Source organism: Micromonospora sp. CPCC 205554 (assembly GCF_036902745.1).
Taxonomy (GTDB): Bacteria; Actinomycetota; Actinomycetes; order Mycobacteriales; family Micromonosporaceae; genus Micromonospora; species Micromonospora tulbaghiae.
The window spans coordinates 1-57,671 of record NZ_JBAKHP010000023.1; the positions used below are offsets into that span (position 1 = coordinate 1).

Genomic DNA, 57,671 nt, shown 5'->3' on the forward strand with positions numbered 1-57,671 from the left:
CAAGGTCATCAAGACCATGCGGGAGACCGGCGCGGACATGAAGGTCAAGTACAAGGAGACCGCACGGGGCGGGCTCGCCGTCAACGTCATCGAATGCTGAGGGCACCTCCGCGCCGGCCGTGATTCGTCGTGCGCGAGATCAGTCGTCGCCGGCGAGGTCGGCAAGCATGATCGGCTGCATCAGCGTACGAGACGCATGTCCCTGAAGATCCACCGAACTCACCGGCCGGGCCGATTCTCGGGCGGTGAGGCATGCTGTGGCGTAACCACATGTTCGCCCCTGGCACCAGCCCATGCCGGCGCGGGTCAACAGCTTCGTGCCCCGGGCATCGCCCGCGGACAGTTCACGCACCGCCTGCCGAACAGCGCCTGCCGACACCTCCTCGCACCGGCAGACGAGTGTCTGGTCGTCACACAGGTCGGGCCAGAACGCCGGCACGGGATGAACCGCATGCAGAGCGGCCGCGAAACGACGCAGCCGACGCCGGATCCGCAGCAGCCTACTGCGCTCACCCGCACGCAGTGACCTCGCGCGACCGAGAGACCGGGCGACCGCGTCCCCGGCGAGGTGCCCCTCCACGAGCGCCAGCTTCGCCCCGCCGACGCCGGTCACCTCGCCCGCTGCATACACGCCCGGTACCGAGGTCGCTTGATCAGGCCCGATCCTCACCACGAGACTGCCGTCGCGGTCCATGAATGTCTCGCATCCCAGGGCGACAGCCACCTCCACCTGCGGGGTGAAACCGAAGCCGACGGCGAGACCGTCGCAGCCGACGTGTCTCTCGCTGCCGGGCACCACCGAGCCCAGCGGGCTGATCGCCGCCACCGTCACCCCGGCGAGCTGATCGTCGCCGTGCGCGGCCACCACAGCCGTACGCCGCCGATACGGCACCCGGCGACGCAGCATCCGCCACCCGTACCGGCCTGCCTCGGTCAACTTGCTCGCTGCGCCGAGAACCGCACCGACGTGCCGTGCATACCGGACAGGGTCGTTCGCCTCGTACACGCCGACCACCGTGGCGCCGGCGTCGGCCAAGCCGGTCGCGACCGGCAACAGAAACGGTCCGGTACCCCCGACGACGACGCGGCGCGCGAACACCACCCCTTGACCCTTCAGCAGGGCCTGAGCTCCACCGGCGGTGACCACCCCCGGCAGATCCCAACCTGGGAAAGGGACAACCCGGTCATGCGCTCCGGTGGCGATGACGAGTCGCCGGCCGTACACGACCGTGGAGTGCGTGTGGACGGCGAACTGCGGACCGACGTCGTCGGGGCGAGACTCGACGAACCACACTGCCGCGTCCGGATGGTGATCGAGCTGGTCGAACCGTGCGCGCAGACCGGCGAACACCGCCCAGTCCGTGTGGCCGTGGGCGTCCGCACCGGGTCGGTGCCGCCAGTACTGTCCGCCGGGACGCGGCCCGGCATCCAGGACGGCCACCCGGCAGCCGGCATCGGCCGCCGTGACCGCCGCGCCCAGACCGGCCGGTCCTGCACCGATCACCACCAGGTCGTACGTGCTCATGTTCCCTCCCGCCGCTCGTCCTGAGGTTCGATCACGTCACCGCTGCGGGCGACCACCAGACAGGCCCGCTGCGACGGCACACCGTTGACCGTGACGAGACAGTCGAAGCACACGCCGATGCCGCAGAAGACCCCCCGGGGGCGCCCTTCGACGCGTGTGCTCCGCCAGGATCGGATCCCGGCGGCCAGAAGGGCCGCGGCTACGCTCTGCCGCCCGTCGTGAGGGATCCGGCGGCCGTCAAAGGTGAACATGGTGACGCTCCGGTGCGAACGGTCGTAGATCCACGTGCGGCCGGCGGTCGGTCAGCAGTGCGGCGATGGCGTGCCCGGTCGCCGGGGCGAGGCCGATACCGGCGCCCTCGTGGCCGGTGGCATGGTAGAGCCCTGGCACGTTCTTGTCCGCGCCGATGATCGGCAGGTGGTCCGGACTGTACGGCCGGAAACCCCGGTAGGCGCGGATCGCGGAGACGCCGGCCAGGATCGGGAACAGACGTATCGCAGCCGCTGCGAGCCCTCGCAGTGCCGGCAGAGACATCGCCGGGTCGAAGCCGACATGCTCCCGGCTGGACCCGATCAGGATCGTGCCGACGCGAGTCCCCTCCACCACCGGGGAGATCTCCAGCCCAGCGGTGCTGCGCTCGACGTTCGCAACGTAACCGGCGGCGTAGACCTTGTGCCGCACGAGCTCTGGCAGCGGCTGGGTGACCAGGACGAAGCCACGTCGAGGCAGGATCGGCAGCTCGACGCCCGCCAACGCGGCGACTCTGCCAGCCCATACGCCGGCGGCGTTCACCACCCTGGTCGTTGACAGCAGGCCATGATCAGTCCGCACAGCTCGGATCCCCCCGGTGCCGTCCCGGAGCAGGCCGACGACGCAGGTGCCGGTCAGTACCGTTGCCCGGGCCGCACGGAGCAGGTGCGCGGCGGCGAGCATGGGCTGGACCTGCATGTCCTGGGGATAGTGCACCGCACCGACGAGATGGGGGGACAGGTGCGGCTCGTAGCCGGGCAACTCGTGCGAGGCGACGGCGTGCGCCTCGACGCCCGCAGCACGCTGACGGTCCGCGAACGCCGACAGTGTGTCGTGCTCTGACGCCGAGGCCGCCACCACCAGTCCGCCCTTACGTTCCAGTTCGATCTGCGCATCGCCCATGGTCTCGCCCAGTTCGCGCCACAGGGCGACGGAATGAAGCGCCAGGCTGAGTTCCGGGCCGGGTGATTTGTCGGACAGGAGGATGTTGCCTTCGCCGGCCCCGGTTGTGCCGGACGCGACGCCGGCCCGGTCCACCACTGTCACCGTCAGGCCGGCCCGTGCGGCGTAGTAGGCGCAGGCGGCACCGGTCATCCCGGCGCCTATCACCACCACGTCCGCGCCGGCGTCGATCACGACGCCACCCGGTGCATCCACGCCTCGATCTCGTCGGGGCGTCGAGGTAGCCCGGAGGAGAGGACTCGACAGCCGTTGTCGGTGACGAGGACGTCCTCCTCGATCCGAATCCCGATTCCGCGCAGCTCAGCCGGAACCAACTCGTCGTCAGGCTGGAAGTAGAGGCCGGGCTCGACAGTGAGCACCTGGCCGGCGGCCAGCCGTCCGTGCAGGTAGCTGTCAGCGCGGGCAGCCGCGCAGTCGTGGACGTCCAGACCGAGCATGTGGCCTGACCCGCACAGCGTCCACCGCCGGTAGAGCCCGGACTTCTCGGTCAAGGCGCGTTCCGGCGGCACGGGCAGCACGCCCAGGTCGGCGAGGCCGTACGCCAGCACGGTCATCGCCGCCCGATGGAACGCACGCCAGTCGGCGCCCGGCTTGAGGCAGTCCAGAGCTGCGTCGTTCGCCTTCAGGCACAACTCGTAGAGATCGCGTTGCAGCGGACTGAACCGGCCGGACACCGGTAGAACACGAGTGATGTCTGCCGTGTAGAGCGACCTCGTCTCGGCGCCGGCGTCGAGCAGCAGCAGGTCCCCGTCGCGGACCGCGCCGTCGTTGTCGATCCAGTGCAAGGTGGCGGCGTGCGCACCGGCGGCCACGATCGAGTGGTATCCGACGTCGTTGCCCTCCAGGCGGGCCCGCTGCCAGAACACCCCCTCCAGGTAACGCTCGGACGTACGCTTCGCCATCGGCAAGGCACGCACCATGTCCTCGAAACCGCGGGTGGTGATGGCTACCGCCTCTTCCAGCTGGCCGATCTCCCAGTCGTCCTTGACCAGCCGCATCTCATCCAGTACCGCGGCGAATTCCAGGTCGCCCGGTCCCGCGGCGTCGGCCGTCAGGCCATCCACGTGCACGTCGACTCCACGCAGCACGCGGGTCGGAACGCCCCGTCCGGACAGGACCGACTCCAGCTCGGCCAGATGACGGGTCGTCACGGCCAGCCGCCGACGGCTCTCTCCCAAGGTGGGCCGGCGTCCGGCCCACAGTTCCCCATACATCCGGTCACGGAAGAACTCGGGCGTGCTCCGGTCGGATCGAGGGCGAAGAAAGAGCACCTCCTCACCGTCCGGCTCGATGACCAGGACTCCGTCTGAGGACTGGTCGCCGGTCAGCCAGACATAGGCAGAATGCGGGCGGAACCGATAGTGCTGGTCGTTCGAACGCCTCTTGAAGCTTCCGGCCGGGACGACGAGCCGTTCCCCGGAGAAACGGCCGTGCAGCTGTCTCCGGCGTGCCGCCGCCCAGCCGGCGACCTCGTCGACCTGTGTGACGTGCCGCTCGCTGTCCGCCCACCCGGAGAGCATGAACTCCTCCAGCGCGGGGCTGACCGGCAGATCGTGACTACCGGTGTGCAGGTCGACCCGTTTCATGCGGCCTCCTCGGCGGGGCTGGGTGGGGGAGTGCAGAGGGTGATGGTGCGTAACGAGGTGTAGAAGTCCAGTGCGGCTGTGCCCTGTTCTCGAGGGCCCTGGCTGGACGCCTTCTCACCGCCGAACGGCGCGTGGAAATCGACTCCGGTAGTGGGCGTGTTGACCCGGATGAGGCCGGTGTCGATGGCCCGGACCACCTCGAACAACCGGCCGATGTCGCGGCCGTGGACGGACGTCACCAGCCCGTACCGAACGTGGTTGACCAGTGCGGCCGCGGCGGCCAGGTCCGGCACGGTGAAGATGCTGGCCAGCGGGCCGAACGTCTCCTCGCACGCGACCGGATGGCCGGGGTCGACCGAATCGAGCAGCACCGGCGCCACATAGAGGCCGTCAGCCGGGGACGCGAGACGAGTGAGAACCCGGCCTCCTGCCGCGCGGGCTGCCGCGACGCCGTCGAGAACCCGGCGGCGCGCGGCGTCGGTGATGACGGGACCGACTGCGACGCCGGCATCGGCCGGGTCGCCGACGCGTAGCCCCGCCACCGCGGCCACCAGGGCTTCGGTGAGCGCGGTGGCATCGCCCACCACGATGATTCGCCGGGTCGCGGTGCACTTCTGGCCCGCATATCCCATGGCGGCACCTGCCAGCATCGTGGCAGTGGTGGCAGGGTCGGCGTCCGGCAGCACGACCGCGGCGTTCTGTCCGCCCATCTCCGCCTGAACCGGCAGCCCGGCGCGAACGGCGGCGGCGGCGACACCCCTGCCGACCGTCGCGGAGCCGGTGAAGGACACGACGTCAGCCGCTTCGACGACGGCCTGTCCGGTGTCCGCACCTCCCGGCACCACATGGAGCAGATCGTCGGGCAGCAGCCCGTCGAACAGGCCCGCCAGCAACTCGCCGCAAGCCAGCGCCTCGGGTGACGGCTTGAGCAGCACTCCGTTACCAGTGGCGAGGGCCGGTGCAGCCTTCCACAGGGGGATGGCCAGTGGAAAGTTCCACGGCGTGATCAGACCAGCCACGCCCCGCGGCCGGCGTTCGGTGAACAGCAGTCCCGGCTGATTCGCCGGCAGCGTCGGCGCCAGCAGGTCGCCGATCGCCGCGAAGCAGGACTGGGCGTAGTAGTCGAGGATCGCAGCGGCCCGGCTGACCTCGGCGTTCGCCTCCACGACCGGCTTGCCCACTTCACGGACGATCAGGGCAGCCGCTTCGCCGGCCCGAGCCCGCAGCCGGTCCGCCGCCCCGCTCAGGGCCGCGGCGCGGCCGGACGGCTCCCGACGACGCCAGGCGTCCTGCGCGACACGGACCGAATCGGCGAGCTTTCGCACACCATCAGGAGTGACCGGGGTACGCTCCGCGACGACATCGTCCGGCTTCTGAGGAGAACGGCTCTGAATGGGGCTCACAACATGAATCCCGCCGGGAAAGGGTCCTCGGGGTCGAGGAAGAACTGGGCGGTACCGGTAAGCCACGCCCGCCCGGTGACTGTCGGCACCACCGCGGGCCGACCGGCGACGGTGGTCGTATTGACCAGCCGACCGGAAAACCGGCTGCCGATTATGGATTCGTTGACGAATTCCTGTCCGAGGGGGAGCAACCCGCGGGCGTGCAGCTGTGCCATCCTCGCCGACGTGCCGGTTCCACAAGGGGATCGGTCGAACCAGCCGGGATGGATGGCCATGGCGTGGCGTGACAACCGGGCGGTCGCCCCTTCCGCAGCCAGGTAGACGTGGTGGCATCCGGAGATGTGCGGCTGCTCGGGGTGCACGGGCCGAGCGGTGTCGTTCACGCCTCTCATGACACTGAGACCCACCTCCAGCAGCCGTTGTTTGTCCGTGCGATCCAGTCGCAGGCCCAGCTCCGGCAGGTCGACGATCGCATAGAAGTTGCCGCCGAACGCGAGGTCGTAACGGACGTGGCCGTAGCCGGGAATCTCGACCAGGGCGTCCTGTTCCACCAGGAAGGAAGGAACGTTCTGGATGGTGACAGCGGTGGCGCGGCCCTGCTCGATCTTGGCAGACGCCACCACCAGTCCGGCCGGCGTATCGAGGCGGATCGTGGTCACCGGCTCGGTGACCGGCACCATCCCGGTCTCCGCCAGTACGGTGGCCACACCGATCGCACCGTGTCCGCACATCGGCAGGCACCCCGACACCTCGATGAAGACCACACCGACATCGGCGTCCGGGCGGGTGGGCGGCTGGAGGATCGCACCTGACATGGCGGAGTGCCCGCGCGGCTCGTACATCAGAAACGTGCGCAGGTCATCGCGGTGGTTCGTCAGGTACTCCCGACGTTGCGCCATGGTGTCGCCCGGCAGGAGCGGCGCGCCTCCGGTCACCACCCGGGTGGGCATTCCCTCCGTGTGGGAGTCGACGACGTGAATGACGCGGCTGCTGCGCATCAGCGGTGCCCTGCCGCGAGCAGCCGTTCGGTCGTGGCACGGATGACCTCGGCGTCGGCGGGGGCCAGTGGCTGGCGCGGCTGGCGCGTGAAGCCACCGGGACGACCGGCGACATCCATGGAAAGCTTGATCGCCTGAACGAACTCAGTGCGCGAATCCCAGCGGAGCAGCGGATGCAGTGCCCGGTAGAGGAGGACGGCCGTCCTGAGATCACCCGCCGTCGCGGCCTCGTAAAGACGAACGCAGCTCGCCGGAATGGCGTTCTGGTAACCGCCAATCCACCCCACCGCGCCCGCGATCAGGAATTCGAGCGCGACGTCGTCCGCGCCGGCGAGGATGTCGAGACCAGGCGCCGTCTCGGCGATCTGGTACGCCCGGCGGGCGTCGCCGCTGAACTCCTTGACCGCGACGATCAAACCTTCGTCGTGTAGACGCCGCAGCAGGTCGGGTGTCAGGTCCACCCTCGTGTCCATCGGATTGTTGTAGGCGACAATCGGTAGACCTGCCTTCGCCACCTCGCGGTAGTGGGCCAGCACTGCTGCCTCGTCAGCGCGGTACGTCGTCGGTGGCAGCAACATGACGGCCGGGCAGCCTTCCTCCGCAGCCTGCTCGGTCCAGCGCCGTGCCTCGTCGGCACCGTAGGCCGAGACGCCTGGTACGACGGCGAACCCATCAGGGGCGGCTTGCACCGCCGTTCGCACCACCGAAGCCCGTTCCTCGCTGCTGAGCGCCTGGTATTCACCGAGGGAACCGTTGGGGACAACGCCATGGCAGCCGTTGTCAGCGAGCCACCCGACATGTGCAGCGTAAGCATCGAAATCGATGCCCTGGTCGGCGTGGAACGGTAGAGCGGTCGCTACGAGAACCCCACGCCACGGCGCCATTTCCATGCGGCCTCCATCAGTAATATGTTACACAGCACCATAGTGGCTGCGCCCGCCCCGTCAAGAGGTGCAATCGGCCCGCCCCTGGCACGTTCGAGGTCAGTCGATGACGTGCGGAGGGCGTGACCGCATGGGATGGCGGGCCGGCTGCTGCCGGCGAGCACAGTAGGTGTGGCCCGAGGTGCCATGCTGGCGGTCGGGGGCGGCAGCACGGCATGGCGGACGTGCTAACAGAGCACGTTGGTCCTAGTCTTCACGACGGGCCGCCCAGATGCCTCGGACGTGCCGCAAGTGGTGCCGCATCAGGCCGACCACGGCCTCACGGTCACCCCCGGCGATGAGCTCGATCAACTCGAGATGCTCGTTCGCGGAATCGACCAGCCCTCCACTCTCCACCAGCGCGTCGAGGCCGTACAAACGGGTGTGATTGCGCAGGTCGGCAACCGTCTCGACCAGCCGTTGATTCCCGGCGGCACGCAACAGTGTCAGGTGGAAGGCGTTGTCCGATTCGATGTACGCCACCAGGTCCCCACGTCCGGCAGCAGAAACGATGTTGTCCGCCAACCTCCGCAGTTCCCGCACCTGCGGTTCCGACAGTCTGCCTGTCTGGTCGGCCACCACCGGAATCTCGAGAAGCTCCCGAATCTGAGTGATTTCGTCCAGATCCCGCTCACTGAGGGCCTTGACGCGGAACCCCTTGTTCTTGACGATCGAGACCAAGCCCTCCTTGGCCAGGTCGAGGATCGCTTCGCGAACCGGCGTGGGCGAGACGCCGAAGCGTCCGGCAAGCATCGGGACGGAGTAGGTCGAATCCGGCCTCAAGCTGCCAGCCACGATAGCCGCGCGCAGGGCGTGCGCTACGTCCTCGCGTAGGCTCTGCCGACTCTGAAGCGGGTTCAGGTCCAGCGTGGATGCGGCAGCGCTCGCATCGCCAGTCCGCTGGTTGCCTTTCACAGTTGCATCCGCTCCGGTCCCGTCGAGCCAACCCTGAGAACAAGGCCGCCCCCCGGGGGCCCGCCCTTCATCCCTGCTGACGGCGGCCCTGTCCCTCAGTGCCACTGTCAACCACCGCGCCGATCTCGGAGCCTACCCAGTGGGTATCGTCTCGACATCTACCGGGCGGCGGCCGGTGGGTCGCAGCCTGCTGGCGTCCCCCTCGGGCTTGCCGTGCCCGCGGGGCCGGGAGTGGGAACGGCTCAGTTTCGCTTCTGGCTGTGGCGGCCTGAACCGAGGCGGGCCGGCTCTGGTCGTACCCCGCGCCCGGCCCAGCAGACATGACCAGGAGGCCGTCGCAGGCGGGACCTGCTGGCCGACCTCGCCCTCGGGCTCGTCCGCGCAGACCGGCCAGTTCCCGGACGAAATGGCCGGGAACTCGCCCTGCTTCGGAGGCCGCCACGCCGTCTCCGTCCGGCTGACGGCGCGGGCCGCGGCGGAGCCGATGCCCGCGACCGCACGCTCCAGTGCATCGACCGACAGCGTCGGCGTGGTGAGGGCGATCGGGATCAGCTGGTCAGGTCGGCCCATTGGAAGCCGTTACGCAAGGGTTGTCCGCCGATGTGGTTGCGGGGATGGGGGATCTGGTTGGCGAGGGCGTACTCCTGCGGGAGGCGGCAGCGGTAGTAGGCGTCGCCGTGGTTGTACTGGCCCTGCAGGCGACGGTCGCAGGCGGCGCAGTAGATGAGGCCGCGGAAGACGTACGGGTTGCGGGTTCCAGCCATGATGCCGGTGTGGGCCATGGCCACGTCGTCGACGACCCGGGTCACACCGTTCATTCGACGGACCCGGCCCTGACGAAGCGGTCAGTGGCCAGACCCGGCACCGGTCAGCCCGCACCGAGACCGTCAACCGGCGCGGCGGGCCAGGCCTCCCATCTTTACCGCGGTGAACACCGCGGCGGCCAGCGCCACGTCGGAGAGCAGCATCAGCCCGATGGCGTAGGAGCCCTGCGACCCGTACACCCAGCCCATGACCAGAGGTGGCACGAACCCGCCGAGCCCGCCGGCGGCCCCGACCAGCCCGGTGACCGCGCCCACCTGGTCGGCGGGGGCGACCTTGCCGACCAAGGCGAACACCGCGCCGCTGGCTGCGCCGAGCAGCACCGCCATGCCGAGCAGCGCGACCGTGGCGACCGGCATCAGGGCCGGCTGGAAGGCCTGCACGACGGCGAACCCGGCCACCCCGGCGAAGCACCACACCAGCACCGGCACGGGGTGCAGCCGGTCGGAGAGCCAGCCGCCCGCCGGGCGGGCCAGCACGGCGAGCACGACGAACCCGGCGGTCCGCAGCGCACCGTCCGCGGCATCGAGCCCGTAGGCGGTGCGCAGGTACGCCGGCAGGTACACGCTGAAGGCCACGAACCCGCCGAACCCGACCGCGTACAGGAAGCACAGCTGCCAGGTGACGGTCAGCCGGGCGACGCCGGCGAGCCGCTGCCAGGCCGACCCGGTGGGCCGGGCCGGGGCCGGCGCGTCGCGCAGCAGCAAGAACGACAGCACCGCGTACGCCGCCAGGATCGCCGCGACCAGCAGAAACGGGGCCCGCTCCCCGTAGGTGTCGGCCAGCCGGACGGTGGTGAAGTTGGCGATCGCCGTGCCACCCATGCCGACACCGAACACGCCGATGGCGAAGCCGCGCCGGGCCGGCGGATACCAGCCGGACACCAGCGGGACGCCGACGGCGAAGGCGGTGCCGCCGATGCCGAGGAAGAAGCCGGTCACGATCAGCGCCGGGTAGGAGGAGACCGTGGTGAGGGTCAGCACCGGCACGATGGTGACGACGGTGACCAGCGGGAAGACTACCCGGGCCCCGTACCGGTCGGTGAGCGCGCCGACCGGGATGCGGCCCAGCGAGCCCACGATCACCGGCACCGCGACGAGCAGGGACTGCGCGGCGAAGCCGAGCCCCAGCCGTTCCTTGATGCCGGGGCCCAGCGGACCGAGCAGGGCCCATGCCCAGAAGTTCACCAGGAAACCGAGGGTGGCCACGGCTAGCTGGAGGGCGGCGCCGGAGGTGGCCTCGGGACGCCCGACCGGGGCGGTGGACCCGGCTTGGTCACGGATGCTGGTCATCGTTCAACTCCGTCAGGATTGTCGTGCTGCTGTCGCGGCGTCAAAGGGGAATGCGGCGGTCCGCTTCACCGGTACGAGCCTCGCTCGAGCCAACCCACCCCGGCAGGGCCGGAAGACCCGGCCAGGAGGACGTCCCCACCTGTCACGGCAGGGTGAGCAGACCGACCGGGGTGCCGGGACGCCAACCGGGCGGCACCACGGCCAGCGCGTCGGCGTCCGCCGCCGCGCCCAGGTATCCCGGGTGCGCCCCGTCGACCAGCCGCACGCCCCGCGCGCCGCGCCGGACCGGCACGATCCGGGTGTTCCGCTCGTCGAGGCGCAACGGATCGGTGAGGACGGCGGTGTCCAGATCGGCCGGCGGCCGTCCGGCCAGCCCGGTGAGCAGCGGGTCGATCAGGGTGAGCGCGGCGACCAGCGCCGCGTACGGGTTGCCCGGCAGGCCGACGATCCACTGGGCCCCGGCCTGGGCCAGGACCTGTGGGTGCCCGGGCCGGCACCGCACCCCGTCCACGTGCGCCACGGCCCCGAGGTGCCGCAGCGACGCGTGCAGCCCGTCCGCCGGGCCGACGGAGGACGCCCCGCAGACGACCGTCACGTCTGCTTCTCGCGTGCTGTCCGCGATCGCCTCGGCGAACCAGTCGGGCTGGTCGCCGACCATCCGAGGACCCAGGAGGTCCGCTCCCCAGGCGGACAGCAGCGGGGTCAGCATCGGGCCGATCGCGTCCCGGACCCTGCCCCACGGGGGGCGGCCGGCGTGGATCACCTCGTCGCCGCTGATCACCAGGCGGGCCCGGGGTCGGGCCCGGACGGTGAGGTGGTCGAGGCCGACGCTCGCGGCCAGCCCCAGCACCGCCGGCGTGACCGGCGAACCCGTCGGCACCAGTTCCTGACCGCGGGCGGCGTACTCGCCCGCGCTCCGGATGTGCCGACGGTCGCCCGGCACCGCCCGCAGGACGTCACCGATCCGGTCGGCGATCTCGTAGGGCACGACCCGGTCCGCCCGGGCCGGGACGGGAGCGCCGGTGGCCACCTCTACGGCGGTCCCCTCGACCAGGGGCGCGACGGCGTGGGTGCGACCGGCCAGGATCCGGCCGACCACCCGCCACGGGCCCGGACCGCGCACCGCGTATCCGTCCATCGCGGAGTTGTCGAACCCGGGCAGCGGGACCGCCGCGACCAGTGGCGCCGCGAGGGTCCGGCCGGCGGCGGAGGCCAGCGGTACCGACTCCGCGGGCAGGGGAGCGGGGAGCCGGTGGGCCAGCGCCCGCGCCGCGGCCCACTCCGTCGCGGGTCGGGACGAATGGTGACTGTCGGTGTGGTGCGGTGCGATGGTCACCGGTGGTTCCTCCCTGCCGGAACGTCGGGCTGCCCGTTCGCCGGAGGCAGCCGGTGGCGGTCTCCGGGCGGTCGAGGCGGCGGTGGTCACCGGCGCGAGCGGGTCCGACCGCCGCGCGGGGTGGGCAGCCGGGGCGGCCCCTCCCATCCGGGGCGGGTCGGCCGCAGTCCGGGCCGGTCGTCCCGGCTGCGGTAGACGACGTAGGGTCGGGTGGCGTAGCCGACCGGGGCGCTGAACGCATGGACGAGGCGGGTGAACGGCCAGAACGCGAAGAGCGCGAAGGCGGCCAGGATGTGGATCTGGAAGCCCACCGGGACGTCGGCCATGATCCCCGGATCCGGGCGGAGGTAGAACAGCGACCGGAACCACGGGGAGATGGTCTCCCGGTAGTCGTAGCCGGGGCCGGCGACGTTGGCCCGCACCGTGGCCCAGAGGCCCAGCACGATCACCCCCGCCAGCACCACGTACATCGCCTTGTCGTTGCGGGTGGTGGCGGCGAAGACCGGCCCGGTCAACCGGCGGCGGGCGATCAGGATGCCCAGCCCGATCAGGGTGCAGAAGCCGGCTACCGTGCCGATGAACACGGCCATGAGGTGGTAGGTGTGCTCGGTGACGCCGACCGCCTCGGTCCAGGACTTCGGGACCAACAGGCCACCGATGTGTCCGATCAGGACCATCAGTACTCCGAAGTGGAACAGTGGGCTGCCCCACCGCAGGATGCTGCTCTCGTAGAGCTGGGAGGATCGGGTCGTCCAGCCGAACTTGTCGTAGCGGTGGCGCCAGATCAGGCCGCCGACGAGGATCGCGATCGACAGGTACGGGTACACCACCCACAGCAGGATGTTCATCGGCGTCCTCCAGTCGTGTCGACCAGTCCGAATGGTTCGAGTCCGACCTGCTCCACCGGCGGCCCGGTGCGGGCCAGCCGGGCGGCGGCGGCGATGTCCCCGGGCTGGGCGGGCGGCAGCATCTCCCGGACGGCGGCGACGGCCTGCCGGTATATCGACTTCTCCCGCCCCAGCGCCTCGACCAGCAGGTCGAGGCCGACGCGGTTCTCCCGCAGCAGCCGCCACCCCTCGTCGTCGGCGGCGGCCAGGTCGAGGACGGCGGGCAGGAAGTCGGGCAGCTCGCCGTCGACGACGGTCAGTCCGGCCGCCTTGTACGCGGCGGCGAAGTCGACCAGCGCCTCACCCCGGCGACGGGTGTCGCCGCAGGTGTAGTACGTCAGGTGCAGGCAGCAGCGGCGCCGGAAGTCGAACACCTCCACGTAGGCGGTCCGCAGGTCGACCGGCGCGGCGGCTTCCCGGTGGGCGACCACCTCGCGCAGCGGCCGGGCGACCTCGGCCGGCAGGCCGTCGAGCGCGGCCCGCACGGTGGGCAGCGCTGCGAGGACCTCCTCTTCGGGATAGCGCAGCAGCAGGGACGCCGCGCGGGCGGCCACCGCCCGCCAGGTCGGCCGGCTCACGGGGTACCTCCGTCGACGGGTGCGGATTCGCGGCTGCGGGGCGGGAAGAGGCCCTTCGGGCTGCCCTTGCCGTCCCAGTTGAGCAGGTTGACCCGGCGGGGTTCGTCGCCCGGGTCGGTGAAGCCCTCCGCGGTCTGCCGGTCGCGCAGCATGTGGAAGGTCTCCACCTGGACCGGCACCGGCGTGCCGGAGGACTCCCCGAAGGGCCCCTGGCCGTACGGGCCGCCGCCGCCCATCCCGGGGCCGCCCTCGTAATCGAGGCTGCACTCGGTGGCGATCTTCTCCAGCCGGTGTGCGTCCTCGGCGTGCGCGGCGGGGATGACGTACCGCTGCTCGTACTTGGCGATGGCGAGCAGCCGGTACATCTCGTCCATCTCCGCGCCGGTCATGCCGACCGCGGCGGCGATGGACTCGTCGCGCTCCTCGCCCAGGTTGATCCGGCGCTGGTAGGCGCGCATCGCGGCGAGCCGGTTCAGCACCCCGCGCACCGGCTCCGGGTCGCCGGCGGTGAAGAGCTCGGCGAGGTACTCCACCGGGATCCGCAGCGCGTCGATGGCCCCGAAGAGGTTGCCGGCCTCCTCCGCGTCGTGGCCGGTCTCGCGCAGCACGTCGGCCACCGGCGACAGCGGCGGGATGTACCAGACCATCGGCATGGTCCGGTACTCCGGGTGCAGCGGCAGCGCCACCTCGTAGCGCATGATCAGGTCCCAGATCGGCGAGCGCTGCGCGGCATCGATCCAGTCGTCCGGGATGCCGGCCTCGCGGGCGGCGGCGACCACGGCCGGGTCGTGCGGGTCGAGGAAGACCGACCGCTGCGCGTCGTACAGGTCGTGTTCGTCGGCGATGGCGGCGGCCTCGGCGACGCGGTCGGCGTCGTAGAGCATCAGCCCGAGGTAGCGCAGCCGCCCCACGCAGGTCTCGGAGCAGATGGTGGGCTGGCCGATCTCGATGCGCGGGAAGCAGAAGGTGCACTTCTCGGCCTTGCCGGTGCGGTGGTTGAAGTAGACCTTCTTGTAGGGGCAGCCGGTCACGCACATCCGCCAGCCCCGGCAGCGGTCCTGGTCGACCAGCACGATGCCGTCCTCGGCCCGCTTGTAGATCGCCCCCGACGGGCAGGAGGCCGCGCAGGACGGGTTGAGGCAGTGCTCGCAGATGCGCGGCAGGAAGAACATGAAGGTCTTCTCGAACTCCTGCTTCACCTGGCCGGAGACCTTCGCCAGCACCGGGTCACCGGCGGCGATCTCGTTGCCGCCGGCGAGCGAGTCGTCCCAGTTGGCGCTCCAGGTGATCTTCGTATCCTGGCCGGTGAGCAGCGACTTCGGCCGGGCCACCGGGGTGTCCTCGCCGGCCGGCGCGTTGATCAGGTGCTCGTAGTCGTACGTCCACGGCTCGTAGTAGTCCTGCATGGACGGCAGCTTCGGGTTGGCGAAGATGCTGAACATCTTCTTCACCCGGCCACCGGAGCGTGGCTTGAGCTTGCCGGAGCGGGTCCGCACCCAGCCGCCCTGCCAGCGCTCCTGGTTCTCGTAGGTGCGCGGGTAGCCCTGCCCGGGGCGGGTCTCCACGTTGTTGAACCAGACGTACTCGACGCCGGAGCGGTTGGTCCACGCCTGCTTGCAGGTGACCGAGCAGGTGTGGCAGCCGATGCACTTGTCGAGGTTCATCACCATCGCCATCTGTGCCATGACCCGCATCAGTACTGCACCTCCTGGGAGCGGCGGCGGATCACGGTGACCTCGTCGCGTTGGTTGCCGGTCGGGCCGAGGTAGTTGAACGCGAAGGACAGCTGCGCGTACCCGCCGATGAGGTGGGTGGGCTTGACCAGCAGCCGGGTCAGCGAGTTGTGGATGCCGCCGCGCCGGCCGTTGGTCTCCGACTTGGGCACGTCGATCACCCGTTCCTGGGCGTGGTACATGTAGACCGTGCCCTCGGGCATCTTGTGCGTCACCACGGCCCGGCAGACCACCACGCCGTTGCGGTTGACCGCCTCGATCCACTCGTTGTCCCGGACGCCGATCTTCGCCGCGTCGGCCTCGCTCATCCACATCGTCGGCCCGCCCCGGGACAGCGTGAGCATGATCAGGTTGTCCTGGTACTCGGAGTGGATGGACCACTTCGAGTGCGGGGTGAGGTAACGGACGGTGATCTCCAGCTCCCCGTTGCGGCCGAGTCTCGGTTCGCCGAAGAGCTTGTGCATGTCCAACGGCGGCCGGAAGATCGGCAGCGCCTCGCCGGCCTCGTGCATCCAGTCGTGGTCGAGGAAGAAGTGCTGCCGGCCGGTGAGCGTGTGCCAGGGCTTGAGCCGCTCGGTGTTGATGGTGAACGGGGAGTAGCGCCGGCCGCCGTGCTCGCTGCCCGACCACTCCGGGCTGGTGATCACCGGCACCGGGCGGGACTGGGTGTCGGCGAAGGTGATCTGCTTGCCCTCGTGCTCGGCCGCCAGGTCCGCCAGGCGTACCCCGGTGCGCTTCTCCACGTCCCGGAAGCCCGCGGTGGCGACCCGCCCGTTGGTGGTGCCCGACAGCGCCAGGATCGCCTCGCAGGCGTGCGTGTCCTTCGCCAGCGACGGCCGCCCGTCCGCGGCGCCGCCGCGCACCTCACCGTTCTTGTGGCGCAGATACTCGACCTCCGGCCGCACGTCGACCGAGAAGCCCTTGCCGGTGGTGCCGAGGGTGTCCATCAGCGGCCCGAGCGCGGCCATCTTGTCGGCGATCGCGCCGTAGTCCCTCTCGACCACCACCAGTTTCGGCATGGTCCGGCCCGGCACCGGGGTCTCCCTGGTCGCCGCCCAGTCGCGGACCCGGCCGTGCGGGGTCGCCATCGCGTCCGGGGTGTCGTGCAGCAGCGGCGCCGCGACCAGGTCCTTGCGTACGCCCAGCCGCGGCCCGGCGAGCGTGGAGAACGCCTTCGCGATGCCGTGGAAGGCGTCGAAGTCGGTCCGGGTCTGCCACGGCGGGTTGATCGCCGGGGTGAAGGCGTGCACGAACGGGTGCATGTCGGTACTGCTCAGGTCGTGCTTCTCGTACCAGGTGGCGGCGGGCAGCACGATGTCGGAGAAGAGCGTCGTGGAGGTCATCCGGAAGTCCAGGCTCAGCAGCAGGTCGAGCTTGCCCTCCGGGGCCTCCTCCCGCCAGGTCACGTCCTTGGGCCGCAACTCCTCCGGCGCCTCCTCGGCGCGCAGGTTCGCGTCGGTGCCGAGCAGGTGCCGCAGGAAGTACTCGTTGCCCTTGGCCGACGAGCCGAGCAGGTTGGCCCGCCAGACGGTCAGCACCCGTGGCCAGTTCTCCGGCGCGTCCGGGTCGGTGCAGGCGAACTTCACGTCGCCCTCGCCGAGCCGCTCGGCCACCCAGCCCGTCGGGTCGTCCGGCCGGGCGGCGAGGGCCTCGTCGGCCAGGTCGAGCGGGCTGCGGTCGAAGGTGGGCATCGACGGCATCCACCCCGAGCGGGCCGACTGGGCCAGCAGGTCCATGGTGTGCTTGCCGGCGAACGCGCCGGTGCCGGTGGGGGAGGAGACCACGTCGGCGGAGTAGGTGTCGTAGCGCCACTGGTCGGTGTGCACGTACCAGAAGGCGGTGCCGATCATCTGCCGGGGCGGGCGGACCCAGTCCAGGCCGAACGCGAGCTGCGCCCAGCCGGTCGCCGGGCGGCACTTCTCCTGCCCCACGTAGTGCGCCCAGCCGCCGCCGTTGACCCCCTGGCAGCCGGTGAGGGTGACCAGCGCCAGAATCGCCCGGTAGGTGGCGTCGGAATGGAACCAGTGGTTCGTGCCGGCGCCGAGCAGGATCATCGACCGTCCGCCGGAGCGGTCCGCGTTGTCGGCGAACTCCCGCGCCACCCGGGCCACCTGCGCCGCCGGCACCCCGGTGACCGGCTCCTGCCACGCCGGCGTGTACGGCGCCTCGACGTCGTCGTACCCGGTCGGCCACTGGCCCGGCAGGCCGTCGCGGCCCACCCCGTACTGGGCCAGCACCAGGTCGAAGACGCTGGTCACCAACTGGCCCCGCACCGTGCGGGTCGGCACGCCCCGGCGCAGCGCCTGCGGGGTGTCGGTGTCGAACCGAGGCAGCTCCACCTCCACCGCGTCGCCCGCCCCGAGGCAGGTCAGCGCCGGCTCCAGGTCGCCCAGGTCCAGGTTCCACTGGCCCTGCTGCTCGCCCCAACGGTGGCCGAGGCTGCCCCGCGGCACGGCGGGAGCGTCGGTGGCCGAGTCCCAGAGCACCGTCCGGAAGGCCGCCTCCTTGTCCGTCTCGCCCAGGTCGTCGGCGGTGAGGAACTTGCCCGGCCGGTACGCCCCGTCGGCACCCGGCTCCAGGGTGACCAGGAACGGCAGGTCGGTGAACCTGCGGACGTAGTCGACGAAGCGCGGGGTGCGCTGGTCGACGAAGAACTCCTTGAGGATGACGTGCCCCATCGCCATCGCCAAGGCGCCGTCGGTGCCCGGTTGGGCGGGCATCCACTCGTCGGCGAACTTGACGTTGTCGGCGAAGTCGGGGCTGACCACCACGACCTTCTGCCCCCGGTAGCGCGCCTCGGCCATCCAGTGTGCGTCCGGCGTGCGGGTCACCGGGACGTTGGAGCCCCACATGACGAAGTAGGAGGCGTCCCACCAGTCCCCGGACTCGGGCACGTCGGTCTGGTCGCCGAAGACCTGCGGGGAGGCCACCGGCAGGTCGGCGTACCAGTCGTAGAACGACAGCATCGAGCCGCCGAGCAGGGACAGGAACCGGGCGCCGACGGCGTGCGACACCATCGACATGGCCGGGATGGGGGAGAAGCCGGCGACCCGGTCCGGGCCGTACTCGGCGATCGCGTGCACGTGCGCGGCGGCGACCATCTCCTGGGCCTCGTCCCAGGTGATCCGCACCAGGCCGCCCTTGCCGCGGGCCTTCTGGTAGCGGCGGCGTCGTTCCGGGTCGGCCTGGATGTCCGCCCACGCGGCCACCGGATCACCGAGGCGGCTTCTGGCCTCCCGGTACATCTCCACCAGCACGCCCCGCGCGTACGGGTAGCGGACCCGGGTGGGGGAGTAGGTGTACCAGGAGAAGGCGGCACCCCGGGGGCAGCCCCGAGGCTCGTACTCAGGCCGGTCCGGTCCGACGCTCGGGTAGTCGGTCTGCTGCTGCTCCCAGGTGATGATGCCGTCCTTGACGTACACCTTCCAGGAGCACGAGCCGGTGCAGTTCACTCCGTGCGTGGAGCGCACCACCTTGTCGTAGGACCAGCGGTCCCGGTAGAAGGCGTCCGCCTCCCGGCCGCCGATCTGGTGCAATGTCCGGCCGTCGGCGGAGACCTCGGCCCGGCGTACCAGGCCGCCCACCGCCAGCAGCGCCCGCCCCGCACTATCGGTGGCTCGCGACATACGCCTCATTCCTTCGATAGATGGCCGTACTGCCCCACGTTCTCGGCAGATGCGCCGGAGTGCAACCCCGAGCGAGGGCGTAATGGCCATGGTGCCGACGTACAACCTCGGGAAACCGGGCCGAAGGTCCCGAGATCATCGGCTTTGTACCTGCGGGTCCGTGGCGGAACTTCGTGCCCGGTCGGGCGGTCACCGGCGGGGCACGGAGCGGGGCCCGGCCGTCTCGGTGTCACCGTCCGGGACGCCCACCCTCACCCGCGAGGCGCTCGCCGGGCAGGTCCGGGACCGGGGGCCACTGTGGAGTGTGTTCTTCCTGGTGCCGGCCGGGTGGGGCGCCGCGCTGGGCGGCCGCGACGCGGGCAGACCGAGGACGTGCTCGACGCCCTCTACGACCTCGGCGAGACCGTGCCGGTCAAGACCACCGAGGCGCACCGCCGGTAGCCGCGGGGCGGCGTCGGCAGCGGCCGACATCCGGGCCGCCTCACCTGGCTGCCGCCTCCGCCGGGGTGATCCGGTCCCAGGCCGGGATCGGCAGCGCGATCACCGCGGCCGGGAAGAGACCGTGCTCCTCGTTGTCGATGTGCCGGTGGAGCCGGTCCAGGGCGGCCAGCACTGCGGGCCAGTCCGGGTCGGCCCGGTCGACGCCGCCGAGCACGCCGTGGATGTCGTCGTGCTCCGCGCAGAGCTTCGCCACCGCCCCGGCCAGGCTGCCCTCGGCCCGCAGCTCCACGAAGAGGCCGTCCTCCTCAGTGGAGGTGTGCGGCATCAGCAGCGCCAGCAGCGCGTCCAGCGCCACCAGGGCGTCCGGGCCGGAGGCCCGCACCGCGCCGCGCAGCCGGGCGGCCGCGTTCGCGATCGCCTCGTGCTCGGCCGAGAGCCGGCCGATCAGCGGGAACTCCCGACAGCCGCAGTAGTTGCACACTTCGTCTCCTGACCACGAGGGTGGGCGACTCCATCGTGCGCACCGGCAACCTCCGTCAGCAGGGCCGGACGGCCCGGTACGCCGGGACGGCGGGCCCTGATCCCCACCGCCCTGGCACCGACAGACTGCTCAGACCGTCACCGGCCGGCGGGAGAGCCGGATCTGCCACACGTCCGGCCCGTCCTGCAGCCACTCGCTGGTCATGCCGTCGCCGTAGCGGGCTGCGACCTCGGCCAGCAGCGGGCGGGGTGCGTGCGGGGCGACCAGCACCAGCGCTCCACCGGCCGGCAGAGCCTCCAGCGCCGCCAGCACCCGCGCGTGGCGCTGGTCGTGCGGGAGCTGCCGGACGTCCAGCCGGGGATCGATGGTGAGGGTCGGGGCCGGCGCGTCGGCCGGTGCCCGGTCACCACCGCAGCCGCAGCCACCCCCGCCGCAACCGCCGCCATTCGAGCTTTCCGAGGAGCCGAGCAGATCGTGCATCCCCTCCAGCAACTTCGCCAGCGAGACGTCGGCCGCGTCCACCAGCAGCGGGACGACCAGGTCGTTCTCCTTGGCCAGGTGGACGGCGAAGAGCGCGGCGAGGGCGCGCGCGGTGCCGGCGAGGCGTACCGGCCGGTTGCCGGTCTCCAACTCGGCGACCAGGCCGGTGATCGCCTGGTGCTCGTCGAGCATGCCCCGGACCAGCAGCGCACCCTCGGCCTGCTCACCGGCGGCGGCGTAGAGGGAGTCCTCCTCGGCGTGCGCGTGCGGCAGCAGTTCGTCGCGGAGCCATCGGAGCAGTTCGTCACGGTGCCGGAGCGCCCCGGCGGCGTCACCCTGGTCGGCCGCGGTCAGCAGGTTTCCGACGTGCCGGTCGAGGTCGGCGGCGAGCTGGGCGTGGTGCCGGACGACGGCCTGCGCGGCCTCGCGGTCGGCCGGGGAGCGTGAGGCGGACATGGAACCCTCCAGGGTTTTGCGGTTGAACGACGTTGTAACGTTATCTAACGTGGAAACCCCGAGAACAGGGCCGGTCGGCGAGACCATCGACCCGCAGCGCCACCGGGCTCTCGGCACCGCCAGCCGGGCCTCGATCCTGGAGCTCGTGCGCGCCGCCGGCGCCGGCATGACGATCGCCGAGGTGGGGGAGCGGACGGGCCTGCACCTGTCCACCGCCCGCGCCCACCTCGACCGCCTGGTCGACGCAGGACTGCTGGTCAAGGCGCGGGCCAGTGGGGGCCAGCCCGGACGGCCGGCGTGGCGCTACCGGGTGGCCGTCGCGGAGGCCCCGGCCCCCGCGCCGTACCGGGCACTCGCCGCCGCCCTGCTCGACCACCTGTCGCGGCGGGGCCACGGAGACGTCCGGGCGGAGGCCACCCGCGCCGGCCAGGACTGGGGACGCCACCTCGCCGCCGCCACCCCGCCCGGCAGGGAGCCGGTCGATACGCTGCTCGACGTCCTGCGCGGGCTGGGCTTCAGTCCCCGCCGACACCGGACGGCCGACGGGGCGACCGAGATCCACCTGCACACCTGTCCCTTCCTGGAGCTGGTCAACCGCAACCCCGACGCGATCTGCGCCCTGCACGTCGGCGTGGTCCGCGGCACGCTCGAACACGCCGGTGCCTCACCGGCCGGCGCCATGCTCGAACCCTTCGGCGCACCCGACGCCTGCGTGGTGCGGCTGGCCCTGCCGAATATCACCGAAGAGCCGGCATGAACCCACGGCCGGTCGCCGTACGATGGCGTCTCCCCGTCCTCGCCGCGGGCGGCTTCGCCCTGGTGAGCGGTCTCTACGCCGCCCTGCTGCTGCTCGGCCTGCCGATGCCCGCGCCTCACGTCCCACTGGAGCAGGTGCACGGCCCGCTGATGGTGCTGGGCTTCGTCGGCACCCTGGTGGCGCTGGAACGCGCGGTGGCCCTCGGCACCCGGTGGGCCCTGCTCGCACCCGCCTGCTCCGGCGCCGGGGCGGTGCTCCTGGTGCTGACCGGGCCGAGCCTGCCCGGCCGGCTGCTGCTCATGCTCGCCTCGGTGCTACTGCTGCTGGTCTACCAGCGGCTGTGGTGGCGGCAGCCCGGCCCGGCGCTGCTGGCCCAGGTCACCGGCGCGCTGAGCTGGTACGCCGCTACCCTGCTCTGGCTCGCCGGCCTCAGCGTGCCGGAGATCGTGCCCTGGCTGGCCACCTTCGTGGTGGCCACCATCGCCGGGGAGCGTCTGGAACTCGCTCACCTCACGCTGCCCCGGCACGGCGTCGGCTGGTTCCTCGCCGCCCTCGGCATGCTGACCGCCGGCGCCACCGCCGCCGCGCTCTGGCCCGCCGTCGGGGCGTACCTCTTCGGGGTCGGCCTGCTCGCGACGGTGGCCTGGCTGGTGGTCTGCGACGTCGCCCGCCGCACGGTGCGCGCCGTCGGCCTCCCCCGCTACGTCGCGGTCGGCCTGCTCACCGGGTACGCCTGGCTGGCGCTGGCCGGCCTGCTGTGGGCCGGCGCCGGGCCGGTCACCGGCGGCTCCCGTTACGACGCCGCCCTGCACCTGGTCTTCCTGGGCTTCACCATGTCGATGATCTTCGCGCACGCTCCAGTGATCCTGCCGGCTGTGCTTCGCCGCCCACTGCCCTACGGACCGTGGCTGTACGCCCCGCTCGCCCTGCTGCACACCACCCTGACGATCCGGGTCCTGGTCGGCGACGTGCTCGGCGTGCCGGCCGGGTGGCGCTGGGGCGGCGTCGGCAACGTCCTGGCGGTGCTCGGTTTCGTCGGCGGAGTGGTGGCCGCGTTGGTCCGCGCCGCCCGGCGGCGGACCCGGACGGCGGTCGTCCCGCCGGTCGTGCCGGCGGTGCGGTGATGGCCGGCACCCGCGGCGACTCCGCCCCGACCCCGCCCTCGGGCCCGAGGCCCGGGCCGACCGTCTCGGCAGTCGCGTCGGCCGGTCCCGCCGCCCCGGCCCTCGGCCCGGTGACCGCTCCGGCCGTGGCGGCGGGCCTTCGGCGGGCCGGTTGGCACCGTCGGGTCGCTGCGCTGCCGTTGGCCTACCTGGCCGGGCTGGTCGTGCTCGCCTTCGTCCATCCGTTCCTCCCGGCGTGGCGCTGGACGGCCATCCACCTGCTGCTGCTCGGTGCGGTCAGCAACGCCGTCGTGGTGTGGAGCGCCCACTTCGCCGCCGCCGTGCTGCGTGCCCCCGCCCCGGACCGCCGCCGCGCCGAGGCGGCCCGGCTGGCCGCGCTCAACGTGGGCGTGCTGGCGGTCCTGACCGGCGGCACGGCCGACCGCCCCTGGCTGGGCGTGGCGGGCGCTACGCTGGTCTTCGTCGCGGTGACCGCCCACCTCGTCGCGCTCACCCGCCGGCTGCGCCGCGCCCTGCCGGCCCGGTTCTCCGTCACGGTGCGCTACTACCTGGCGGCGACCGTGGCCCTGCTCGCCGGCGTGCCGGTCGGCGCCGGGATGCTGGTGATCGACGACCCGCTGCGCCCCCGGCTGCTGCTGTTCCACGCCCACGTGAACCTGCTCGGTTGGGTGACGCTGACCGTCCTCGGGACGCTGCTGACACTCTGGCCCACCGTGCTGCGTACCCGGATGGCCGACGGTGCGGTCCGCGCCGCCACCGTCGCGCTGCCGGTGGCGACGACCGGACTGGTCCTGCTGGGCGTCGGCCTGCTCGCCTGGTGGCGGCTGGTCGCCGCGGCCGGGCTGAGCCTGTTCGCCCTCGGCGCGCTGATCGCCCTGCGCCCCGCGCTGGCCGTCGCGCGCACCCGCCCCCCGTACGCGTTCGCGTCCTGGTCGCTCGCCGCGGCCGGCGGCTGGCTGATGGTCGCTCTCGCCGTGGACGCCGCGACGCTGCTGCCCGCTGCGGACCCGGCCGGCGCGGCCGACCGCTTCGGTGCGGTGCTGCTCCCGCTGCTGGTCGGCTTCGTCGCCCAGGTCCTCGTCGGAGCCCTGACCCACCTGCTGCCCGTGGTGCTCGGCGGCGGACCCGCGCCGGTGCGCCGCCGCGCCGCCCTGCTGGAGCGGCGCGGCCCGCAGCGCGTCGCGATGACCAACGCCGCCCTGCTGGTCCTCGTCCTGCCCACCCCGCTGTTCGTCCGCCTCACCACCTCACTTCTGGTCCTCGCCGCGCTGGTGCAGTTCCTCGTGCCGGCCGTGCGGGTCCTGCTCACCGCCCGGAGGTAACCCGTGTCCGCGCGCACCGACGCCCCCGTGCCCCGCCCGCTCGGCGGAGCAGCCGCGGGTCTCGCCCTCGTCCTCGTCGCCGTCCTCGTCGGGGTCGCCGCCCAACGCGTCTCCGGTGACGTACCCGTCCCCGCCGCCGCCACCGCCGTCACCCCGACCGGGCACACCACCACGGTCACCGTGGTCGCCGACGGCATGCGTTTCCACCCCGACCGGATCGACGTGCCCCGGGGTGATCGACTGGTCATCGAGCTGACCAACCGGGACAACCGCCGCCACGACCTCGTCCTGGCCTCCGGGGCGAGGACACCGCTGCTGACGCGGGGCGGCGACGCCCGGCTGGACGCCGGCGTGATCGGGGCGACGGTGGAGGGCTGGTGCTCCCTGCCCGCCCACCGGCAGGCCGGCATGACACTGCGGATCGTCCCGACGGGGGCCACGGTGGCCGCTCCGACAGGGACGGCCGCGGCGACGGAGGGGGCGAGGCCGCGCCTCGATGCCCTGGCCGACCCTGGCGCGGCCTTCGTCGCCCGGGACGCCACCGCTCCGCCCGTGCCGCCCGGCCGGCTGCACCGGCGTGAGCTGCACGTCCGGGAAGTCGTCCGGGAGGTCGCGCCCGGGGTACGGCAGCGGCTGTGGACCTTCGACGGAACCGTGCCCGGCCCGGTGTTGCGCGGCCGGGTCGGCGACACCTTCGAGATCACCCTGGTCAACGACGGCACCCTGGACCACGGCATCGACTTCCACGCCGGTGCCGTCGCCCCGGACGAGGTGATGCGCCCGATCGACCCCGGGCAGCGGCTGACCTACCGGTTCACCGCGACCCGTGCCGGCATCTGGATGTACCACTGCTCGACCATGCCGATGCTGCACCACATCGGCAACGGGATGTACGGTGCGGTCATCGTCGACCCGCCCGACCTGCCCCGCGTCGATCGCGAGTACGTGCTCGTCCAGTCCGAGTTCTACCTCGGCCCGGACGGCGAGCCCGGCGACCTGGCCGCGATGCAGGCGGAGCGCCCCGACGCCGTCGTCTTCAACGGCTACCCCGCCCAGTACGCGCACCGTCCGCTGCCCGCCCGGGCCGGTGAACGGGTCCGGGTCTGGCTGCTCGACGCCGGCCCCAACCGAGACAGCTCGTTCCACATCGTCGGCGCCCAGTTCGACACCGTCTACCGGGAGGGGCACTGGGAGAACCGGCCGACCGACCCCGGCGGAGCCCAGGTGCTGTCCCTCACCCCGGCCGGCGGCGGCTTCGTGGAGACGGTCTTCCCCGCAGCCGGGCACTACCCGTTCGTCAGCCACGCCATGGTCGACGCCGAGCGCGGCGCCCGTGGCCTGTTCGAGGTCCGGTGACCACCATGAACACCGCTGTCGTAGCCGACCGCCCGGTAACGCGCCGCCGCCGCGTGCGCCAGTTCGTCCCACCCCAGCACGGCGCGTGGGCGATGCTCCTGCTGCCGTACACCGTGGGGGTGGCCTTGGCCGGCCCGCGCTGGCCGCACCTGCCGCTGCTCGGCGCCTGGCTGACCGGCTACCTGCTGTCGTATTACGCTTTCCAGGCGATCAAGAGCCGTCGGCCGAGCCGCTTTACCCCCCAGCTGCTGGTGTACGGCCTGTTGGCGGCGCCGCTCGCGGCGACTGTAGCGCTCGCCCGGCCCGCCGTCCTCTGGTACGCCCCGGGCTACGCCGCGCTGCTGGCGGTCAACGCCGGATACGCCTGGCATCGCCGGGAACGGGCACTGCTCAACGACTTGGCCTCGGTGGGGCAGAGCTGCCTGCTGGTCTTCGTCGCGGCGACCATCGCCGGTGTGTCCGTCACCCGGGTCACCCCGGCCTTCGCAGTGCTCCTGCTCTACTTGTTCGGCACTGTCCTCTATGTCAAGACGATGATCCGGCAACGCGGTGACAGTCGCTTCCTCCGTCTCTCCATCGGATACCACGCGCTCGGCCTGGCCGCCGTGGTCTGGCTGCTGGATGTGCTGCTCGGTCCGGTCTTCCTGCTGCTCCTGCTCCGGGCCGCGCTGCTGCCGGCACGCCGACTGCGCCCTGTGCAGGTCGGGATGATCGAGATCGGGTGCTGCCTGGTCGTTCTGGCCGGGGTGCTTGCGACGCTCTGACCGGCGCGCCCCCGTCCTCCGGAGTAGATGTTGTCGGGCAGCACGCTGAACGGGATCTTGACCTCGATCCGGTTGCCGGTGTACGGCTCGCTGGTCACGACCGAGGCGATCTGGACGCCCGGCGAGCAGTTTCGCCAGCGCGTCGACGAACTGGCCCGTTGGCTCGTCACGTGCTGCCTCCTGCTCGACCCGCAGCGGATCGTGCTGGTCGGCAGGGTGGCGACCGAAGCCCAGCCGGCGGTGGTCTGAGCGGTACGCGGGGCGCGGCTAACCAGCGCCGACGCCAGCCAAGGCCGCTCGGGCAAGCGGCCACGATGTCTGACGAACGACCTGTAGGACGCCGTTCCAGCCTGGCTGCAGCAACCCGGTCACGGGCCCAGGATTGGGGGAGCAGGTTGGGAGCAACAGGGTGCACTGAACGGCCCTCAACCGCACCGAACGGCACCCAACGGTGCGCAACTGCACCCACCCCTGCCTGCGGCTTCTCGTTTCCGCAGGTCAGAGTCGGTGCGGCGTCCTGCTTCACACAACTGCACTCAACGGCAGTGAACAGCAGTCAACGGCACTCTATGTCGCCTGGTAGGGGAGCATCCGCAGCTCAAGGCGGTAAGGACCTTGTGAGTGTTCATGCCTTGCAGGTGGGTGCAGATTGGGTGCAGCGTGGCGAAGTGGTCACCGTGTCCGAAGTGCTCATTGGCTTTGGGCGGAGAGGGGACCGTGACCTGCGACGATGCTGGCGAGCGAGTGGCCTTGAGCTCCCAGAGAACACCGAAGTGGTCATCTCCTTGCTCCCCGCCTGCCTGCTGTCGGCTTCTTCGTCACGGGCTCGCTGATGCCAGCCGCCGGGACGATCCTGCATCGACGTGCGGCTCTAGATCCGCGACGGCGGAGTTGGTAGGGAATCCGGCAGTTGAGACTAGAATCCCACTGGCAGCCATCTGACCAGGGCTTCCTGGGCGGTGACATCTTCGGCGCGCCCGAAAGCGTCAGCACCGGTGGCTCCGCTTCATAGGCCGACGACGTCCGCTCATGCCGATGAGCGGATGTCGGCGCCCCGTCGTATACCGGTCGACAGAAGTGCCGCTGTTCGCCGTATCCTCACCAGGTGGTAGAGGCCGACGTTACAGATGGTGTCATCGATCGGCTGCTTTCAGCGCTGGCTGCGCAACTTGCCCTGTCGGAGGGGCAGGCCCTGTCCGGCGGCGCGGCCGAGGCGCTCGCCGATCTGAGCAGAGCCGAGGCCGAGCAAATTTTCGGCCAAGCCGGCCATCTCGTCCACTACGGCGCAGACACTGAACCGCTGGAGTCCCTCATCCACGCGATCTCGGCCGTCCTCCGCACCGAGGCCCCGGCAGACGCTCCGTTCAAGCCGGGCGACGAGGTCCGACTCGTGGGCGCACTGCCGGAAGCTCTCTCGAAATACGACGAGACGTGGCTCCGGCAGATCAGCTTCACCGTACGCTACGCCGGCCGAGGCCCGATGATCGACGTGCAGTCGGATCTGACCGAGGATTATATAGTCGCGACTGTGCCTGCGGCTGCGGTCGAACACCTCCCGAGGTAGCCGACGCCGCATCCGCTCATGCCGCTGATAAGGCGCGGCATTCCTGAGCACGTCCGGTTGACGAGCGGACCGTAGGAGCGGGGGTCAGGAGCGACTGAGCCTCACGGTCGCTGGCCAGGCGCCGACGCCAGCCAAGGCCGCTCGGGTAAGCGGCCACGATCTCTGACGAACGACTTGTAGGACGCCGTTCCAGCCTGGCTGCAGCAACCCGGTCACGGGCCCGGGATCGGGGAGCAGGTTGGGAGCAAAAGGGTGCACTGAACGGCCCTCAACCGCACCGAACGGCACCCAACGGCCCCCAACGGCACCCAACGGCACCCAACGGTGCGCAACTGCACCCACCCCTGCCTGCGGCTTCTCGTTTCCGCAGGTCAGAGTCGGTGCAGCGTTCTGCTTCACGTGGAGTGCTCCGCCGTTCTGGGTGGCAGTCGATGGCTCTCTATGTTGCCTGGCGGGGGTGTATGCGCAGGTCGCCGCGGTAAGGAGCTTCTGGACGGGCTGGCCTGGCCAGTAGGAGCAGATTGGGCGCACGTTGGCGAAGAGATCAACGAGTCCGAAGTGCTCACATGCGCGGCGCCGGGCGAAACGCTTTGACCTGCGGTGATACGGTCGAGCGATGCGGCGTAACCTCCCAGAGAAGACCGAAGTAGTCAGGCGTTGATGCTCCCCGCTTCGCTGGCGCGTCGGCTGTCGTGCTGGGTTCGCCGGCCGCGATCGGGACGGTCGCGTTGGATCGATGTGAGGCACTAGCGTCGTTGTGGCCGCGTCGGTGCTGATCCCGCCGGTTGAGACTCGAATCCCACCGGTAAGCCTATGGTCAGGCCTTCTTCAATGGTGACCTCTTCGGCGGGGCTGAAGTGGTCGAGCGAAGCCGCGTTGGTCGGTGCTCGACCGGACGCCGACCTTTGTGCAGAGGACCTGGCGTGGGTGATCGTCGGCTCGGCTGCGGCTGCCGGTTCGGGCCTGTTCGTAGCGCCGTTTCTGGGTCGGGTACCTGACTGTAGGTGAGCGGATGGGTGCCTGCGTGGGTCCTGTTGGTGGGACTTGTTGGCTGAGTGATCGATGTAGAGATGCGGTTGCGGGGCTAGCGTCGGCGGTTCATGGGTGACACGTGGGGGATTGATCTGTGGCGTACCGTTTCAATGCTCCGCCGAATTGGCCGACGCCGCCGGCGGGTTGGGTGCCTGGTCCTGGGTGGAAGCCGGATCCGGCGTGGGGGCCTCCGCCGCCGGGGTGGCAGCTGTGGGTTGCCGAAGCGCCGCCGGCGGTTCCGGTCGCGCCGCAGCAGCCGCCCGCCTCACCTGGAGTGGCCGCATCCGTGCCTGCGTCGGTTCCGGCTCCACGTGCCGATGAGTCTGAGATTCCGCTGTTCGGGGCGCGCGGCAAAGCGCGGGAGTTGGCTGCGGAGGTGACGCAGCTGCGGGCGGAGCTGGAGCGGCTCCGTGGGGAGATGGACCGTCTCGGTGTGCTCCCGGCGGTCGAGCTGGAGCAGTATCGAGAGCGGTTGAAGCGGGAGATCGCGGAGCAGGCTGCGGCGGCTCAGGGGCAGAAAGCGGATCTCGACCGTCAGTTACGTGAGCTTCGTCAGCAGGTCGTGGTGACTGAGGAGACGGCGCTGCTGCAGGAGGCCGGCGTCTACGAGTATCGGCATCCGCTGTCGGATGCGGTCGCCTACCAGGCTGCTCTGGCTGGGCTGCAGGGCCAGATCAAGAGCATGACCAAGCGGGATGGCGGGGCGGTCTTGGCCGCGACTGGCTGGACGGTGAACGGTTCCGAGGCTGAGGGGCGGGTGATGGTGCGGGACTTCTCCAAGCTGATGCTGCGGGCCTACAACGCGGAGGCGGACAACCTTGTCCGTGGTCTGAAGCCCTACAAGCTCGACTCGGCCGTGGAGCGTCTGGGCAAGGTGGCGGCGATCATCGCTAAGCTGGGCAAGACGATGCACATCCGCATCTCGGAGGCCTACCACCGGCTGCGGGTCCGCGAGTTGGAGCTCACGGCTGACTACCTGGCGAAAGCCGCCGAGGAGAAGGAGCGTGAGCGGGAGGAGAAGGCGCGGCTGCGGGAGGAGCGACGGGTCCAGCAGGAGATCGAACGCGAGCGCGCTCGTCTGGACAAGGAGCGTCAGCACTACGCCAACGCCCTGGTCGCGCTGCAGGCCAAGGGCGACGTCGATGGCGCCGCGCAGATGCAGGAGCGGCTGGCGCAGATCGATACCGCGATCGAGGACGTGGACTACCGGGCCGCCAACGTGCGTGCCGGCTACGTGTACGTCATCTCTAACCTGGGGGCGTTCGGGGAGAAGATGGTGAAGGTCGGCATGACCCGCCGCCTCGACCCGCTCGACCGGGTAAAGGAACTCAGCGACGCCTCCGTACCTTTCAACTTCGACGTGCACGCCCTGTTCTTCTCCGACGACGCGGTCGGCATCGAAGCCAAGATGCACGCCCGCCTGGCCGACCGCCGAGTCAACCTCGTCAACCAGCGACGCGAGTTCTTCTACGCCACACCACAAGAGGCCAAGGAACACCTGCTCGAGCTGGCAGGCAGCCTGCTGCAGTACGAAGAGGTCCCCGAGGCGCTCGAATACCGCCAGAGCCTGACCCAGGCTAAGGCGGAGGTCATGTAGGGCGTTGCGGGAATAGGCAGTGTCTCGAAGCCGGGTACGGGCATGCCGGTGATCGATAGACGATGAGGGAGCGTTTGCCTCGGGGACCGTGGCTCGGCGTACGCTGACCCGAGCCGGCGCGGCGCGATGGCTTGAAGGGGACGTGAGATGGTCGAGTGTGCAACTGCGGACCGGCTGATCCTCGTTGACGTGGTGAATCACTGGTTCTACCTGCGACAGCCTACGTTCATCAGCGCTGGACAGACCTATTGGATCGATCACGAGACGAACGATCTCTGCGTCGACCGCGGTGATGATCGCGTGACCCGGCATGCCCGCGTGACCCGGCACGCAGGTTGGATGTGTCGCTAGGCCGTGTTTCAGAAGCGGGGTAGCCACTCGTTGATCGCCGCGACGTGCGCGGTGGCTTCGCAGCGGACGGCGAGCTTGTCGTACCGGGTGGCCACGCCGCGGTTGCGCTTGAGCCGGTTAATTCCGCACTCCCGGCGTGGCGGCGCTGGTAGATCTGCGGATCTAAGGTTGGCGGCCGGCCGCCCTGCGACCCTTTCTTGTGCCGACTGGCGGCTTGGTCGACCTTGATAGGAATGGTTGCCTTGATGCCGCGCTGGCGTAGGTGATGCCGGTTGGCCCGCGAGCTGCATGCCTTATCAGCCAGGACCCGGTCGGATCGGGTGCGGGGTCGACCGCCGTCGGGTCTCGGAACCCGGATGCGGGCCAGGAGTCGGGTGAACTGGGGACTGTCACCGCGTTGTCCGGCGGTCAGCAGCATGGCCAGGGGTTTCTGGCCATGCTCGCAGCCCAGGTGCAGCTTGGTGGTCCAGCCGCCACGTGAGCGGCCCAGCGCGTGGTCCGCGGGTTCCACTTCGACTCCGCCCGGTGGTTCCTTCTGCAGATGCGGTTGAGTTCGGGTGCCGGCGGCGTGCTGATGGACCCGGGTGATGGTGGAGTCGACGCTGACGTCCCAGGTGATCAGTCCGGCCGCGTCGGCGCGGGCCTGTAGGTCGGTAACGATCCGCCGCCAGACTCCTGAGCGTTGCCAGCGCCGGAACAGCCCGTAGACCGTCTGCCAGGGTCCGTAGCATTCCGGCACGTCTCGCCACGGTGAGCCCACTCGGACCCGCCACCGGATGCCGTCGATGAGCTGCCGTTTACTCCATTTCGGCGGCCGTCCTGGTTTGCCCTTCGGCAGGAGCGGCTGCAGCACCGCCCACTGCGCGTCGGTCAGGTCGAACCGCCTCGTCACCGGTACCCTTGTCGGCTCCGCCTGATTCTCAATGCTGTTTGTCAAGTGGCGAGGGCGGTCAGAGGTTGCTCTTCTTCGTAGGGTCGGTCGTCGCGCAGCATCGCCCAGAGCACGTTCACGCGGCGCCGGGCCAGGGCGAGGACGGCTTGGCCGTGGCGTTTGCCCTGAGCTCGTTTGCGCTCGTAGAACGACTTTGAGGCAGGACTGCGCTGGATGCTGATCAAGGCTGATGTGTAGAAGACGCGTTGGAGCTGGCGGTTGTATCGCTTTGGGCGGTGGAGGTTCCCGACGCGCCGGCCGGAGTCGCGTGGGGTGGGTGCGAGTCCGGCATAGCCGGCGAGGTGGTCAGCGGACGCGAATCCGTCAAGGTTGCCACCGGTGGCGGCGAGGAATTCCGCGCCGAGGAGGTCTCCGATGCCGACCATGCTGGTGATCACCGTGGCGTGGTGGTGGCGGTGGAATCGGTCGGCGATGAGCTTGTCCAGCTCGGTGAGCTGCCGATCGATGTCGATGATGGTGGCCGCGAGCCGGCCGACGAGCTCCCCGGCCATTGCCTCACCGGGAACGCGGACGTGCTGCGCTTCAGCGGCGTGCATCGCTGCCGTGGCGAGTTTGTCCGCGTGGCGGACTTTGCGCTCGCGGAGCCAGCGCTCCAGTTCCTCTCGCCCGATTGCGGTAAGAGCGGCGGGTGTCTGGAACTGGCTGATGAGCACGAGCGGTCCGCGGTTGGTGAAGTCGAGTGCGCGCTCCAGGGCGGGGAAGATGCCGAGCAGGCGTATCCGTAACCGGTTGATGGTGCGGGTGCGATCGGCCGCGAGGTCGGCGCGGTGGGCGGTGAGCATGCGAAGTTCAGCGAGCAGGGTGTCCTCGAGGTGCAGCTCGCGCAGGTCACGGCGCATGCGGGCCTGGTCAGCGATGAGCGCGGCGTCCTTGGCGTCGGTCTTGCCCTCGCCGCGGTAGGCACCGGCGATGCGGTTGACTGCCACGCCTGGCAGGTAGAGGACCCGCTGGTCGCGCCCAAGCAGGAGCGTGATGGCAAGTGCCGCCGGGCCGTCGGCGAGGTCGATGGCCCAGGTCACCTCCTTCGCTCGGGCGAGGGCTGAGGTGATCGCCGCGACAAGTTCAGGTTCATCGTTGGGCACCCGCCGCGACAGCAGCCGGCGCCCTTCCCTGTCGATGACCACCAGGTGGTGATGGCCTTTGCCGGCGTCGATCCCGGCCCATGCTTGCTCGACCTGCTGCATCCAGCCCTCTCCCTTCTCGTGATCGGCATGCCGTCGACGCGCTCGCCGTCCATTCCCTACGCAGCGATCGATGTCGCAGATCTCAATCAGCGGTCAAGACGTCGTAGAGCACCGGGGTGGCCAATCAGGCGAAGCCATCAACGGCAGAAAACTGGAAGCCATGCCCCGGTGCTTCCGGCTGCCCGGACAGTACGACAGCCCGGACGATCAACAAGGTAGGGAAAACTGACCACGTGGTTCCGGCTGAATCGGGACCACCTCCTGAAGCATCGGGAGGTGCTGAGCGTGGAGGACTGGGCGGAGATCCGGCGGCTGCGGCGGTCGGAGGGCATGGCGATCCAGGCCATCGCACGGCGGTTGAGGATGTCTCGCAACACCGTGAAGAAGGCCCTCGCTAGTGATGAGCCGCCGCGGTATCGGCGGGCGGCGAAGGGCTCGATCGTGGACGCGGTCGAGCCGCAGATCCGGGCGTTGTTGGCGGAGTTCCCTGACATGCCGACGACGGTGATCATGGAGCGGGTCGAGTGGACCCGCGGCAAGACGGTGTTCTGTGATCGGGTGCAGCAGTTGCGGCCGTTGTTCCGGCGCCCGGATCCGGCCCAGCGGACGGAGTATCTGCCGGGTGAGCTGGCGCAGTGTGATCTGTGGTTCCCGCCGGCGGACGTGTCGTTGGGCTTCGGGCAGGTCGGTCGACCGCCGGTGCTGGTGATGGTGTCGGGGTATTCGCGGTGGCTGTCAGCGGTGATGATCTCGTCGCGGCAGTCGCCGGACCTGTTGGGCGGGCACTGGACGCTGATCTCGGGGTGGGACCGGACGCCGAAGGCTCTGGTCTGGGACAACGAGTCCGCGGTCGGGCAGTGGCGGGCCGGTAGGCCGCAGCTGACGGAGGCGATGAACGCCTTCCGCGGGACCCTCGGCATCAAGGTGATCCAGTGCCGGCCGGCGGATCCGGAGGCCAAAGGCCTGGTCGAGCGGGCCAACGGCTATCTGGAGACCTCGTTCCTGCCCGGCCGCCGATTCGCCTCACCGGAGGACTTCAACGCCCAACTCACCGAGTGGTTGGTGCGGCCGAATAACCGCCAGCACCGAATGTTGGGCTGCCGACCCGTGGACCGCTGGGACGCCGACCGGGCCGCGATGCTGTCGCTGCCGCCGGTCGCGCCGGTGGTTGGCTGGCGGCAGACCACCCGGCTGCCCCGGGATCATTACGTCCGGTTGGACAGCAACGACTACTCGGTGCACCCGACGGCGGTGGGCCGACGGGTGGACATCGTCGCCGACGCCGACCAGGTGCAGGTGTTCTGCGAGGACCGCCTCGTCGCCCGGCATGACCGGTGCTGGGCCAAGCATCAGAGCATCACCGATCCCGCGGCGTCCTCCAGTGCTGCGCTCGTCGTGGCTGGAGCGGGTGCAGGTGACTAGTGCCGCATCAGGCAACGTTTGCCCTGGGTCTGCGACGATGGCGCCATGAACGAGGAAGTCATTCCCATTCTTCGCGTCGAGGACGCTGCGGCGGCGGTTGCTTGGTACGGGCGACTGGGCTTCGCCAAGCAGTGGGAACACCGCTTCGAACCGGGACTTCCCGCGTTCGTCGAGGTCGCCCGGGGCGGGGTGCGGTTGTTCTTGTCGGAGCACAAGGGAGATGCCCGCCCCGACACGTTGGTCTATGTCCGCGTTCGTGACGTCGAGGTCATCGCCGCCGAGTTCGATGTGCAGGCAAAGGACGCTCCGTGGGCGCGTGAGATTGAGCTGCGCGACCCTGACGGCAACCGGCTTCGGATCGGCACGCCGATGGAATGACACTCGCCGGCCAGCGCGGCGGGGAAGCTGTGCTGGTGGCTGAGCGAGTACGTGTCCGCGAGATCGATGACGACGAGGGGCAGCGGCTGCGGCGGATCATCCGCCGGGGCACCGGGTCGGTGGTGACGTGGCGGCGGGCGCAGATGGTGTTGCTGTCCGCGCAGGGCATGCCGGTGCCGAAGATCGCCGAGGTGACGTTCACCAGCGCGGATCGGGTCCGGGACGTGATCCACAATTTCAACGCCGACGGCTTCGACTCGCTCTACCCGAAGTACAAGGGCGGCCGGTCGAGAACGTTCACGCTGCCGGAGCGGCGTGAGATCAAGAAGATCACCAAGTCCAAGCCGGCCGAGCATGGCCTGCCGTTCTCGACCTGGAGCCTGGCCAAGCTGGCCGACTTCCTGGTCGCTGAGGGGGTGGTCGACGACATCAGCCACGAGGGCCTGCGGGTCCTGCTCCGCGAGGAGGGCGTGTCGTTTCAACGGGTGAAGACCTGGAAGACCTCCCGCGACCCGGACTACGCCGCCAAGAAGGCCCGCGTCGAGCACCTCTACGCCATCGCTGACGGCGAGGTCATACCCGAAGACGACGAGCCCGATGTCGTGTTCTGCCTGGACGAGTTCGGTCCCCTGAATCTTCAACCCCATCCCGGGCGGCAGTGGGCCGAACGCGGCGGACGACACAAGGACCCTGACCGGGAACCCCGGGCACGCCGGCGGGCGACCTACACCCGACCGCACGGGGTCAGGCACCAGTTCGCCGCCTACGACCTGGGCAAGGACCAGCTCTACGGCCATATCAAGCCGACGAAGACCCTCACCCGGTTCCTGGAGTTCTGCCGATACCTGCGCAGCCTGCACCCGCCGCAGACCCGGATCGCGATCGTGCTCGACAACTACTCCCCACACCTGAGCACGAAGAAAGACACCCGCGTCGGCGACTGGGCCGCAGCCAACAACGTCGAGTTCGCCTACACACCCACCAACAGCTCCTGGCTCAACCGCATCGAGGCCCAGTTCACCGCCCTGCGCATGGCAAGAGCGATGCCCCTAAGTCGGCGATCAAAGATATAAACCCCTCGGGCGGCAAGCAGAACTGCGTGCGATGCTCAATTGAGACAGACAAAATGCTGGGCGGTAAGCCCTACAAGCCGGCACCTCCAGGTGGCCCCTTCGACGCGGCAGAGATCACACAGTATTCGCGAAGCGTTTTTCTTCACCGTAAGAAACTCGGCGATATGACTAAGGCGATGCAGCGGTCCGGGCCGGGCGCACGAGGGATTGTCGTCGGACTTCGGGGGCCCGGTCGGCAAGGTCACGCTTTCAACGTGGTAAACCAGAAGGGTGTGGTAAGATTTCTCGACGGTCAGATTGGCGGGCCGGCCAACCTCGACGACGGCTTCATCTCCTTCCTATTCACGTACACGAGAAGGGGTGTTAGGTAGTGTTGTCCAAAGAGGGCGCCCGGAGGAGCGCAGAAGAATTCCTTGATGCTGAGGTGCGCCCGCGCTTTAGATACGGCATACTCGTTGTTGAGGACGGTGTTGAGGAGAGTGAAGACGCATGGATCTTCCCCTACGACGGTCAAGCTTACGTAGAACTGGGAGACTGGAGGCAGGGAATGGCAGGCAACTCTCCCATCGTGGTAGATAAACTTACAGGAGAGGCACGGTTCCTTAGCTGACGCGTGCGATGGTGCGGTCGGCCGTGGTGCTCACTATGAACCCGGTGAGCACCAATCTTTGTGGCCCGCGCTAATACTGCAGCGGCAGTGTTTGGGGTAGCCGCGTTGGCGGTAGTGGCAGGTTCGGGATTGGTGTCGGCGTCGTCGGCGCCTTCAATTCCATCTGCAAACCTGCTGCAGGTCTTCCTCGACGGTGACCTCTTCGGCGGGCCGAAAGCGTCAACGCCTTTGGCCGACGACGCCCACTCATGGCCGATGAGCGCGGACTGCGAAAGCATCGGCCGGCATATGAGTAGGAGTACGTGCAGTGCGATGTCTTCTCCACGAGGTGCCGTGGTGAACCGTGTGACTGCTGATCGGCTGATGCTCGTCAACGTGCTGGATCACTGGTTCTACCTGCAAGAGCCGACCTTCATCGACGTCGGGCAAATCTACTGGATCGATCAAGAGACCAACGAGTTGTGCGTAGATCGCGGTGGTGATCGTGTAACGCGGCATGGTCGCGCCCGGCACGCCGCTTGGATGGGCCGCTAGTCGAGACTGTCGCATGCCCAGGTCAGCTATCCGCAATCCGCGCGGCTCGCTCCGTGCTCGGTATCGCCATTGGCAAGGTCGTGGTACGGCGCGTTATGGGTTCAGGTCCTGAGACGGATGCTCAGCTGGGCGCCGAGCTGACGGAACCCCAGCGCGCGCGCCACTCGGCGTGAGGGCTCCGGTCGAGCCCGCCACTGCGGCAGGAGACCGCTGGCTATTCCGTCCGCAGCTGCTGCGCAGGCAACGGCACGCGCCAGTCCGCGGCCACGTTGATCCAGCTTCGTCAGCACGCCGATGTGGACCAGCAGCCCTGGCCAGCGTCGGTAGCCGGCGGCTGCGACGACGTGCTTCCCGCGGCGTACCACGAACGCGGGGGAGGTGATGTCGGCCAACCCGCATTCGTCGGCATCTTCCGCCGTCACCGATGCCAGGAGCGTGGCGAGTTCGTCGTGACCGGCGAGGACCACTTCCACGTCATCAGGTCCGGCTGGCTGTAGGTCCCCCTCGCCGAGGTACGCCAGGCTCGCCGGACCCAGCACCTCGTCGATTGGAAGGACGGCGCGCAGCCGGTCACTGTCAGTCAGTACCTCGACGGGCACGTCATGCAGCATCGTGCGTACCGTTGCGGCCTGGCTGCCTGTCGGCGCGGTGATGATGGCGGCGTCGCCCAACGCGACGATCCCAACCCAGCCGGGTGGGCAGAGCAGGGAGCTGGCCGAGACGGCTACCTCGACGCCGCCTTCCTCGTGGAAGGCCATCGGAACGCCAGCCATCTCGACCCAGGCCGCTCGAGCGCGAGTGAGCAACGGATCATAGGCCATAAACGCATCTTGACGTCTGGCTCAACGGTCGCGCCATCGAGTTCGCCGGGCCAGGCGTGGCGCGCTCTTTTGGCCGCAAGTCGAGCCCTCGTCGTGCACGTGCGCTGAGCCGGGCGTGCGCGCCCCGCCGATGTGAGGGTGGTTGATCATGACGTCTGTTCGACCCCGGCGATCGCAGAGTCAGTGGATTGTGGCGGTGAGGCGTTGCAGGGCGGCGTGAGCGGGTGGACCCCAGGTGGGTTTGCCGCCGGGGCGGCCGTGGACGCCGGCGTCGCCGATGAGGATGCCGCCGAGGGCGCGTGCCATCGCCCATCCCCGGGCGCGGCGCATGGTGGCGGTGTCCGCTGCGGGCTGGTAGGCCGCGTAGAAGTGGTCGGTGCTGCCCTCGGGTAGCAGGAGCCACACGGCGGCGAGGTCGTACGCCGGGTCGCCCGCGCAGAGGTCACCGAAGTCGATCACGCCGCAGATGGCGCCGCCGGCGGTCAGCACGTTGGCAGGGTGGAGGTCGGCGTGCAGCCATAGCGCCGGGCCTGTCCATTGAGGCGCGGTGACCGCGTCGTGCCAGATGGCTCGGACGGCGTCCGGGTCGTCGATCAGCCCTCGTTCGATGGCGGAGGTGAGCGCCTTGGCGAATCCGCCGGTTAAGTCGGCCAGTGGCCCGCCGCGGTCTCGGCCTGCGGGCGCGCCGCTGGGGGCGGGTTGGTGAAGAGCCGTCAGGAAAGTGGCTAAGGACGTGGCCGCATCGGCGGCTCGCGTGACAGGGGCGCGGTCGGCGGGCGTGCCCGGCACCCAGGTGGTGATGAGCCACGGCCGAGGGAACCGTTCAGACGGTTCGGCGAGTCGCTGCGGGACGGGGACCGGCAGCGGAAGACGCGGAGCGAGTGTGGGCAGCCAGGAGTATTCCTTGCGCAGCAGCGCGTCCGCGGATGCGGTCGCCCAGGGGAGCCGGACGGCCAGGTCGTCACCGAGCCGCCACAGTTGGTTGTCCCACCCACGCGCGCCCAGCCGGACCGGGCGATCGGCGAGGTCGGGGTGCTGGTCACGCACCAGATCCGCGACCAGCTCCGCGTTGATCTCGATCTCGGCGTGGCTCATGCGGAACAACAGTAGTTTCCGCAGCGCCGCCGGTTGACCCAGTAGGCCGATCGCCGTCAATGACTGCTCGCACTGGTTTGTGTCGAGGAGCCATGATTGGCTGCCTTCATGCCGAGCGACATCACGAGTGGCGTGCTCACACTCGCCGGGACCATCGTTGGCGGGTTGATCACCGTCGCCGGCACCTACGGGACCGTCAGTGCTCAGCGAAGCAGGTCCAGCAGGCGCGCCGCGATCAGGTCACCGATGCCCGGCGGCAGGCATGGGTGACGTATCTGACGAGACTCGATACTTTTCTCGATCACGCGAGGGAGTTGGTCGTCGCCATGGACGGCGACGATCAGGGAAACGCTATCAAGGATCTGCACGAGCGTTATGCCGACGAGTGGCTGGCGTTCATCGCTACCAACGCTGCCGTCCAGATAGCAGGCCCGAAGGTGGTGGCCGAACGGGCTGATGCGCTGAAGATCGCGGTCGGCAACTGGAGTGACGCGGTCGACGCCCGGTATCAACGAGGGAAGTGGGGGCGCGGACGCGAGGATGCGTGGGAGGCAGTCACAAGAGCTCGAAGCGCCTTTGTCGAAGCCACACAGAGCGACTACGGCCCCTGAGCCGATGGCAGCCAGCGTAAGTGGTCAAGCAAGGTGGCGTGGCAGTGATAGGGCCAGGGCCGCAGACACGACGCCCGAAATGCTCGCTGACGCCGATCGGGCGAGGACTTGACCTGCGGTGACGCGGTCGAGCGGTGCGGCGCGACCTCCCAGAGAAGACTGGTGAGGTCAGTGTTGGCTGCTCACAGCCTGCCCACTGCCGGCTTGTCGTCCTGGGCCCGCCGAATCCAGTCCCAGGGGCGATCCTGCATCGGCGTGCGGGGCTGAATCTGCCACGGCGGAGCTGGTAGAGATTCCCGCAGTTGAGACTCGAATCCCACCGACAGCCATCTGACCAGGGCTTCCTGAGCGGTGACCATCTCGGCAGGGCTCAAGTGGTCAGTCGAGGCCGCATTGGTCGGTGCTCGGACGGACGTCGACCTCGCGCGTGGCCGGGCCAGGGCGATCGCTGGCCCGGCTACGGCTACCGGTCGTGTCCCTGTCCCGTCAGTCCCACCAGAAGGTCCAGCAGTTGAGGCCCATGATTGCGTCGGCGTACGTGCGGAAGGTGTTGGTGTGGCTCTGCCAAATGTTGTCCGGGCAGAAGGCGAAGTGTTCGGCGGCCACCTGCAGGGCTAAATCGGGGGTGACGGGTGGCGCGGCGATGCTCAAGTGCAGGGTGTCGAAGCTCAGGCCGACGACTGTGGCCCCGAAGCGATGCTGCCAATCGCGGGTGACGGTGGCGAAGCGGGCGGTGTCGTTGTCGTGGTTGAGCGGCCCGGTCCAGCCGATCTGCGTTAACGCGCGTGCGCCGTCGGTCGCGGGAACCAGTGCGAGACGGGCCTGGCCGGTGGAGAGCACGTCGGCGTACTGGTCGGCGAAGTGTTCTACCGGGCCTTGCCGATCCGGGGCGGGTGTGAGCCCGGGCCATCGTGCACCGACCGGATCGAGGTGGCCAAGGTGGGTGGCTTCTTGGTCGGGGTCGTCGTCGGTGGTTTCCTGCCACCATTCGGCGAGGACCACGCCGCTGTCGTGCTGCTCGATCGCGGTGATGCTGTCGTATTCGACGTCGATGCCGAACGGTTCGTCGTCGCCCTCGACGTGCAGCGCGAGCAGCGGCCACAGTCCGGTTCGGTGATGCCGGGCCCGCCACCGGGACCACTCGCCCGCGGCGGCGGGGTGAGAGGAGAGCCAGTACACCGGCGTGGCGCCGTTGTATGGCTTCATCAACCGCCCCTCAGGGAGGTCCGGCGGTAGCGCTTCGTGCCACGTCATGGCCGACACCATAAGCGCCGACCATGACAAAGTGCCCGGCGACTCCGGACCGAAGGCAGCTGCCATCGGTCGGCGCGCAAAGCCCGAGATTAGGGGAGCAGGATGGGAGCAGGCGGGTGCACAGAACGGCGTCGAACAGCACCTAGCGGCATCGAACGACGCCCAACTGCACCCAGCCCGACCTGCAAGTTCTCGTTTTTGCAGGTCAGAGCCGGTGCAGCGTCCTGTTTCACACGGAATGTCTCGGGCTTGAACCGGATCGAACCGCCGCCATGGGATGCCGTCGCACATCGCCGAGGCCGGTCCCGGCAGCTCATCGGTGGGAGATCCGCTGTGAGAGACACGGACGAATCGACGAACAGGCGTCCAGCGTGCTTGCACGTATCGCGCCGGCGGCTGATCGGGTGCGAGCCCTCGTCGACGGCGGCGACGTCGACGCAGGTCTGATGATGGTTCGCTGGTTCGACGACCCAGACGGCGGCTACAACGCGATGGGCTGGCGGCTGAGCTGTGAGCAGATCCAACTGCTCGCACGGATGGGCGCAAGCGTCGAATCGGATGAGTACGCAGGAGACTCCACAGCCCATTCGAGCCGATGACCGTCCTCATCTGCCGCTAGCCGCATGCCGATCAGCATCCGCTCGTCCCGACGATCGGAGCTGATGGCTCGGCTGCTTTCAGTCCTTGAGTGGATCCCAGTGGTTGCTGTAGCGCAGCAGTGATTGGGCCAGGTCGGGGTGAGCGGCCGCCCACACGGTGTCGAAAAGGTACCACTGCTGGTACCCGAATGACTGGCCACAGTGCATGGTGACTTGGGCGAGATGTTCGTCGACCTTGATGCGCGATGCGTCGGGGCGTCGGCCGTCGACGTATCGGGGCGTTGTGAGAAGCTCCATGGCTTCGCCGTGGGCGGCGTCGTGCTCCTTGGGCAGGTTGGGCCAGGGGTCGGCGTTGAGGTTGAAGCCGGGCCATCTGTTACACCGGTCCAGCGCCGGCCTGATGGCGTCTTCTTCGGGCGCGACGAGCGCTCGCAGGACCAGCAACTCGGGTGGCCATGCTGCACCGCTGTCGGGGTCCGCGGTCCGGAGGTGTCCGGCCAGTTCCCGCAACCCGACCCCCGGGAATACCAGCGGCTGGGAGCAGGCGAGGCTTTCACCGTCGTAGAACGTGAGGAACACCGCGTACGTGCTGGCCTCACCGGTACTGGCGGGCGTAACGACTGTCACCGGCACATCGGCGACGAACGACGTCAACTCACCTCCCGCACCAGGCAACGGCCACGACTGGAACAGGTATGCCAATCGGTCGGGGGCGGCCGCGACCACCTCGTCATCGAGGAAGAAATAGGCCAGTTCCACCTCGTCGTCATCGGTCCGTACCCGAACGCTGTGGTCGTCGAGGCGGATGAAGTCCTCGTCACCCTCGACGTACAAGTGCTCATGCAGGAGCTCGCACAGCTCGCTGGTCGTTGCCGGCCGAGACAGGCCGTGCTTCCGTGCCGCCTCGAAGATCGAATCGAGGCCGTAGACGCCACCGCCCAGCTCGTTCTCGACCCAGGACTCCGGATCGTCGCAGGTCCAGCCTCGCCGGAACCAATTCAGCACGGTCTCGTCCTGCAGCCGCCGGACCCGCTTGCTCAACTGGCCCTCGTAGTGGGAGCGATACACGAAATGCACGGCATGACGGTACTGCAGCCGGTCACGCAGATGTAGATGGCCGGAGCCACTCTTCTGCCGCTGGGCGAGCGCGGAGTGGCAGCTCAGTCGAACCAGTTGAAGAGCAGGTCACCGAGCCGACCCGGTTGGTAGTAGGCAACATCCTGGCGTTCTTCTTCGGTAAGTAGATGCAGGTGTCGGTCCTCAAGCGGCTGATTCAGCTCCGCCGTGGTGGCGAGCCGCAGCGCTGCGCGGCGGTAGATCTCCTCGCCGGGGACGTCAATGAACACCGCGTTGACGATGTGGGGATATTGTCGTTCGGCTCCAGCGACCAGGAATGCCGCAGCGTTGAAGAGGATGCTCATGGGCCTGCCATCACGAAGTCGCACACCGACCCTGTAGTGGTTTCGGCCGGTCATCGGCTCCTCAACCGAGGTTGTGACCACACCGCCGACTGCCCTGGTGCTGGCGTACACCATGGCCAGCCAGGTGGCACTGGCCGCCTGATCGGGGTGCGGTTTGGTCACTCCCGCCTGGAGCAGTTGGGTGATTTCCACGCAGGGATCATCCGGCATCGCGGCGTCGACTGCGCATCTCAGAAACGTACGCCCCCACGGTGTGTTGAGACCAGCTTTCGTGCACGCATCTAGCCGCCGACCGGGCGCAATGTTCGGTCGCGCCTGCCGTATGTGTGATGGCGTGCAGCTGGCCGGGCATTCGTTAGGTGCCGAACCCGCCGCATAGGTAGTACAGGCTCGTGGCCAGCTGCGGTTAGCGAGGTGGTTCAGGGTGCGGCTGGACGGCGGGATCGCGGAAGATGAGACAGCATTGGCGAGGCCGCCGGTCGGGGCATCGGATCTTGGTCGACTACTGTCTTACCTGGAGCCCCGCCCTCATCGTTCTCCGGGCTCGCCGCACCCACCCTGAGCTGCAAGTCAGCGTGGAAGAGGCTCATGAACAGACGACGACCGTGTCGACGAAGCGACCAGACACGGTTGGGCAGTGACTGTCCAGCGTGGGCCGGCGCGATACCGCGGCGGAACCCGCAGGGCGGGGCGCGCGCCGGTGCAGCCGCCAACCGATGCTGGACGGCCGCAGTCGACGGGACGGCGTTTAGTTCGCGGGAAGCAACCGACCTGTCTCCGTGCCCTGGGCGTCGAGGAGCACCAGGGTTCGACCGTCGAGACCTGCTCGTCTGGCCGTCACGAGCCATCCTCCGATCGACACACTGTCGGCGCAAAACATCAGTGTGGTTCCTCTTGCGGTCGTGAGTAGTGTGCCGCTGGCAGCGGTGATCCACCGACCGCTCTCGTCGTTGCAGCCGTCGGATCCGCGCCATTCACCGTCGGCCGTGAACTTCACGTATGCGGCCTTGTGTCCCGTCAGGGGTATCCAGCGACCCGCCAGCCGGTGTCGGTCCACCGGAACTAGCTTCGCCGGTAGGGCGACCGCTGGTGTCAGGGCCCGGCGGGCCTCGTCGGTGATGACCGGCGGTTCCAGTACGTTGTCGGCCTTGTCGGGCTCGGGGTCGGTGTGGCCCCGGGGATCAGCCGGGCGACCGGTTGCGCTCGTGCGTCCAGGAGAACGGGTAGCCCTACGCCGTCGAACTGGTAGGCGGTGACGCGGCGCAGCCATTCGGGGGTTTCTTGACTGGCCTTCGCGCAGCCGGGGATGCCTTCGACCGCGGTGGTGGTAGCCGTGAAGATGTCCGCGAGGAAGGCGCCGTCGCTGCTGGCCCGCCAGGATCCGCCCAGAGTGCCGCAGCGGCTGCCGACCAGGTCCAGATCACGGTCAGCGAGACGCAGGATCGTGCCCGCGCCGGGGTCGGCAACGTCGGCGATCGTCCAAGAACCGATCAGTGACGCCGGCGTCAACGGCGCCACAGGCCCGCTAGTTCCCGAGATCGGCTGCGGATTCGCGCGCTCCGGGTGGCTCTGCCTACTACATCCGGTGAGCAGCACGCCCATCACGACCAGCGTCGCGAGGTAACCCTGTCGTACCACCTCGGCTCCTCCGGTCGGGCTCTGGCCAGGCTCTGGGTCCCGTGTAGCGAGCTACCGAACCGCCTACTCCTCTTTAACGGCCGGGAGAGACATCGGGTGCGCCCGGAGTGCGCGAAAGCCCGATGCGCCAGCGGCGACGCGAGGACTTAGGTCTACTGCTGTGGCGGCTGCGGCCAGCACGACACCTAGTCGTCGTTCGGCAGGTACCAGCCGTGTTCGCGGTGCCTGGTGGTTGCCTCCGGGTTGTCGCGCTCGTAGGCCTCGTTGGCCCGTCGCCTCATCTCTTCGTCGTAGCGGTGCAGCTCGTTGTAAAGGTTCGACGCCTCGCCGACATTGTCGCTGGACACGTAGCGCTGTCGTAACGCCTCCCGCTCGTCTTCGAGTTCCGCGTCGGACAGCGGGCGGAGGCTACCCAAGCCGCGTGCGATGGAGCCGAAGATGCCCATGCGCGGATGCTGTCTCCACAGAACCCGGGGCGGTTCAACCCCGGTTGGCCCGACCGGTCGGCGTTGGGAGGCCCGTACCCGCCGCAACCCGAGCTCGAATAGCCGTCTCGACCTGACCTGGCATGACTGCATCGTGCATCCCACTGGTTCGCGACGCCAAACACCCGAGGCGGTGAAGAAGGCGAAGGCGTCGCGCTCCGTCACGATGATCCACTGCACCACCGTGCGCGTGAGCGGTTTGGAAGACCTCGTTGAGCCGATCGAGTTCGCCCAGGGTCGGTTCTCGCCGCAGCCCGACTTCGATCTTGAAGTCGCCGTCCACGATCGCCACGTCGAGGCAGTCGAGCAGGTCCGCGGGGAGCCTGGTGATGACGAACTCGCGGAACGCGTCGGCGACCGTGGCCGTCATGTCGCCGCACCCGCAGGTCCCGCCATCGAGGACCGCACCGAGGTAGAAGGTACAGGGCGGGAACTCCGGCGCTTCGTTCGTCGCAACCCAGGTCTCACCGATGTGCACCAGGCTGGCCCCGGCCCCGTGGCGCCACTCTCGCACGCGTACGAAGAGGACAGGTGGCGGGTGGCTGTAGGTTTAGACTGGTGGGCCGCTGGAGGATTCGCTCGCTCTCCTTTGCTATTCCTTGATGACGAGGTCGACGGGCTCCACCCTGCTATTTGAGATGGCGGTTGGGCCGGAATGTGCGGGCTCGACGACCGAAGACCTGCCCCGCAGACTCGCACCGATGCGCCCGTCGGCCTGCTGGTGGCCCCATCGAGGCTAGGTACGTGATTCGATCATGTGTTAGCGTCCGGCGTGCCGACTTCCAGACGGTGTGCCACCTAAGATCCGTCGCTTGGCCTTGGAGACCGGGATGACGTGGTGCCCTTCCTCGACCTGCTGCACCGTCGGGCGAGCGTCATAGGGCACCGTTTTGGATGGATTGGCAGACAGGAAGCCTGGCCTGGGTCGAGTTCCGTTGGCGCGGGGCAACTGTCCCTGGTTGTAGATCGAGGTGAGGGTGACATGCTGACACGGGTGATCGACCTTCAACCCGCCTGCGTCTCCACGCCGCTCTGCGGACGTAGCGGACGTCCTCGCCACGCTGTGCTGCCACCTGGCCCCTGCCGAGTGGCGGTCGGTGACTCCGGTCGTCGGCTCGACAGCCACGTGGAGCGATGACGGACGCCGCCGAAATGGACGCCACCACCGACCGTGACACCAGCGGTCTCGAGGACAGCCTGGCTCGTATCTGGGGCGACGTGCTCGGCGCTGGCCCGGTGGAGCGCGACGTCGACTTCATCGCGCTCGGCGGCAATTCGTTGCATGCGGCTCGTGTCACCGCCCGAGTACGTGCGCTTCTGGCCGCCGAGGTGACGGTGCGCGAGCTTTTCGAGTCCGGCACCGTCCGGTCTCTGGCCGAAAGGATCGCCGAGCGGCGTGCGTCCCGCAACTGCCGGGGAATACCACCGCTCGACGCCTTCCGGTCGTCTTCCGCGACCGATTCGAGCACCATGCCCTCACCCCAGCAGCGCCGACTGTGGTTCCTCGACCACCTGCACCCAGGCGCAGGTGTGGCGTACAACGTGCCCGCGGTCAGCCGCGTCCGTGGGCCGCTCGATCTGGCGGCGCTTCGCGCTGCGATCGACGATCTGGTGCGACGGCACTCTCAATTGCGGACCAGGTTCTTCCTCGAGCGCGACCGGCTGACAGCAGAGGCGACGGATGCCACCGTCGCAGTCGATCTGGTCGACGTGAGCGGACACGACGACCCGGTCGTTGAGGCGCACCGTCAGGTCGGGGCGCTGGCGATGCAACGCTTCGACCTCGGGTCGGCCCCGTTGCTACGCTGCGCCGTGTGGCGGCTCTCTGCCGACGACCATCTGGTGGCGCTCGTCTTCCATCACCTCGTCGCGGACGGCTGGACGGTGGACCTGGTGGACCGGGACCTCGCCATCGCTTACGCGGCCCGCACCAAGGGCCGGACCGCCCAGTTGCCCGACCTCGAACTCGATTACGCCGACTTCGCGCGCTGGCAGCATCACCTGGCAAGCTCCCCGCAGCTCACGGAAAGTCTGGACTACTGGCGTCGACAGCTCGCGGGCGTCAACCCCGTCCTCGAACTACCGACCGACCGACCGCGGCCGGCGATCCGTGCCCACTCGGGTCGGCGGCTGACCGTCCGGACGACCCCTGAGCTGGCTTCGACCGTCCGTGACCTGGCCTCTGGCACCGGCACCACCTGCTATGCCGTGTTCCTCGCCGCCCTCGCCGCCCACCTGCGGCGACTCACCGGCCGTAGGGATCTACTCGTCGCCACGCCCACCGCCGGAAGGCCGGACCCGCGGCTGGAGGACGTAGTGGGCTTTTTCGCCAACACCCTGCTGGTACGCCTCCGCCCCGGCGCGGGGACCTTCCGGGACCTGGTGTCGCGAACCCACGCGACCGTCCTCGACGGCCTCGACCGGCAGTACGTCCCCTTCGAGCAACTGGTCCGCGAGTTCGCCCCGCCGGGAGATCTCTCCCGCTCACCGCTGGCCCAGGTCGCCCTCGCCTACCAGGGGCCACGCCGCGAACGGGCGGAACTGGCTGGGGCTACGGTGGAGCCGGTCGAGGTGGACAACGGCACCGCGAAATTCGACCTCACGATCGAGGTGCACGAGGTCAGCCAGGGCTTCGAGCTGACCGCGGAGTATGACGTCGAGCTGTTCGGGCCCGAGCGCGCCGAGGCCATACTGGACGAGTTGCTCGCCCTGCTGGCCACGGCCGTCGCCCGGCCGGACATCGCCCTGGCGCAGCTCGTGGGCGACCGGCCCGCACCTCGACCTGCTCGTTCCGTCGACGACGGCCGCTGTCTGCACGAGCTCTTCGAGACGGTCGCCGCGCGAAGCCCTGAGTCGGTCGCCGTGGTGGACGGTGCCCGGCGCCTCACCTACCGCGAGCTGGATCGGGCCGCGAACCGCTTCGCCCACCGGCTGCGTCGCGCGGGTGTGGGACGAGAGCAGCTCGTGGCGCTGTGCGCGGAACGCTCGGTGGACCTGATCGTGGGGGTCCTGGCGATCCTCAAGGCCGGCGCCGGATACCTGCCGCTCGACCCCCGGCATCCTGCCGCGCGGCACCGGCTCACCCTGGACGACGCCGGCTGTGCCGTCCTCCTTGGCGACGCGGGGGCGTGCGACCCCCTCCGCGATGCCGTTCGGACCTTCCTCGACCTCGGCGATTCACGGGAGCACGAACCCGAGGAGGCTCCGCACACCGGCGTCCGCCCGCACGATGTCGCCTACGTCATCTACACCTCCGGCTCCACCGGCCGGCCCAAGGGGGTGGTGATTACTCACGGCAACGTCACCCGGCTTTTCTCTGCCACCGAGCGGGACTTCTCCTTCGGACCTGACGATGTCTGGACCCTTTTCCACTCCATCGCCTTTGACTTCTCGGTCTGGGAACTGTGGGGAGCGCTGCTGTACGGCGGGCGCCTCGTGGTGGTGTCCCACGAAGTAAGCCGTGACCCGACCGCGATGCTGGATCTCGTCCGTGGCGAGGGCGTCACGGTGATGAACCAGACGCCCACCGCCTTCCGCCAGCTCGCCGCCACAGCCGAGGACAGCGGTTACCCGAGCGTGAATCTGCGGCACATCATCTTCGGCGGTGAGGCGCTGGACCCGGCGAGCCTGCGGGGCTGGGTCGATGCGTACGGCACCGGCCGGCCCCATCTGATCAACATGTACGGCATCACCGAGACCACTGTGCACGTCACCATCCGGCCGATCGAGGAGACCGACCTCGACGGGGCGGTCAGCCCGATCGGCAGGCCGATCCCAGACTTGCGGGTCCACGTGCTCGACGAGCACATGCGCGAGGTGCCGGTCGGCGTCGAGGGCGAGATGTACGTCGGCGGGCCGGGCGTGGCCCGGGGCTACCTCAACCGCCCCGACCTGACCGCGGCACGCTTCGTCCCGGACCCCTTCGGCGCGCCCGGGGACAGGCTGTACCGCTCTGGTGATCTGGCGGTACGCGTCCCGGATGGCAGCCTCGAATACCGGGGACGAATCGACCAGCAGGTCAAACTGCACGGCTTCCGGATCGAGCTGGGCGAGATCGAGCGTGCCCTGCTCGACCAGCCCGGCGTTCGCACCGCCGCCTGCCTGCTGCGGGAGGACTGCCCCGGGCTGCCCCGCATCGTCGGCTACCTCGTCTCCCAGCCAGGGTGGTCGCTCGACACCGCCGCGATCCGCGCAGGGCTCGGGCAGCTCCTGCCCGCCCACATGGTGCCGGCCGTATTCGTGGAGTTGCCCGCCCTGCCGGTCACTGGCAACGGGAAATTGGACCGGAGGGCCCTTCCGGCCCCGGGCGCTGGGAGCAACAGCACGACGGTGGCCGCCGCGCCGCAGACACCGCAGGAGCATCGGCTGGCCAGGCTGTGGTCGGAAGCGCTGGGCGTCCCCCGGCCGGGCCGCGATGACAACTTCTTCGCGTTGGGTGGCGACTCCATCGTGGCCGTCCGGGTGGGCGCACTGGCACGCGCGGCCGGCCTGCCGGTCACCGTCGAGCAGATCTTTCTGCACCCCACGATCGCCGAACTCGCGACAGCCTGTCTGCAGGCCGTGGCGGCCGCCCCGCCACCGGCCACCGAACTCCCACTCCCCGCGGCGAACAGTCCTGCGGCGACCAGCCCCGCGCAGCACCTGCCGGCGGACGTCACGGATGCTTACCCCCTGGCCGCGATGCAGCTGGCCATCCTCTTCGAATGCGAGCTGGCCGAGTCGCCCGGCCTGTACCACGACCTGCTCAGCGTGCGGGTCAGCGGCCCGTTCGACCCGGCGGCCCTCGACGAGGCGCTCACGGCCGTCGCCGCACGTCACGACGTGCTGCGCACCTCGATCGACCTGGGGCGGTACCAGGAGCCGCTGCAACTGGTGCACCGTGCCCCACGGATCCCGGTGTCGGTGGAGTCGGTGGACAGTGAACTGGCGGACCCCGATGAGACGCCGGCCGAGGCGGTGCTGCGCGACTGGTGGCGACGCGAGCTGGCCGCCCCTTTCGACCTCACCGAGCCGCCGCTGCTCCGCTGCCACGTGCTGCGCCGCTCCGAGCGGCGCTTCCAGCTCTCCCTGTCGGTACACCACAGCTTGATCGACGGGTGGAGCTTCGCCCGGCTGATGACCGAGGTGCTGATCGAGTACGACCGGCTCCTCGGCGGGGTGGTCGATGAGGCCGTCCCTCCGCCGGTGTCGCGATACCGCGACTTCGTCGCAGCGGAGCAGGCGGCCGCGGCCGACCCGGCGGCGGAGCGCTTCTGGCGGGGGTACATGCGGGCCCACCCGGCGCCGGAACTGCCGGCTGCGCACGGGAGCCCATCGGCCCGCCGGGAACCGGTGGCCTTCCGCGGCCGGCTGGGCAGCGATCTCGACGCAGGCCTGCGTCGAGTCGCGGCCGCGGCCGGGCTGCCTGTGAAAAGTGTGTTCCTCGCCGCCCATCTCTGGGCGCTGGCGCGGCTCACCGGCCGTGCCGACGTGGTCACCGGCCTCCAGGTCAACGGCCGGCTCGAGGAGCCGGGGGCCGACCGCTCGCTTGGCCTGTTCCTGAACATCACCCCGTTGGGTCTGCATGTCGACGGCACGTGGGAGGAGCTCGCGCGGGCGGCTTTCGAGGCGGAACGTCTGGGGCAGCCCTACCGCCGTTTCCCGCTGGCCCAGATGCGTCAGCTGGCTGGGCGCAGCCCCTTCGAGGTGGTGTTCAACTACACCGACTTCCACGTCCTGCACGATCTCGACGCGCTCAAGCACGTCAGCACGGGGGACTGGTGGTCCGCCGACCGGCACAGCTTTCCGCTGATGGTCGAGGTAGTTCGGGAGCCGGACAGAGCCGGGCCGGAGATCGTCGTCAGCGCCGGCCTGGACAGCCCGCACGGCCCCACGGGGGCTGCGCTCGGAGGGCTGGTCGTGCAGGCGCTCGAGCGGATCGCGGCCGAGCCCGCCAGCGGCTGCCGGTACGTTTCCTGACCGCCTTCTCAGTGGCTTCTCCGGTCCTCGGGCGGGTTCGGCGATCTGGTCGGCCACATCGCCGGTTAGGCTGGATCACACCTTGGCATGCTCGATCGACCGGGTGAGATCGGTGAGGATGTCCCGCCCGGCCTCCCACAGGAAGAAGTGCCCGCCCGGTGCCAGGTTCACCCGGAACTCCCCGGTGGTGATCTCCCGCCAACGCTCGATGTCCGACGCGTCCAGGTCGGCGTCGTCCCGTCCCGCCCACGCGGTGATCGGGCAGGACAGGCGAGTGCGGTGCCGGTATCGGTAGGTGAAGACGGCAGTCAGGTCCGCTCGGGCGACGGGCAGGACGAGTTCGCGCAGCTCCTCGTCGGCCAGCACCCCGACGTGTGTGCCGCCGAGGTCGTAGAGCTCCTGCAGCAGCGCCTGGTCTGAGAGGCCACGGGGGTCGCTGCCTTGGACGGCCCGTACCTGCGGAGCGAGGCTGCCCGAGGCGACCAGCAGGTCCGCCCCACAGCCGTCGTTCTGCAGACGGTGAGCGACCTCGGCCGCGACGAGGGCGCCCATGCTGTGCCCGAAGAGCGCTAATGGCCGGCCGTCGCGGATCGCACGGACGGCGTCGGTGATTCGGTCGGCAAGGCGGTCGAGGCACGGCAACGGTTCCTCGTCCAGTAGGTTCTCCCGACCCGGGTACTGCACCCGTAGCACCTCCGCGCCGGCACCGGCGATCGACTGCCACCTCGCGAAGGCAGACGCCCCACCACCGGCGTGCGGAAAGGTGAGCAGCCGCAACCCGGCCGTGGGGAGCGGCCTGCCGACCAGCCAGTCACTCACGTTTGGCCACCCTCGCCCTGCCCCGCCTGTCGACCCTCGATGAAGGCGGCGAAGTCCGTGAGCACCGAGTTCCGCAGCAGGCCGCGCAGGGGGATGTCGGCGTCGAGGAGGTGACGGAGCCGGGCCACCGTACGCGTGGCCAGGAGGGAGTTGCCCCCGGCCTGGAAGAAGTCCTCGGTGGCGCTGACCCGGTCGAGGCCGAGCACCTCGCACCACACCCGGGCAACCTCCATTTCCACGATGGTTGCCGGGGCGACGAATCCGGCGGCGGCGGTGGTGGGGGCGACCGGCTCTGGGAGTGCCGCTCGGTCGACCTTGCCGTTGCCGGTCATCGGAACCCGGTCGATGACGACGACATGGTCCGGAACCATGTAGGGCGGCAGCCGCTCGGCGAGATACGTCCGCAGCTTTCCGACGTCGGGATCAGTGACCGGCAATGGGACCATGTAAACGTTCAACGTCGAGTTCTCCCCGCTGCCGCGGGTTGCCGCGATGGCCGTGTGCACGTCCGGATGCTCGGCGAGTACGGCCTCGATCTCGCCGAGCTCGATACGGAAGCCGCGGACCTTCACCTGGTTGTCTCTGCGGCCGAGGAACTCGATGGTGCCGTCCGCCCAGAACCGTGCCCGGTCGCCGGTGTCGTACATACGGGCGTCCGATCGGCCGACGAACGGGTCGGGAACGAACTTCTTGGCGGTCAGCAGCGGGTCGCCGTGGTATCCAACGGCCAGGCAGTTGCCCCCGATGAACAGGTTGCCCGGCATGCCGACCGACACCGGACGACGCTGGTCGTCGAGAATGTAGTACCGGGCGTTCCAGATAGGACGGCCGTAGGGAATGCTCGTCCAGTTCGGCTTCACCTCGCCCACTCGATGAAAGTTCGACCAGATCGCGGCCTCCGTCGCCCCGCCTAGAGCCACAACTTCGGCCCCCGGGAACGCTCCTCGGATCGTGTCCGGCAGGCTGAGCGGAACCCAGTCACCACTGAGGAAAACCAGTCGCAGCCGTGATGTGGCCACCGGCTCGCGCAGGGGAAGCAACTGCTCCACCTGTTGCAGCATGGCCGGCGCGCTGTCCCAGAAGGTGATGTCCTCGTGGTCGAGGATCGACAGCAGGCGGGCCGGCTCGGCAAGTTCGTCCTCGGACGCGACCCGGATGCTTCCACCGGCGGCCAGGATGCCGAAGATGTCGTAGACGGACAGGTCGAAGCTCAACGAGGTGACGAACAACAGCCGGTCCCGCGGGCCGACCTCGAACGTCTCGTTGACCCACCGGATCACGTTCACCACCGGCGCGTGCGTCATCACGACGCCCTTGGGCGTGCCGGTCGAGCCGGAGGTGAAGATGACGTAGGCGAGGTCCCCGTCACCGGCCAGGGCCTGTGGCCGGCCGTCACCAGCGTCGGCACGCGCGACGGTGAGCCAGGAATCCGTGGCAGTCACTCCGGCGTCGTTCTCGCCGACCAACAGAACGTGCCGCAGGTGAGGCAGCTCCGGACGCAGGGCGAGCACGGAGCCGAGTCGACCCGGCGTGGTCAGCACGACCCGGGCCCGGACGGCGTCGAGTATGGCCGCAACGCGGGCTGGCGGCAACGACACCTCGACCGGCACGTACGCCGCGCCGGCCTTGAGCACGCCCAGCAGCGCGGCCACGGCATCGGCGCCGCGGTGCAGGTGCACACCGACGTACGTGCCGGGGCCGCACCCGTGTTGCTGGAGCGTGGCCGCGATCGCGTCGGCGGCAGCGTCGAGTTCCGCGTAGCTGACCGTCCGGCCCTGTTCCACCACGGCCGGCGCAGTGGGCGTCGCACGCGCTCGCCGTTCGACGAGCTCGTGGATGGTCGCACGGTCCTCGGTGGGCACGTCTGTGGCGTTCCAGTCGAACAGGACACGCCGGCGGTCCTCCTCAGGCATCCCGCACAGCGAGGCCACGGGCGCGTCCGGGTCGGCGGTGGCCAGAGCCACCAGCGTGTGGCGCAGATGGCCGGCGAGGCTCGCGCCGACATCCCCAACCAGCCGGTCCCGGTCGTAGCCGAGGGTCAGCGCGGGTTCCGCGCCCATTCGCAGGAGCACCTCGATCCGGTCGGGGTGGGCGGCGCCGGGTTGCTCCGTGCAGTCCGTCACGGCGAGGACCCGCACCAGCGCGGATCCGTCGTCCGCCGCAGGCACGGCGACGTCCGCTGCGGCCCGCAGGGCTTGGTCGAAGGCGCCCACCATCGCCGCGACCGTGGCCACCTCTTTGGCGTCCACGGCGATCCGGCGGCCATACTGCGCTCCGGGAGTGTCGGTGACGAACAGATCGACGGGCTCGCCGGGGGAGGTGTACTGGCTCAGCACCAGCGTCCAAGCCGCCGCCGCGAAGGCGGTGACCTCGGCGTCCAGCCGCTCGGCCGCGGCCAGCACGGCGTCGCGTTCCGCGGTGGCGAGCGGCCACCCTCGGGTGGTCGGCGCAGGCGCCCGTGTAGCGGACCGCTCGACGCAGAGCCTTCGGTCTGCCGCCGCGAGCCGTCCCGCCGACGCCGACCGATCCTCGAATTCCATGGTTCTATTCCCGTCACTCGACCGTGCGCCGTCGGCGGCCCACCGATCGGCCCCGTCAGCTACTCCTGATGATGTGCCGTGCACGCGTCACCTCCCTCCGGTGGCCACGGACCCCGACGGTCCGGTCGTCGCGACCGGACCGTCCGGTGCCGGCTCCAGGGGCGTGGTGTTCACCCGACGCACCCCGGGCACCAGAACCGTGCCAGCGCAGCCGGCGAAGACCAGCAATCCGGCGGCGAGCAGCGGAGCTGGCTCGCCCCACATTCCGGCGGCCAGCGGGGCCAGGGCGTAGCCGAGCGGCGTCGCGCCGAGCGAGACCAGCCAGTCGTATGAGGTCACCCGGGCGAGAACCTCCGGCGGGAACTGTGCCTGCACGACCGTCTGCCAGACCGGATTGAGGTATCCCAGGGCGGCCATCCCCACGCCGTAGGTGAGGATCACCAGGACGGCGGGCGCGGCGACGGCGAGCAGCACCAGCGGCACCGCGTAGCTGGCGAGCCCGAGGTTGGCCAGCAGCACGGGGCGCCGAGTGGTCACCCGCGCGGCGACGAGCGACCCCACCAGCATGCCGATCGCTCCGGCCTGGAGCATGGCAACCCACACACCTTCCCCGCCGAGTCGCTCCACGGCGACCGCCGGACCGATGGTCATCAGGACCGCCGCCGCACCGTTCCACACGCCGTGGGCGATCAGGCTGCTCCAGAACCAGTCGCGGCTGCGAACCTCGCGCCAGCCGTGCAGCAGGTCCGCGCCGACCGACCGCTTCGGCAGTGGGACGTGCGGCACCCGTACCGCAACCAGCATCAGGCCGCTGACCGCGAACGTCGCCGCGTCGAAGATGAACGCCCAGCCGGGGCCGGCCGACCAGATCAGGAACCCGGCCAGCGCGGGACCGACCAGCCGGCTGGTGTTGGCCGTGATGCCCATCAGTGCATTGGCCTGCTGCCGTTGGGCCGCCTCGACGGTGTTGGCGACCAATGGGGAGGCGGTGGGCATGGCGAACGCGCCGGCAGCCCCGACCACGACCGCGGCGATCGCGATGACGCTTAGCGAGGCATCGCCGAGCAGCTCGATCCCGACCAGGAGCTGCGCCCCGCACCGGACTACGTCGGCCGCGATGGCGACCCGCCGGGCGTCCGTCCGGTCGGCCAGCACACCGCCGAGCGGCATCAGCACCAGACGGGGCACCATCACGCAGGCCAGCACCAACGCGAGCGCCGAGGTGGATCCGGTGGCGCGCAGCACCGCGAGGGCCAGCGCGGTGGGTATGACCGCGTCGCCGACCGCCGACACCGTGCGGCCGAGGAACAGCAGCCGAAAGGATCGGGTACGCAGGGGATGGGCCACGAAGAACTCCTCGGGCGGTAGGGGTTGGAATCTCGGTCAGCGGGGGTCGAACGGCCCTGCGGCCGGGGACCGCCACCGTACGGGCGTGGCCAGCCGGCGAGGGCCTCGGGCCCGCCCGCCCCGCACCACCCCCACGACCCCGACCGTCATGCCTGCGTCCCATCCACCACGTGCCGGGCCGCCGCGCCCAGGTGCTCGTCAGGCCGACCGAACAACAGCTCCGACGCCCCGGCCCGGACCAGGTGCCAAGGCACCGGGCTCTCCGTCACGAAGCCCACGCTCCCGTGCACCTGCAGGCACTCCGCACTGACCCGCGAGTACGCCTCCGAACAGCACGCCTTCGCGAGGTGCGCCGCGTACCACGACAAGGCGCGATCCTCGTGGACCTCGGCAGCCCAGCGGACGGCTGCCGCAGCCGACTCCACCTCCAGCAGCATGTCCGCGCATCGGTGCCGGATCGCCTGGAACGTGCCGATCGGTTGGCCGAATTGGTGGCGCCGCTTCGCGTACTCGACACTCAGCTCAAGGCATCGACGCGCCCCGCCGGTCTGTTCCGCCGCCACCGCGAGCACTCCGCGGCGGCGAGCCGCGTCGACGGCGTCGGCGGCGTCACCTGTCCCGCCGATCAACCGGGCCGGGGTGGCGGCGAAGTCGACCCGCGCCCACCGACGCGTGCGATCAGCGCCGTCGGCCTGCTGGCGCACCGGGTGCCGGCCGTCCACCGCGAACAGTGACACCCCACCTTCGGCCCGGGCGGCGACCAGCAGGATGTCTGCGACGTGGCCGTCGAGAACTTCGACCTTGCGTCCGTCGAGCACGAAGGCGTCACCCACCCGGGTCGCCGTGGTCTGGACCGAAGCGACGCCCCACCCGCTGTCCTCCTCCGCCACCGCGAGGGTGACGATCGCCCCGTCGACGATCCGTGGCAGCAAATCCTGCCTCGCCTCCTCGTCATCGCCGGCGAGCAGGGCGGTGGTCGCCAGCACCGTGGCGAGATACGGCGCGCCCAGCAGGGCCGCGCCCATCTCCTCCAGCACCACCAGTTGCTCCCGGACCCCGAAGCCGTCGCCGCCGTACCGGGACGGCACGGCCAGGGCGGGCAGGCGCAGCTGTCGGGTGAGACGCTGCCAGACGTTACGGTCGTACCCCTCGGTGGTGGCCGCGAGTCGCCGCACGTCCGCGATCGTCGACTTCTCGCTCAGGAAGGCCCGCACGACCGCACGTAGTTCGTCCAGTTCATCCGTCGACGTGGTCAGCATCGAACCTCGCTCGCGGCCTCGGCCAGCACCATGTCCTGCAACCGCAGCAGCAGTGCGTCCCCCATCGCCTCCGGGCCTTCGACCTCACGCAGGGTGCACGTCATTGGCGCGCCGTCGTTGACCAACAAATAGCAGGGAAATCCGTTGTCGCGCCCCCGGGAGCCGGTCTCCAGCGTCCAAGGCTCGGCCATCGCACTGGAGGTGCGCCCTGGCGGCCCGCCGGGATGCGGGACGAAGTTGAAAAAGTACCGGAAGCCGCGCCCCACGCCGTTGTAGCCGTGTTCCCGTTCCAGGTCGGCGAGGGAGTCGACGTCGTAGCAGGCGTGGCGGTAGGTCGCCAGGCTCTCCGCGTTCATCCGCCGGGCCAGCTGCCCCAACGACTCCCCGGACTCGACTCGGGCCAGCATCGGGATCACCTGGTTCAGGCTGCTTACCAGGTTGCGCCAGCGCGGATTCAGCCGGTTGCCGGCGAACAGAGCGAGCAGCAAGGCGTCGTGGCCGACATGCTCGGCGAGGGCGCGGCAGAACGCCGCGTACAGCACCGCCTGGGTCGACACCGCCAGGCGCGCGGTCAACTCGGCGACCGCCTCGGTCAGGGCCGTGGAGCGCAGCACGGTCCACCGTTTCGGCGTGCCGGCGGGGACGGCCGGCACGGGCGGCTGCGAAGCCGCTGACACCACCCGCTCCCAGTAGGACAGCGCCGAGGAACGGCGGGCCGCCCACCGGTCCGACCGCTGCTCCACCGCTATGTCACGGCAGCGCGGGGCCTCGTCCGTAGGCAGGTCACCGGTAAGCGCGCCGATCAGCTCCCGGCGCAGGATGGCGATGGACGCGGCGTCCGCCGTCATGTGGTGCACCGCCAGGGCCAGTCGGCGGGGGCGGCCGGCGCCCATGACCACTCGGACCCGCCACGGTCGCTCGACATCGAGGGCAAAGGGGGCCCGGGCCAGTTCCGCGGCAATCTCGTCGGCCCGTTCATCCGCGTCCGCGCCGAGGTCCACGATGTCCACCGGGACCCCATCGGCCTCGTGCACCACCTGCTCGACGCCGTGGGCGCCGCCGCGGGCGTATGTGGTGCGCAGCGACTCGTGGCGGCGTTCCAGCAGGTCG

The 57,671-nt window shown here is 69.8% G+C and carries 50 protein-coding genes and 2 pseudogenes (1 of these 52 running past the window's edge); 20 read left to right on the plus strand and 32 right to left on the minus strand.

Going from position 1 to position 57,671, the window contains the following annotated elements:
• The coding region (locus V6U82_RS23600; protein WP_147252911.1) for an L-serine ammonia-lyase, iron-sulfur-dependent, subunit alpha at positions 1–100 on the plus strand (100 nt) is incomplete at its 5' end.
• A 39-nt stretch (positions 101–139) separates the two neighbouring features.
• Here V6U82_RS23600 and V6U82_RS23605 read toward each other — a convergent pair.
• From V6U82_RS23605 to V6U82_RS23675, 15 genes are all read right to left on the minus strand, one after another.
• Positions 140–1,525: an FAD-dependent oxidoreductase gene (locus V6U82_RS23605; protein ID WP_135240901.1), complete on the minus strand. Its 1,386-nt coding sequence runs from the start codon at positions 1,523–1,525 to the stop codon at positions 140–142.
• On the minus strand, positions 1,522–1,776 hold the full coding sequence (locus V6U82_RS23610; RefSeq protein ID WP_135240900.1) for a (2Fe-2S)-binding protein: 255 nt from the start codon (positions 1,774–1,776) through the stop codon (positions 1,522–1,524). Before V6U82_RS23610 ends, V6U82_RS23605 begins: the two co-directional genes overlap by 4 nt.
• A complete protein-coding gene (locus V6U82_RS23615; protein ID WP_334464628.1) occupies positions 1,763–2,911 on the minus strand; it encodes an NAD(P)/FAD-dependent oxidoreductase in 1,149 nt (382 codons plus the stop codon). The genes V6U82_RS23610 and V6U82_RS23615 overlap by 14 nt, the downstream gene beginning before the upstream one ends.
• On the minus strand, positions 2,908–4,323 hold the full coding sequence (locus V6U82_RS23620; protein WP_435125449.1) for an aminopeptidase P family protein: 1,416 nt from the start codon (positions 4,321–4,323) through the stop codon (positions 2,908–2,910). The genes V6U82_RS23615 and V6U82_RS23620 overlap by 4 nt, the downstream gene beginning before the upstream one ends.
• Positions 4,320–5,726 (minus strand): aldehyde dehydrogenase family protein, encoded by a 1,407-nt coding sequence (locus V6U82_RS23625; RefSeq protein ID WP_135240898.1) that lies wholly within the window; start codon positions 5,724–5,726, stop codon positions 4,320–4,322. Before V6U82_RS23625 ends, V6U82_RS23620 begins: the two co-directional genes overlap by 4 nt.
• Positions 5,723–6,724 carry a proline racemase family protein gene (locus V6U82_RS23630; protein WP_128137432.1) on the minus strand — a complete coding sequence of 334 codons (1,002 nt, stop codon included), beginning with the start codon at positions 6,722–6,724 and terminating at the stop codon, positions 5,723–5,725. Before V6U82_RS23630 ends, V6U82_RS23625 begins: the two co-directional genes overlap by 4 nt.
• Positions 6,724–7,614, minus strand: coding sequence for a dihydrodipicolinate synthase family protein (locus tag V6U82_RS23635; RefSeq protein WP_043325419.1), 891 nt, complete (start codon positions 7,612–7,614; stop codon positions 6,724–6,726). Before V6U82_RS23635 ends, V6U82_RS23630 begins: the two co-directional genes overlap by 1 nt.
• A 240-nt stretch (positions 7,615–7,854) precedes the next feature.
• Positions 7,855–8,562 (minus strand): GntR family transcriptional regulator, encoded by a 708-nt coding sequence (locus tag V6U82_RS23640; protein ID WP_082931043.1) that lies wholly within the window; start codon positions 8,560–8,562, stop codon positions 7,855–7,857.
• A 548-nt stretch (positions 8,563–9,110) separates the two neighbouring features.
• Positions 9,111–9,371, minus strand: coding sequence for a zinc ribbon domain-containing protein (locus tag V6U82_RS23645; protein WP_334464636.1), 261 nt, complete (start codon positions 9,369–9,371; stop codon positions 9,111–9,113).
• A gap of 78 nt (positions 9,372–9,449) precedes the next feature.
• A complete protein-coding gene (locus tag V6U82_RS23650) occupies positions 9,450–10,676 on the minus strand; it encodes an MFS transporter (protein ID WP_334464638.1) in 1,227 nt (408 codons plus the stop codon).
• 142 nt (positions 10,677–10,818) lie between these two features.
• Positions 10,819–12,012 carry a molybdopterin molybdotransferase MoeA gene (locus V6U82_RS23655; RefSeq protein ID WP_334464639.1) on the minus strand — a complete coding sequence of 398 codons (1,194 nt, stop codon included), beginning with the start codon at positions 12,010–12,012 and terminating at the stop codon, positions 10,819–10,821.
• Between the two features lie 86 nt (positions 12,013–12,098).
• Positions 12,099–12,860, minus strand: a complete 762-nt coding sequence (gene narI / locus V6U82_RS23660) for a respiratory nitrate reductase subunit gamma (RefSeq protein ID WP_135240896.1) — start codon at positions 12,858–12,860, stop codon at positions 12,099–12,101.
• Positions 12,857–13,477, minus strand: a complete 621-nt coding sequence (narJ, locus tag V6U82_RS23665; protein WP_030268131.1) for a nitrate reductase molybdenum cofactor assembly chaperone — start codon at positions 13,475–13,477, stop codon at positions 12,857–12,859. Before narJ ends, narI begins: the two co-directional genes overlap by 4 nt.
• Complete coding sequence (gene narH, locus V6U82_RS23670) at positions 13,474–15,171, minus strand: nitrate reductase subunit beta (RefSeq protein WP_184975869.1); 1,698 nt, start codon at positions 15,169–15,171, stop codon at positions 13,474–13,476. The genes narJ and narH overlap by 4 nt, the downstream gene beginning before the upstream one ends.
• A complete protein-coding gene (locus V6U82_RS23675) occupies positions 15,171–18,836 on the minus strand; it encodes a nitrate reductase subunit alpha (RefSeq protein WP_334464645.1) in 3,666 nt (1,221 codons plus the stop codon). Before V6U82_RS23675 ends, narH begins: the two co-directional genes overlap by 1 nt.
• A 193-nt stretch (positions 18,837–19,029) precedes the next feature.
• On the opposite strand from V6U82_RS23675, the pseudogene V6U82_RS23680 reads away from it, so the two are divergent.
• Positions 19,030–19,268 (plus strand): annotated as a pseudogene (locus tag V6U82_RS23680) (radical SAM/SPASM domain-containing protein); the annotation flags it as partial.
• A gap of 49 nt (positions 19,269–19,317) precedes the next feature.
• Here the strand turns inward: V6U82_RS23680 and V6U82_RS23685 are convergent.
• Positions 19,318–19,758: a hemerythrin domain-containing protein gene (locus V6U82_RS23685; RefSeq protein WP_334464646.1), complete on the minus strand. Its 441-nt coding sequence runs from the start codon at positions 19,756–19,758 to the stop codon at positions 19,318–19,320.
• Between the two features lie 129 nt (positions 19,759–19,887).
• Positions 19,888–20,694: a DUF2249 domain-containing protein gene (locus V6U82_RS23690; protein ID WP_334464648.1), complete on the minus strand. Its 807-nt coding sequence runs from the start codon at positions 20,692–20,694 to the stop codon at positions 19,888–19,890.
• Here V6U82_RS23690 and V6U82_RS23695 point away from each other — a divergent pair.
• The 8 genes from V6U82_RS23695 to V6U82_RS23730 all read left to right on the plus strand — a co-directional run bounded on the left by V6U82_RS23695 (position 20,693) and on the right by V6U82_RS23730 (position 30,210).
• On the plus strand, positions 20,693–21,451 hold the full coding sequence (locus tag V6U82_RS23695) for a helix-turn-helix transcriptional regulator (protein ID WP_442933460.1): 759 nt from the start codon (positions 20,693–20,695) through the stop codon (positions 21,449–21,451). The two genes, V6U82_RS23690 and V6U82_RS23695, sit on opposite strands and share 2 nt — an antisense overlap.
• Positions 21,448–22,575 carry a hypothetical protein gene (locus tag V6U82_RS23700; protein WP_334464650.1) on the plus strand — a complete coding sequence of 376 codons (1,128 nt, stop codon included), beginning with the start codon at positions 21,448–21,450 and terminating at the stop codon, positions 22,573–22,575. The genes V6U82_RS23695 and V6U82_RS23700 overlap by 4 nt, the downstream gene beginning before the upstream one ends.
• 110 nt (positions 22,576–22,685) lie before the next feature.
• Positions 22,686–23,897: a hypothetical protein gene (locus tag V6U82_RS23705; RefSeq protein ID WP_334464651.1), complete on the plus strand. Its 1,212-nt coding sequence runs from the start codon at positions 22,686–22,688 to the stop codon at positions 23,895–23,897.
• A gap of 3 nt (positions 23,898–23,900) precedes the next feature.
• Positions 23,901–25,253 carry a multicopper oxidase domain-containing protein gene (locus V6U82_RS23710; RefSeq protein ID WP_334464653.1) on the plus strand — a complete coding sequence of 451 codons (1,353 nt, stop codon included), beginning with the start codon at positions 23,901–23,903 and terminating at the stop codon, positions 25,251–25,253.
• Between the two features lie 5 nt (positions 25,254–25,258).
• Positions 25,259–26,017 (plus strand): YwiC-like family protein, encoded by a 759-nt coding sequence (locus tag V6U82_RS23715; RefSeq protein ID WP_128138805.1) that lies wholly within the window; start codon positions 25,259–25,261, stop codon positions 26,015–26,017.
• A 30-nt stretch (positions 26,018–26,047) separates the two neighbouring features.
• On the plus strand, positions 26,048–26,266 hold the full coding sequence (locus V6U82_RS23720) for a hypothetical protein (protein WP_181726745.1): 219 nt from the start codon (positions 26,048–26,050) through the stop codon (positions 26,264–26,266).
• A gap of 856 nt (positions 26,267–27,122) precedes the next feature.
• Positions 27,123–27,581, plus strand: a complete 459-nt coding sequence (locus V6U82_RS23725) for a hypothetical protein (protein ID WP_128138804.1) — start codon at positions 27,123–27,125, stop codon at positions 27,579–27,581.
• 1,408 nt (positions 27,582–28,989) lie between these two features.
• On the plus strand, positions 28,990–30,210 hold the full coding sequence (locus tag V6U82_RS23730; RefSeq protein ID WP_334464656.1) for a DUF4041 domain-containing protein: 1,221 nt from the start codon (positions 28,990–28,992) through the stop codon (positions 30,208–30,210).
• A gap of 359 nt (positions 30,211–30,569) precedes the next feature.
• On the opposite strand, the gene V6U82_RS23735 is transcribed toward V6U82_RS23730, so the two are convergent.
• Positions 30,570–31,453, minus strand: a protein-coding gene (locus V6U82_RS23735; RefSeq protein ID WP_442933461.1) for an IS5 family transposase whose coding sequence is annotated in 2 segments (ribosomal slippage) — positions 30,570–30,694 and positions 30,694–31,453 — 885 coding nt in all. Because the reading frame shifts where the segments join, the coding sequence is not laid out codon by codon here.
• 41 nt (positions 31,454–31,494) lie between these two features.
• Complete coding sequence (locus V6U82_RS23740; protein WP_030502744.1) at positions 31,495–32,697, minus strand: IS110 family transposase; 1,203 nt, start codon at positions 32,695–32,697, stop codon at positions 31,495–31,497.
• A gap of 276 nt (positions 32,698–32,973) precedes the next feature.
• Between V6U82_RS23740 and istA the strand changes: the two are divergent.
• The 6 genes and pseudogenes from istA to V6U82_RS23765 form a co-directional block, all read left to right on the plus strand.
• Positions 32,974–34,065: pseudogene (gene istA / locus V6U82_RS23745) on the plus strand (IS21 family transposase); the annotation flags it as partial.
• Between the two features lie 99 nt (positions 34,066–34,164).
• Positions 34,165–34,497 carry a glyoxalase superfamily protein gene (locus V6U82_RS23750; RefSeq protein ID WP_120569145.1) on the plus strand — a complete coding sequence of 111 codons (333 nt, stop codon included), beginning with the start codon at positions 34,165–34,167 and terminating at the stop codon, positions 34,495–34,497.
• 35 nt (positions 34,498–34,532) lie between these two features.
• A complete protein-coding gene (locus V6U82_RS23755) occupies positions 34,533–35,570 on the plus strand; it encodes an IS630 family transposase (RefSeq protein ID WP_334464662.1) in 1,038 nt (345 codons plus the stop codon).
• A 26-nt stretch (positions 35,571–35,596) separates the two neighbouring features.
• Positions 35,597–35,941: a toxin glutamine deamidase domain-containing protein gene (locus tag V6U82_RS31610; protein WP_442933462.1), complete on the plus strand. Its 345-nt coding sequence runs from the start codon at positions 35,597–35,599 to the stop codon at positions 35,939–35,941.
• Positions 35,941–36,180 carry a YrhB domain-containing protein gene (locus tag V6U82_RS23760; RefSeq protein WP_334464664.1) on the plus strand — a complete coding sequence of 80 codons (240 nt, stop codon included), beginning with the start codon at positions 35,941–35,943 and terminating at the stop codon, positions 36,178–36,180. Before V6U82_RS31610 ends, V6U82_RS23760 begins: the two co-directional genes overlap by 1 nt.
• A gap of 336 nt (positions 36,181–36,516) precedes the next feature.
• Positions 36,517–36,714, plus strand: coding sequence for a hypothetical protein (locus V6U82_RS23765; protein WP_334464666.1), 198 nt, complete (start codon positions 36,517–36,519; stop codon positions 36,712–36,714).
• A gap of 101 nt (positions 36,715–36,815) precedes the next feature.
• Here V6U82_RS23765 and V6U82_RS23770 read toward each other — a convergent pair whose 3' ends face one another.
• The gene (locus V6U82_RS23770) at positions 36,816–37,535 is read right to left on the minus strand and encodes a GNAT family N-acetyltransferase (protein WP_334464668.1); all 720 of its coding nucleotides are present in this window, start codon (positions 37,533–37,535) and stop codon (positions 36,816–36,818) included.
• A 180-nt stretch (positions 37,536–37,715) separates the two neighbouring features.
• Positions 37,716–38,630 (minus strand): aminoglycoside phosphotransferase family protein, encoded by a 915-nt coding sequence (locus tag V6U82_RS23775; protein WP_334464670.1) that lies wholly within the window; start codon positions 38,628–38,630, stop codon positions 37,716–37,718.
• Positions 38,631–38,896: 266 nt separating this feature from the next.
• Here V6U82_RS23775 and V6U82_RS23780 point away from each other — a divergent pair, with 266 nt between their 5' ends.
• Complete coding sequence (locus V6U82_RS23780) at positions 38,897–39,241, plus strand: hypothetical protein (protein ID WP_334464672.1); 345 nt, start codon at positions 38,897–38,899, stop codon at positions 39,239–39,241.
• A gap of 486 nt (positions 39,242–39,727) precedes the next feature.
• On the opposite strand, the gene V6U82_RS23785 is transcribed toward V6U82_RS23780, so the two are convergent.
• Positions 39,728–40,495, minus strand: coding sequence for a DUF4253 domain-containing protein (locus tag V6U82_RS23785; RefSeq protein WP_334464673.1), 768 nt, complete (start codon positions 40,493–40,495; stop codon positions 39,728–39,730).
• A gap of 224 nt (positions 40,496–40,719) precedes the next feature.
• On the opposite strand from V6U82_RS23785, the gene V6U82_RS23790 reads away from it, so the two are divergent.
• Positions 40,720–41,094: a DUF4279 domain-containing protein gene (locus V6U82_RS23790; protein WP_334464737.1), complete on the plus strand. Its 375-nt coding sequence runs from the start codon at positions 40,720–40,722 to the stop codon at positions 41,092–41,094.
• Positions 41,095–41,172: 78 nt separating this feature from the next.
• On the opposite strand, the gene V6U82_RS23795 is transcribed toward V6U82_RS23790, so the two are convergent.
• The 5 genes from V6U82_RS23795 to V6U82_RS23810 all read right to left on the minus strand — a co-directional run bounded on the left by V6U82_RS23795 (position 41,173) and on the right by V6U82_RS23810 (position 44,599).
• Positions 41,173–42,171, minus strand: a complete 999-nt coding sequence (locus V6U82_RS23795; protein WP_334464675.1) for a hypothetical protein — start codon at positions 42,169–42,171, stop codon at positions 41,173–41,175.
• An 83-nt stretch (positions 42,172–42,254) separates the two neighbouring features.
• The gene (locus V6U82_RS23800; RefSeq protein WP_334464677.1) at positions 42,255–42,707 is read right to left on the minus strand and encodes a hypothetical protein; all 453 of its coding nucleotides are present in this window, start codon (positions 42,705–42,707) and stop codon (positions 42,255–42,257) included.
• 556 nt (positions 42,708–43,263) lie between these two features.
• Entirely contained in the window at positions 43,264–43,572 is a 309-nt protein-coding gene (locus V6U82_RS31615; protein ID WP_442933463.1) for an META domain-containing protein, read from the minus strand.
• A gap of 35 nt (positions 43,573–43,607) precedes the next feature.
• On the minus strand, positions 43,608–44,153 hold the full coding sequence (locus tag V6U82_RS23805) for a hypothetical protein (RefSeq protein WP_334464679.1): 546 nt from the start codon (positions 44,151–44,153) through the stop codon (positions 43,608–43,610).
• 185 nt (positions 44,154–44,338) lie between these two features.
• Positions 44,339–44,599: a hypothetical protein gene (locus V6U82_RS23810; protein ID WP_071096096.1), complete on the minus strand. Its 261-nt coding sequence runs from the start codon at positions 44,597–44,599 to the stop codon at positions 44,339–44,341.
• A 172-nt stretch (positions 44,600–44,771) separates the two neighbouring features.
• Here V6U82_RS23810 and V6U82_RS23815 point away from each other — a divergent pair, with 172 nt between their 5' ends.
• Positions 44,772–45,275 (plus strand): hypothetical protein, encoded by a 504-nt coding sequence (locus V6U82_RS23815; protein ID WP_334464682.1) that lies wholly within the window; start codon positions 44,772–44,774, stop codon positions 45,273–45,275.
• Positions 45,276–45,772: 497 nt separating this feature from the next.
• Positions 45,773–50,596, plus strand: a complete 4,824-nt coding sequence (locus V6U82_RS23820; RefSeq protein WP_334464684.1) for an amino acid adenylation domain-containing protein — start codon at positions 45,773–45,775, stop codon at positions 50,594–50,596.
• 75 nt (positions 50,597–50,671) lie between these two features.
• Here V6U82_RS23820 and V6U82_RS23825 read toward each other — a convergent pair whose 3' ends face one another.
• From V6U82_RS23825 to V6U82_RS23845, 5 genes are all read right to left on the minus strand, one after another.
• Positions 50,672–51,415: a thioesterase II family protein gene (locus V6U82_RS23825; protein WP_135240885.1), complete on the minus strand. Its 744-nt coding sequence runs from the start codon at positions 51,413–51,415 to the stop codon at positions 50,672–50,674.
• The gene (locus tag V6U82_RS23830) at positions 51,412–53,817 is read right to left on the minus strand and encodes a non-ribosomal peptide synthetase (RefSeq protein WP_334464687.1); all 2,406 of its coding nucleotides are present in this window, start codon (positions 53,815–53,817) and stop codon (positions 51,412–51,414) included. The genes V6U82_RS23825 and V6U82_RS23830 overlap by 4 nt, the downstream gene beginning before the upstream one ends.
• 225 nt (positions 53,818–54,042) lie before the next feature.
• Positions 54,043–55,302: an MFS transporter gene (locus V6U82_RS23835; RefSeq protein ID WP_135240883.1), complete on the minus strand. Its 1,260-nt coding sequence runs from the start codon at positions 55,300–55,302 to the stop codon at positions 54,043–54,045.
• A 146-nt stretch (positions 55,303–55,448) separates the two neighbouring features.
• Complete coding sequence (locus V6U82_RS23840; RefSeq protein ID WP_334464689.1) at positions 55,449–56,561, minus strand: acyl-CoA dehydrogenase family protein; 1,113 nt, start codon at positions 56,559–56,561, stop codon at positions 55,449–55,451.
• Positions 56,555–57,671, minus strand: partial view of a condensation domain-containing protein gene (locus V6U82_RS23845; protein WP_334464690.1) — the 3' portion only. Its footprint extends 155 nt past the window's final position; the window shows 1,117 of its 1,272 coding nt (coding positions 156–1,272); its start codon lies off the right edge, out of view; the stop codon is at positions 56,555–56,557. The genes V6U82_RS23840 and V6U82_RS23845 overlap by 7 nt, the downstream gene beginning before the upstream one ends.

Coding starts and splice junctions, on each gene's coding strand:
- V6U82_RS23605 (WP_135240901.1), bottom strand. CDS start 1,525: ATGAGCACGTACGACCTGGTGGTGATCGGTGCAGGACCGGCCGGTCTG.
- V6U82_RS23610 (WP_135240900.1), bottom strand. CDS start 1,776: ATGTTCACCTTTGACGGCCGCCGGATCCCTCACGACGGGCGGCAGAGC.
- V6U82_RS23620 (WP_435125449.1), bottom strand. CDS start 4,323: ATGAAACGGGTCGACCTGCACACCGGTAGTCACGATCTGCCGGTCAGC.
- V6U82_RS23630 (WP_128137432.1), bottom strand. CDS start 6,724: ATGCGCAGCAGCCGCGTCATTCACGTCGTCGACTCCCACACGGAGGGA.
- V6U82_RS23635 (WP_043325419.1), bottom strand. CDS start 7,614: ATGGAAATGGCGCCGTGGCGTGGGGTTCTCGTAGCGACCGCTCTACCG.
- V6U82_RS23650 (WP_334464638.1), bottom strand. CDS start 10,676: ATGACCAGCATCCGTGACCAAGCCGGGTCCACCGCCCCGGTCGGGCGT.
- narI (WP_135240896.1), bottom strand. CDS start 12,860: ATGAACATCCTGCTGTGGGTGGTGTACCCGTACCTGTCGATCGCGATC.
- narH (WP_184975869.1), bottom strand. CDS start 15,171: ATGCGGGTCATGGCACAGATGGCGATGGTGATGAACCTCGACAAGTGC.
- V6U82_RS23675 (WP_334464645.1), bottom strand. CDS start 18,836: ATGTCGCGAGCCACCGATAGTGCGGGGCGGGCGCTGCTGGCGGTGGGC.
- V6U82_RS23695 (WP_442933460.1), top strand. CDS start 20,693: ATGGAACCCTCCAGGGTTTTGCGGTTGAACGACGTTGTAACGTTATCT.
- V6U82_RS23690 (WP_334464648.1), bottom strand. CDS start 20,694: ATGTCCGCCTCACGCTCCCCGGCCGACCGCGAGGCCGCGCAGGCCGTC.
- V6U82_RS23700 (WP_334464650.1), top strand. CDS start 21,448: ATGAACCCACGGCCGGTCGCCGTACGATGGCGTCTCCCCGTCCTCGCC.
- V6U82_RS23715 (WP_128138805.1), top strand. CDS start 25,259: ATGAACACCGCTGTCGTAGCCGACCGCCCGGTAACGCGCCGCCGCCGC.
- V6U82_RS23740 (WP_030502744.1), bottom strand. CDS start 32,697: ATGCAGCAGGTCGAGCAAGCATGGGCCGGGATCGACGCCGGCAAAGGC.
- V6U82_RS23750 (WP_120569145.1), top strand. CDS start 34,165: ATGAACGAGGAAGTCATTCCCATTCTTCGCGTCGAGGACGCTGCGGCG.
- V6U82_RS23770 (WP_334464668.1), bottom strand. CDS start 37,535: ATGGCCTATGATCCGTTGCTCACTCGCGCTCGAGCGGCCTGGGTCGAG.
- V6U82_RS23775 (WP_334464670.1), bottom strand. CDS start 38,630: ATGAGCCACGCCGAGATCGAGATCAACGCGGAGCTGGTCGCGGATCTG.
- V6U82_RS23785 (WP_334464673.1), bottom strand. CDS start 40,495: ATGACGTGGCACGAAGCGCTACCGCCGGACCTCCCTGAGGGGCGGTTG.
- V6U82_RS23810 (WP_071096096.1), bottom strand. CDS start 44,599: ATGGGCATCTTCGGCTCCATCGCACGCGGCTTGGGTAGCCTCCGCCCG.
- V6U82_RS23820 (WP_334464684.1), top strand. CDS start 45,773: ATGACGGACGCCGCCGAAATGGACGCCACCACCGACCGTGACACCAGC.
- V6U82_RS23840 (WP_334464689.1), bottom strand. CDS start 56,561: ATGCTGACCACGTCGACGGATGAACTGGACGAACTACGTGCGGTCGTG.